The 46,922-nt window shown below is 64.0% G+C and carries 17 protein-coding genes (1 of these 17 running past the window's edge); 11 read left to right on the top strand and 6 right to left on the bottom strand.

What is annotated here, in order from left to right; all coding sequences use genetic code 11:
* Both LUB09_RS01615 and LUB09_RS01620 read right to left on the bottom strand, forming a co-directional pair.
* Positions 1-620: the 5' end (the start) of an aldehyde dehydrogenase family protein gene (locus LUB09_RS01615; protein WP_231421387.1), read on the bottom strand. It extends 802 nt beyond the left edge of the window; 620 of the gene's 1,422 nt are visible here — the first part of the coding sequence; it begins with the start codon at positions 618-620; its stop codon lies beyond the left edge, outside the window.
* An 82-nt stretch (positions 621-702) separates the two neighbouring features.
* Entirely contained in the window at positions 703-2,151 is a 1,449-nt protein-coding gene (locus tag LUB09_RS01620; RefSeq protein WP_057008849.1) for an APC family permease, read from the bottom strand.
* A gap of 308 nt (positions 2,152-2,459) precedes the next feature.
* Between LUB09_RS01620 and LUB09_RS01625 the strand changes: the two genes are divergently transcribed.
* Together LUB09_RS01625 and LUB09_RS01630 are read left to right on the top strand one after the other, a co-directional pair.
* Positions 2,460-3,935, top strand: coding sequence for an MFS transporter (locus tag LUB09_RS01625; RefSeq protein ID WP_231421388.1), 1,476 nt, complete (start codon positions 2,460-2,462; stop codon positions 3,933-3,935).
* Between the two features lie 92 nt (positions 3,936-4,027).
* On the top strand, positions 4,028-6,166 hold the full coding sequence (locus LUB09_RS01630; RefSeq protein WP_231421389.1) for a methyl-accepting chemotaxis protein: 2,139 nt from the start codon (positions 4,028-4,030) through the stop codon (positions 6,164-6,166).
* A gap of 256 nt (positions 6,167-6,422) precedes the next feature.
* On the opposite strand, the gene LUB09_RS01635 is transcribed toward LUB09_RS01630, so the two are convergent.
* Positions 6,423-7,391: a helix-turn-helix domain-containing protein gene (locus LUB09_RS01635; RefSeq protein ID WP_209990378.1), complete on the bottom strand. Its 969-nt coding sequence runs from the start codon at positions 7,389-7,391 to the stop codon at positions 6,423-6,425.
* 209 nt (positions 7,392-7,600) lie between these two features.
* Between LUB09_RS01635 and LUB09_RS01640 the strand changes: the two genes are divergently transcribed.
* From LUB09_RS01640 to LUB09_RS01660, 5 genes are all read left to right on the top strand, one after another.
* Positions 7,601-8,977: an aspartate aminotransferase family protein gene (locus LUB09_RS01640; RefSeq protein ID WP_231421390.1), complete on the top strand. Its 1,377-nt coding sequence runs from the start codon at positions 7,601-7,603 to the stop codon at positions 8,975-8,977.
* A gap of 387 nt (positions 8,978-9,364) precedes the next feature.
* Positions 9,365-10,819 carry an aldehyde dehydrogenase family protein gene (locus LUB09_RS01645; RefSeq protein WP_231421391.1) on the top strand — a complete coding sequence of 485 codons (1,455 nt, stop codon included), beginning with the start codon at positions 9,365-9,367 and terminating at the stop codon, positions 10,817-10,819.
* A 30-nt stretch (positions 10,820-10,849) separates the two neighbouring features.
* A complete protein-coding gene (locus LUB09_RS01650) occupies positions 10,850-11,404 on the top strand; it encodes a cytochrome b (protein ID WP_209982405.1) in 555 nt (184 codons plus the stop codon).
* Between the two features lie 507 nt (positions 11,405-11,911).
* On the top strand, positions 11,912-12,292 hold the full coding sequence (locus LUB09_RS01655; protein ID WP_231421392.1) for a DUF2946 family protein: 381 nt from the start codon (positions 11,912-11,914) through the stop codon (positions 12,290-12,292).
* A gap of 144 nt (positions 12,293-12,436) precedes the next feature.
* Positions 12,437-14,443: a TonB-dependent receptor gene (locus tag LUB09_RS01660; RefSeq protein ID WP_231421408.1), complete on the top strand. Its 2,007-nt coding sequence runs from the start codon at positions 12,437-12,439 to the stop codon at positions 14,441-14,443.
* Positions 14,444-14,637: 194 nt separating this feature from the next.
* Here the strand turns inward: LUB09_RS01660 and LUB09_RS01665 are convergent, their stop codons facing one another.
* Positions 14,638-15,462, bottom strand: coding sequence for a formyltransferase family protein (locus LUB09_RS01665; protein ID WP_231421393.1), 825 nt, complete (start codon positions 15,460-15,462; stop codon positions 14,638-14,640).
* A gap of 202 nt (positions 15,463-15,664) precedes the next feature.
* On the opposite strand from LUB09_RS01665, the gene LUB09_RS01670 reads away from it, so the two are divergent.
* Together LUB09_RS01670 and LUB09_RS01675 are read left to right on the top strand one after the other, a co-directional pair.
* Complete coding sequence (locus tag LUB09_RS01670; RefSeq protein WP_209982412.1) at positions 15,665-17,317, top strand: cyclic peptide export ABC transporter; 1,653 nt, start codon at positions 15,665-15,667, stop codon at positions 17,315-17,317.
* Between the two features lie 110 nt (positions 17,318-17,427).
* Complete coding sequence (locus LUB09_RS01675; RefSeq protein ID WP_209982414.1) at positions 17,428-19,860, top strand: TonB-dependent siderophore receptor; 2,433 nt, start codon at positions 17,428-17,430, stop codon at positions 19,858-19,860.
* A gap of 1,281 nt (positions 19,861-21,141) precedes the next feature.
* On the opposite strand, the gene LUB09_RS01680 is transcribed toward LUB09_RS01675, so the two are convergent.
* Positions 21,142-31,629, bottom strand: coding sequence for an amino acid adenylation domain-containing protein (locus tag LUB09_RS01680; RefSeq protein ID WP_231421394.1), 10,488 nt, complete (start codon positions 31,627-31,629; stop codon positions 21,142-21,144).
* 3 nt (positions 31,630-31,632) lie between these two features.
* Positions 31,633-45,666 carry a non-ribosomal peptide synthase/polyketide synthase gene (locus LUB09_RS01685; RefSeq protein ID WP_231421395.1) on the bottom strand — a complete coding sequence of 4,678 codons (14,034 nt, stop codon included), beginning with the start codon at positions 45,664-45,666 and terminating at the stop codon, positions 31,633-31,635.
* Between the two features lie 252 nt (positions 45,667-45,918).
* Between LUB09_RS01685 and LUB09_RS01690 the strand changes: the two genes are divergently transcribed.
* Together LUB09_RS01690 and LUB09_RS01695 are read left to right on the top strand one after the other, a co-directional pair.
* Positions 45,919-46,125 carry a type II toxin-antitoxin system HicA family toxin gene (locus LUB09_RS01690; protein ID WP_186351039.1) on the top strand — a complete coding sequence of 69 codons (207 nt, stop codon included), beginning with the start codon at positions 45,919-45,921 and terminating at the stop codon, positions 46,123-46,125.
* Positions 46,122-46,487, top strand: a complete 366-nt coding sequence (locus tag LUB09_RS01695) for a type II toxin-antitoxin system HicB family antitoxin (RefSeq protein WP_231421396.1) — start codon at positions 46,122-46,124, stop codon at positions 46,485-46,487. The genes LUB09_RS01690 and LUB09_RS01695 overlap by 4 nt, the downstream gene beginning before the upstream one ends.
* Positions 46,488-46,922 lie beyond the last annotated feature (435 nt).

Genomic DNA, 46,922 nt, shown 5'->3' on the forward strand with positions numbered 1-46,922 from the left:
ATCGCGCTGCCGAACCCCTGCTCGCCGGTCACGCAGTTGATCACGCCATGGGGAACGTGCCGCGCGATGATCTCCACCAGGCGCAGGGTGCTCAACGGCGTCAGGCTCGACGGCTTGCTGATCACGCAGTTGCCCGCGCGCAGCGCCGGCATGATGTGCCACACGGCAATCATGAACGGCCAGTTCCACGGTGTGATCGACGCCACCACGCCCAGCGGCTTGCGGTGCAGCTCGACGCGCTGGGTCGGGGTCTCTTCCACCAGTTCCACGGCGATTTCCTGCCCGGCGGCATAGCGCGTCCAGGCAGCGGCGCCCATGACCTCGGAAAACGCCAGTTCCAGCGGTTTGCCCTGTTCCATCACGATCAGCCGGGCGAGTGCGTCGGCGTCCTGTTCGATGTCATTGGCAATCGCGTTCAGATGCTCGCAACGCCGTTCATGGGCGCTGTGGCGCCAGGTCTTGAACGCGGCCTGGGCGGCGGCCACCGCCGCGTCCAGTTGGCCCAGCGAGCCGGCCGGGCATTGCGCGAAGGCGCTGCCGGTGGCCGGATTGATCACGTCGAACTGACCGTTTTCACCGGCAACCTGAACACCGTTGATGAGCATCTTGTAAGCGTGCATGTGCAATTTCCTTTAACGCAGATGAGGCCTGCCGGACACCGGCAGGCGATCAATTCACAGTGGGGATGGCGCGAGCGAGGCCTTAGAGCTTGTGGCTGCCCAAGGCCAGGAAGCGCTGCGGTGCTACCTTGCGCAGGCGCGCGGCGAGGTAAAGGCCGCCCAGCAGCGCAGCGGGAATCACCGCACACAGGCTGTAGGACAGGAGCTGGCTGGCACCGGTGAGCACATCGAAATGCGCCACCGCCAGCACCAGCACGCAGAGCAAAGCCACGCACGAAAACACCGGCAAAATGCGCCCGCGCAGCACATTGACCTTGAGCTCCGGATGCCGATGGAAATACACGCAGATGGCCACCGAGGTGATCGCCATCAGCAGGATCACGCACAGGGTCGCCAGGTTGGAGAACCAGGCGAACAGTTGCAGGATCGGATCGGCGTCCATTGCGGCAAAGATCAGCACCACCACGGCGGCGATCAGGCTCTGCAAGGCCGAGCCCATGTGCGGGCTCTGGTGCACGCGGTGGGTGGTGCCTAACAGGCTGTGCAGCAGGCCGTCACGGCCGATGGCGTAGAAATAGCGCGCCGCCGCATTATGGAACGCCAGCAGCCCGGCATAGATGCTGACGATGAACAGCACACGGATGACCTGGGTCAGGTGCGGGCCGACAAAGTGGTCGGACATGCCGTAGATCAGGGTGGTCGGGTCCTGCATGGCTTGCAGCAGCGGCACGATCTTGTCGGCGCCCACGCCCACTATCATCGACCACACCGACAGCGTGTAGAACGCGCCGATCAGCAGCACCGAACAGTAGGTGGCAATCGGGATGGTGCGCTTGGGGTCTTTGGCTTCTTCGCCGTAGATGGTGGTGGCCTCGAAGCCGATGAAGGCGGCGAAGCAGAACAGCAGGCCGATGGACGGCGTACCGCTGGTGAAGTGCTGAGGGGTGAACGAGTCGAGATTGACACCGCTGTCACCGCCGGTCTTCAGAATGGCGAAATCGAGGATGAGGATTGCCAGGTACTCGGCGACCACCACCAGCGACAGCACCTTGGCCGACAGGTCGATCTTGCGATAGCCGAGAAACGCAATGCTGGCCATCGCCATCAGCGAATAGGACCACCAGGGCAGCACCACCCCCGCGACACTCTCCATGGTGCCGCTGACCACGCCGCCGAACATGCCATACAGCGCGATCTGCAGAATGTTGTAGGCAAACATCGCCAGCACCGCCGCCGAGCCGCCGGCCAGGCCACCCAGGCCACGGGAGGTGAACGCATAGAAACCGCCGGCGTTGGTGACGTGGCGCGACATGGTGGTGTAACCCACCGAAAACGCCAACAGCACCAGCAATGCCAGAATCAGCAAGGCCGGGGTGCCGGCACCGTTGCCCAGCATGATGCCGATGGGAAAGCCACCGGCGATGACGCTGAGCGGGCTTGCCGCCGAAATCACGAAGAAAATGATAAAGCCGACACCCAGGGCGCCACGCTTGAGCTCCGTGGAACTGTTGACCGGTAGAGATACGCTCATGTTGTTGACCTTATTGTATGAGGCAGTCGCTGTGGGGTGGCCCCGATCCAGGCGCAATCGGTGCCGGGTAGCGCTTTTATTGTTGAGGTTGCACGCTGGTTTCGATGCTATGCCCGCCTGTGAACACCTCGCTATCCCAAATCGGTAACATCGCGGGCCGCGCCCCAAAACAGGTCAATGCCACGGCACTCCCCGCCGATTCGGGATAGCGGTGCGGGTTCGACGCCGCGCATGCTAGGGTCAGCCCCCCTTTGCCTGCCTGAACCTGGAGTGACTCATGTCAGCCATTCAATCATCGAGCCCGGCCCATGTCGTCTAAGCGTCGCTGGTTGATCCTGGCGATTATTTCCAGCGCGTTGCTGCTGATCGTCATCGACATGACGGTGTTATACACCGCGCTGCCCACCCTGACCCGCGAGCTCGGCGCGAGCGCCTCGCAGAAGCTGTGGATCATCAATATCTACGCACTGATCGCCGCCGGCCTGCTGCTGGGCATGGGCACGCTGGGCGATCGCTTGGGGCATAAACGCCTGTTTATCGGCGGGCTGAGCGTGTTCGGGGTGTTCTCGCTGATTGCGGCCTTCTCGCCATCGGCCAACGTGTTGATCGGCGCCCGGGGTTTTCTGGCGGTCGGCGCGGCCATGATGATGCCTGCCACCCTGGCGCTGATCCGCTTGACGTTCAACGACGAACGCGAACAGGTCATGGCGTTTGGCATCTGGGCGTCAGTGGCCTCCGGTGGCGCAGCGCTGGGGCCGGTGGTCGGCGGCCTGCTGCTGGAACACTTCTGGTGGGGCTCGGTGTTTCTGATCAACGTGCCGATTGTGCTGGTGGCCTTACTGCTCGGGGTGACGCTGATTCCCGAGCATCCGGGCAATCCCCGGCGCCACTGGGACTGGCGGGGCTCGCTGCAGGTCATGGTCGGTTTGATCAGCATCGCCTATGCCGTCAAGGAGCTGGGCAAACGCTCGCCCTCCTTCGCCGCCATGCTGGTGGCGATACTGCTGGGTACGTTGTTCCTGGCGATGTTCATCCGGCGCCAGCGCCGTGCCGCACAGCCGATGCTTGAGCTGTCGCTGTTCGCCGAGCCGCTGTTCAGAAATGCGGTGATTACAGCGCTCGCTTCAGCCCTGGCGTTTATCGGCATGGAACTGGTGTTCAGCCAGCGCCTGCAACTGGTGCTGGGTATGTCGCCGCTTGCGTCGGCGCTGTTTATCCTGCCGTTGCCGCTGGGTTCCTTCGTTGCCGGGCCGCTGGCCGGCTATTACCTCTCGCGCCTGGGCAGCCGGCGCATGCTGTTCTGGACGCTGCTGCTGTCGGCCGCCGCGATGCTGGCGTATCTGTTGCTGTGCAACGCGGCGGTACCGCTGCAGATTGCCAGTCTCGCGCTGTTGGGCATGGCCATGGGCGCAGCCCTGACGGCGGCGTCCAGCACCATCATGCTCAGCGTGCCCAGCGACCAGGCCGGCATGGCTGCGTCCATCGAGGAAGTCTCGTTTGAACTGGGCGGTGCAGCCGGGGTGACACTGGCGGGCAGCCTGCTGTCGGCGATATATGCCTGGTCGACGAGCCTGACGATTCCACCCAGGCTCGGCCTGAACCCGTCGACGTTCGAGAGCCTGGACGATGCCCTGCTGGTTGCCGCAACACTGCCGAGCGACGACGCTGCGCTGCTGACGGGGCTGGCACGCGCAGCGTTCGATGCCGGTTTTATTGCCGTGCTGGCGGTGCTGACGGCCCTGTTGCTGGTAGCAGCGCTGCTGGTCAGGTTCAGTCGGCGCTGAATCGGCCGATGGAATGACATACCCAATAAGAAGTCAGTGGCCCAGGCCAACTGATAACCCACTGGCACGCTGTTCACTTGCGAGATCATCCCATGCTCGACGCGCTCTCCATCCGCATGAAAATCATCCTGCTGTCCGGCCTGTGCCTGCTGGGCGTGATCGGCCTGATCGTCGGCATGAACCTCTACCAGAGCAGCCAGAACAACCGCTTGATCAGCACCTCCAGCGGCAGGATGCTGACCGACAGCGGTGAAAACCTGCTGCAGGCCAAGGCCGCCGAGCAGGCAAGCAACCTGCAGCGGGCCTTCGGCAACAGCCTGCTGCTGATCACCGGCCTCGCCGACCAGACGACCCATTTGCGCAGCATGGCGATGCAGCGCGGGTTGCCGGCCGCAGCCTTGCGTGAGGAGCTGAACCGCAGCCTCAACACCACCTTCGAGCACAACCCCCAGGTGCTGGGGCTGTGGCTGGTGTTCGAGCCGAATGCGCTGGGGGGCGAGGACAGCGAGTTCGTCAACGACGCCGCGCGCGCCTCCAACGAAACCGGACGCTTCGCCAGCGCCTGGAACCGTGGTGCCGGCCCGGCGGTGAACATCCTGATTCCCGAAACCGACCTGCAGAAAACCGAGCTGAGCATCAGTGGCGCCCCCTATAACAGTTGGTACACCTGCCCCCGCGACACGCGGCGCACCTGCCTGATGGCGCCCTACGCCGACACCCAGGCCGGCCAGGTGCAACTGATGACTACTCTGTCGATGCCGTTGATGGCCGACGGCAAGGTCATCGGCACCCTCGGCGTGGACCTTGCCCTCGGCGCGCTGCAAGCGGCCGCCGGCGAGGCCCAGCGCACGCTGTTCAACGGTGCGGGCAGCATGCTGATTGTCTCCGACAGCGGCGTGCTCGCCGCCTACAGCAAGGACGCCGGCCAGATCGGCAAACCAGTCAGCGCCGCCCTGGGCGATGCGGGCAAGGCGCTGCTCGCGGCATTGGCGCAAAAACAACCGCAGGTGCTGGCCCAGGATGACTTGATCCGCGCGGTGTACCCGGTCGCGCCGATCCCGGACGCCGCGCCGTGGGGCGTGGTCATCGACCTGCCCAAACAGGTGTTGCTGGCCGACTCGGTGGCGCTGCAGGCGTTGCTCGACCAGACGCAGACCCGCGACACCCTCATCGCGTCGCTGGTGGCCATCGGCGCCGGGCTACTGGGCCTGCTGCTGATCTGGCTCACCGCCTCCGGTGTGACGCGCCCGATCAACAGCGTCGCGCAGATGCTCAAGGCCATCGCCAGCGGCGACGGCGACCTGACCCAGCGCCTGGATTACCGCAAGAAAGACGAACTGGGCGAACTGGTGAGTTGGTTCAACCGCTTCCTCGACAAACTGCAACCGACCATCGCGCAGATCAAGCAAAGCATCACCGACGCGCGTGGCACCGCCGACCAGTCTTCCGACATCGCGCGGCAGACCAGCGAAGGCATGCAGGTGCAGTTTCGCGAGATCGACCAGTTGGCGACCGCGTCCAATGAGATGAGCGCCACCGCCCATGAAGTCGCCCACAGCGCGTCGAACGCGGCCCAGGCGGCACGCGGGGCTGACCAGGCGTCCAGGGACGGCATCACGCTGATCGAACGCAGCACCCGCGACATCACCGCCCTGGCCAGCGAGGTCAGCAAGGCCGTCACCGAGGTCGAAGCGCTGGCGGTCAACAGCGAGCAGATCGGCTCGGTGCTGGAGGTGATCCGCAGCATTGCCGAACAGACCAACCTGCTGGCCCTGAACGCCGCCATTGAAGCGGCACGCGCCGGGGAAAGCGGCCGTGGGTTTGCGGTGGTGGCCGATGAAGTGCGCAACCTGGCCAAGCGTACCCAGGATTCGGTGGAGGAAATTCGCCTGGTGATCGAGCGCATCCAGAGCGGGACGCGGGGCGTGGTGACCACCATGCATGCCAGCCAGACGCTGGCCCAGGACAACGCCGGGCAGATCCATCAGGCCGTGCAGGCCCTGGGCAGGATCAGCGAAGCGGTGACGGTGATCAGTGACATGAACCTGCAGATCGCCAGCGCAGCGGAGGAACAGAGCGCGGTGGCCGAGGAGGTCAATCGCAACGTCGCGACCATTCGCGGCGTCACCGAGACCCTGACGGAACAGGCCGCCGAGTCAGCGCAGATCAGCAGCCAACTCAACGCCCGGGCCAATCAGCAGATGAAACTGATGGACCAGTTCCGCGTATAGCGACCGCTGTACCCATGAGGCATGGCTGTGGCGAGCGCGCTTGCCCTAATGCCGTTCAGTTAAGCGCAGATTCCCTGTGGCGAGCGGGCTTGCCCCGCGTTGGGCTGCGCAGCAGCCCTAAAGCCAGGCGCTGAGCCGTATCAGGTACACCGCGTTTTGCTCGATTGGGGGCGCTTCGCACCCCAACGCGGGGCAAGCCCGCTCGCCACAACAAGCCCGCTCGCCACAGGAATGCTGCTGTCTGAAACGTTGGGTGTTAAATCAACACGCTATTTTGTGTTTGATGAGAGGCGGCACGTGAGGTGTGCGACGGCAGCTCGGCGAACAACGCGTGATATTCAGCGGCGAAATGGCTGAGGTGGTAGAACCCCCATTGCGCCGCCGCATCGCCAATGGAGAGCTGCGCGGCGGGCGTGGACATCAGGGTGCGGCGCACGCCGTTGAGCCTGATGGACCGCAAATAATTCAGCGGCGTGGTCTCGGCCACCGCGCGAAAGCTGTTCTGCACGGTGCGCCGGCTCACCTGCAGGCGTTCGCACAGGTCGGTGACGCTGGGCACGTCGAACTGCCCGGTGGTCGCCAGGCGATGGCATTTCTCGACGATAAAACTGCGCGTGGAGCTGGGCGAGCGCTGTTGCTTGTCGCAGGACGGATCGCTCATGAGTTGCACCAGCTCGTCGAGCAGGGCCTGCTCCAGCAGGCGCGCGTGCGAATCGCGCAGCTCGCCGGCCATGGCCTGGGCGAACAGCGCGAGCAATCGGCGCCGCGCGTCGGCGAAGCGCTGGGGGGAAACCCTGATCACCGGCTGACGCAGTAACAGATTGAGGTCACTGGCCGACGCCGTGTGCGCCAGCGCCTGCTCGAACAACTCGCGCTCGAAGGTGATGGACAGCAATTGCATGCCCATCGGCATATGGAACATGAACTCCTCGCCGCCGTGCAGGAAGAACAGGCTGCTGTCGTCGACCTCCCGCCCCTGCATCCGCACCGATCCCGGCACATTGATCGGCACCGCAAAGCACATCTTGTTGCGTGGCGCCACGCCGTGCTGCACCACGCGCTGGTTGATCTGCTCGAGGAAAACGTGGCACCCGGTGGTGGTCAACTGCATCAGCGAACTCTCGGCCGAACCGGCGGTGAGCTGGCTGTAGTCCTGGTGCCACTGCTGAATGTTGGCCGCGTGCACGTGCACATCGTGAAACTGGCTGACGCTTTGATTTCTCATCATGCGCGATATTCTCCGCAATTTTTTTATTTTAAAGCCAGCTTCGTGCCAGATAGTCTCACAAAGATCAAATATTGCAATATTTCAACATTATTTCGGGCTCACAAAAAACCGCTGCGCAGCGCGCCGATGTGCCGATTCGGGATACCCGCCCCGGGCAGGTCACGCCGATGATCGGTACACCTGAATAGACCTGCCAGAGACCCATCATGAGTGAAGCCCAGCTTGAAGCCCTCCACTTCGCCGACGCACCGCGCATCATTTCCGGCGCCCTGCCCGGCCCCAAAACCTGCGAGGCCCTGGCGTTGTCGGCGCGCACCGAGTCCATGGCGCGCGGCGGCGGACGCATGCCGATCGCCATGGACCGTGCTTTTGGCGCCACCTTCAAGGACCCGGACGGCAACACCTATATCGACCTCTCCGCCGGCGTCGGCGTGAGCAGCGTCGGCCGTTGCCACCCCAAAGTGGTGCAGGCGATCCGCGATCAATCCGAAGTGCTGATGCACGCCCTGGAAATCAACAGCACCCGGCGCACCGAACTGGCGGCCAAACTCTCCGAGATTGCGCCGGACGGTTTGCGTGGCGACTGCATCACCTTCTTCACCCAGAGCGGCAGCGATGCGCTGGAAGCAGCGATCAAGTTCGCCAAGCGCATTACCGGGCGCCACCAGATCATCGCCTTCCACGGCGGTTACCACGGCGTGTGGAACGCCTCGGGCTCGCTCACCACCGGCACCGCCTACCGCAAGGGCTTCGGCGCGCAGATGGGCGGTGTGATTCATGCGCCCTACCCCTACGCCTATCGCTTCCCGTTCGACACCACGCACAAGAGCGCCGAACAGATCGCCGGCGAGTACGTTGATTACTTGCTGAACACGCCCTACACCGCCGCCGATGACGTGGCGGCGGTGATCGTCGAGCCGGTGCAGGGCGAAGGCGGCTACGTGCCGCCGTCGCCGGAGTTCTTGCAGATTCTGCGCCAGGCGTGCGACCGCAGCGGCACGCTGTTGATCGTCGACGAGGTGCAGTCCGGCGCGGGGCGCACCGGCAAGATGTGGGCAGTGGAGCACTCGGGGGTCAAGCCCGACATGCTCACCTTTGGCAAGGGCATCGGCAGCGACCTGCCGATGGCGGGGTTGATCATGCGTTCGGATCTGGCGGCGCAGATTCCCGATGGGTCGATGCCCAATACCTTCGCGGCAAACTCGCTGTCGGCGGCGGTGGCGCTGACCAATATCGCGATTCTGCAGGACCCGGAGCTGGATCTGCTGGGGCGCGCGCATACGCTGGGGCTGGAGGCGCAGGAGTATATCCGTGGGTTTGGCAGCCGGTTTGTGGGTGAGGTGCGTGGGCGTGGGCTGATGATCGGGATTGAGTTGGTGGAGGATCCGCTGACCAGGGCGCCGCTGGCGCCGCAGAAGATTGGGGCGTTGATGGGGTTTCTGATGAGCCATGGGGTGTTGATGATTCCTTGTGGGCGGTACGGGAATGTGATGCGGGTGATGCCTTCGTTGACGATTACGCGGGGGTTGTTTTTCAGGGCCTTGGATGTGTTTCGGGAGGCTCTGGGGTCGCTTGAGGAGTGAGGCTTTGGACGTGACGCGGGTTTGAGATGTGGGAGCTTGCTTGCCTGCGATAGCGGTTTGACTGGGTACATATCCGGTGCTGGGGTGACGGCTTGGATGGGTTCCGCCCTTACGGCGGGTCACTTTTGGAAAGAGCCCAAAAGTAACCAAAAGGCTCTTGCCCCACCACTCGGCACCTCGCTCAGGCTCGGTGTGCCCGAACGCAGGCTTGAATCCGTGGGCCGCCGCAATGGGCCATCCATGGCCCAGTGCGGCTAACCCGGCGTCCTGCCGGGTTACCCACGAATTCAAGCCTGCGTGCGGCCAGCGTGGTTGACGGGGCGCTTGAGATCAAAGTCAAAAGCAGATCAAAAGCAGATCAAAAACGAATTATTTATGGAGGCTGGTATGGGTCAGCGTTTGAATCACTTTATTGATGGCGTGGTCTCTGAGGCTTCGGAGGGTGGGCGGGTTGAGCTGGTCAATCCGGTGACGGAGCAGGTGTATGGCAGTTTTGCGCGGGGTACGGTCGAGGATGTGGATCGGGCGGTGAACGCGGCGTTTGAGCAGCTTGAGCGTGGCGAGTGGAGTCGGTTTGATGGGGCGCAGCGCGCTCGGGTGTTGTTGAAGCTGGCTGATCTGGTGGAGCGCGACAGTGAGTTGCTGGCGGATATGGACGCCGATGCTATCGGGCGTTCGCCGCTGGAGCCGCGTCGGATGGATTTGCCCAATGTGCTTGCCAATCTGCGCGCGGCAGCGGGTTGGGCCAATCAGTTGGAGGGGCGGACCATTCCCAGTGGCGGGTATTTCGGCACCAGAACCCTGTCGTACACCGTGCGTGAGCCGGTGGGTGTGGTCGGGGCCATTGTGCCGTGGAATTCGCCGCTGATGATCACCGTGTGGAAGCTCGCGGCGTTGCTGGCCGCAGGCTGCACGGTGGTGATCAAGCCCTCGGAAGAGACTCCGCAGTCGGCCCTGCACCTGGCGGCGCTGGCGCAGGAAGCGGGTTTTCCGGACGGGGTGATCAATGTGGTCACCGGCTACGGCAATGAGGTGGGTCGGGCGCTGTGTGAGCATCCGCACATCGCCAAGATCAGCTTCACCGGCAGCCCCGAAGCCGGGCGTGAGATCCAGCGCACCGCCGGGGTGCTGTTCAAGCATGTCGCCCTGGAACTGGGCGGCAAGAGCCCGCAGATCGTGTTTGACGATGCTTCCTTCGAGGACGCGCTGCGCGGCTGCAGCCTTGGCCTGTTCGCCAATCAGGGCCAGATTTGTGCGGCCGGGTCGCGCATTCTGGTGCAGCGCGGCATCGCCGATCGTTTCGCTGCGGCGCTTGCCGAGGCGGCGCGCGCAGTCAAGGTGGGCGACCCGCGTCAGCCCGGTGTGCAGATGGGGCCGGTCGCGAAGAAAGCGCAATGGGAGCGGGTCAATCGCTATATCCAGCTGGGCATCGACGAAGGCGCCACCCTGCTCGCCGGCGGTGTGTCGAGCCCGGAACAGGGCTGGTTCGTACGCCCGACCATTTTTGCCGACGCACGCAATGACATGGCGATTGCCCGCGACGAAATCTTCGGCCCGGTGGGCACACTCATCCCGTTCGACAACGAAGCGGATGCCGTCGCCCTGGCCAACGACTCCGCCTACGGCCTGGCGGCCACCGTGTGGACCGCCGACCTGGTGCGCGCCCATCGCGTGGCCGCAGCGGTGAAGGCCGGTGCGGTGGGCATCAACTGCTGGAGTCCGCTGGATGCCAACCTGCCCTGGGGCGGCGTCAAGACCAGCGGCATCGGCCGTGAAGGCGGGTTTGGCGGCGCGCTGGCCTATACCGAAGAGAAGGTCATCACGGTGTTGCTACCCCATTGAGCGCAGCCCTTTATCCATGGAGAGATGTCGATGAACACCGAAACGATTGACCGATATCCAACCTCTTTGCGCATGCTGCACTGGGTGCGCGCGGTGCTGATCGCCGGGCTGCTGTGGGCGGGCTGGCATATGACCGGGCTGGCCGATGAAGTGGCAAGCAAATATGAGCTGTATTACCCGTGGCACAAATCCTTCGGGGTGCTGGCGTTCATGCTGGTGCTGGTGCAGATCGTGTTGCGTTGGCGAACGCCGGTGCTGCCGTCACCGCCAGCGACGCTGGCGGCCCATGAGCGGTTTTTGTCACGGCTGGTGCAGCGCGCGATGTATGTGCTGATCGTGGTGGTGCCGTTGATGGGTTACTCGATGTCGAGCACTTACACGATGAGCGATGGGGTGTTTTTTTTCGGGGTGAATCTGCCGGAGTTGCTGGCGAAGAATGATGAGTGGTTTGTGGTGTTTCAGTGGTTGCACAAGGTGTGTGCCTATACGTTGCTTGGGTTGATTGTGGTGCATGTTCTGGGGGCGCTTAAGCATCGGTTTTTTGATAGGGATCCGCGTAATGATGTGTTGCGTCGGATGCTCTGAGGGGTTGTTGGGGGATGCGGCCAAATGTGGGAGGGGGCTTGCTCCCGATGGCGGTCTGACTGGGTATATATTATCCGTTGCTGCGGTAACGGCTGATATGGGTTCCGCCCTTACGGCGGGTCACTTTTGGAAAAGAGCCCCAAAAGTAACCAAAAGGGCTCTTGCCCCACCACTCGGCACCTCGCTCAGGCTCGGTGTGCCCGCACGCAGGCTTGAATCCGTGGGCCGCCGCGATGGGCCATCCCTGGCCCAGCGCGGCTAACCCGGCGTCCTGCCGGGTTACCCACGGATTCAAGCCTGCGTTCGGCCAGCGTGGTTGACGGGGCGCCTGAGATCAAGATCAACAGCCAGATCAACAGCCAGATCAACAGCCAGATCAAAAGCAGATCAAAAGCAGATCAAAAACGGAGCGGTGCTTCTGGCTGCGGCGAAATGGCGCATGCCTTGCGCTTTCACTTGGGCGGTTAACTGCGGCTAAATAGCGGCCCCTTTGTGTCGACTGCCTTGATGCCCATGTTTTCACGCATCAGTCCCTGGATTGCCTGCCTGGCCTTGCTGCTGAATATGCTGGCCATGCCGCTCAGCCGTGCCATGCAGGCGCCAAATAGCGGGTTGATGCTGTGGGGTGGGTTCTGTTCGTCGCAGGCTCTGCCGCCGGGCTTTGACAAGCTGGTCGTGCCGTTGAAGTCGGCGCCTGCGTCCGGTGAGATGAAGCACGGTGACTGTTGCTGCGGGCATGCCGGTCTGGCGGCGTTGCCGTCCAGTCATTACCGCCATTTTCTGCCGCGTTATGCACCGGACAGTGTCCTTGATGATCCGCTGCTGCCTGCGCTGCATCCCAGGATTCGCTGGCCGAGCCTGAGTCCGCGCGCCTCCCCTGTGACCTGATTGCCCGAACTTCATGTTTCAGCCGCGCGATTGCGTGGCTGAACGTCCTTGACGTTTTTCAGGTTTCAGGAAGCGTGCCTTATGCCTGCTCCATTTACTCTGCCGCACGCAAAGCGTGTGGCTGTGCCCTGCTCACTCTGGCCGATGCTCTCGGTGAGCCTGCTTGCCTTTTCTTCATTGGCCTCGGCGGACGAAAGCGCTGCCCTCACCCTTGGCGCTGTCGCGATCCAGGGCACCAGCGGTGACAGTGGCCCGCTCGGCACGCGCGGCGTGCCCGGTTCGGTGGACATCCTCGGCGCCGATGTCGTGGAGAAAATGCCGGTCAACTACAGCTGGGAGCTGTTCAGCCGAGCGCCGGGGGTGATGCTTACCGAGTTCAACCAGGGCACCACCTCCGGCAAGATTTCGTTTCGCGGTTTCAACGGCGAAGGTGAAGTGAACGCGGTCAAGCTGCTGATCGACGGCATCCCCAGTAACAGCAACGACGGCAACATGCCCTTCATGGACATGATTTTCCCGCTGGAACTGGACAGCATCGAAGTGGTGCGCGGCACCAGCGATGCCCGTTACGGCCTGAACAACATCGCCGGTAACGTGAACATGCTCACCCGCACCGGCGGCGACTACACCCGTGCGCGCATCCGTTACGGCAGCGATGACACCCGTGAAACCCAGTTCGCCAAAGGCATCGAGAGCAGCAACTGGACGCAGAATTACTTTTTCGCCTACCAGAAAGCAGACGGCTATCGCGATCACGCCGAGGCGGACAAAGTCTCGCTGTCCGGCAAGTGGTTCTATACCCCGGACGACAATCGCTACCGCATCGGCCTGATCGCCCGCCATTACGAAACCGAGGCCGAGGAACCCGGTTATCTGAGTGCCGACGATGCGCACCAGCATCCCCGCATGAGCAATGTCTACAACGCCAGCGACAAAGGCACGCGGCGCATGAATCAGCTCAGCCTGCACCTTGATACCGAGCTGGCCGAGACGCTTTCGTGGTCGGCGAAAACCTACCTCAATACCTTCGATGATCGACGCTGGACCCAGTACTGGCGCACCAGCGCCCAGCAGGAACGTGACGCTTACGAAACCCAGTACGGCGCTCTCACTTCCCTGACCTGGCGCCCCGTCGTCAGCGGGCTGTACCACTTCGCCCTGGAAGGCGGCACGGATATCCAGCGTCAGCAGAACACCAGCGAGCGCTACCGCACCCTGAACCGCGCGCGCCAGGCGCAGACCCGGGATCAGCAGTTCGACTTCGACACCGTCGGTGCGTACGTGCAGGCCGAGATTCAACCGTTCGAATCGCTGAAGATCATCCCCGCGTACCGCGTCGATCGGATCCAGGGTGACTTCACCAATGCAATGACCGGCACGGACTACGCCATCAACGACTACGGGCTGATCAAGCAACCCAAGCTCAGCGTGGTGTATTCGCCCTGGAACGTGGCCAGCGTCTACGCCAATTGGGGCCGCACCTTCCAGGTGGGCACCGGGGCAGCCGCCTACAAGATCCCGCCGCGTGACACCGACCTTGCGCCCTCGATCAACGAGGGCTGGGAAACCGGTATCACGTTCACCCCTGCCGACTGGGTCGATGGGCGCATTGCCTACTGGCAACAGGAGGCCAGCGGCGAAGTCAGCCGCCGGCTCAACGACCCCAGCGGCGAGTCGGACAATGTCGGCCAGACCCGCCGCTGGGGCTACGACGCGCAGCTCAACCTGCACCCGAACGCGCGCACCGAGATCTGGCTGGCCTACGCCTGGCAGTACTCGAAAATCCTCCAGCCCAGCGCGACCCTACCGGGCAGCAAAGGCCGCGAGATCGACCACATCCCCCATCATTTGTACAACGCCGGCATTCGTTACCAGGCCACACCGGCCCTGCAACTCAGCGCGTGGATGAATGGGCAGACTCACTACTATCTGGAGCGGGAGAACACCCAGGGCACTTACGGCGGTTATGTGTTGATGAACCTTGGTGCCGTTTACCGGGTGACGGAGTCGGTCAGTGTTGATCTGCAGTTGAAGAACCTCACTAACCGTTACTACGAATATGCGTGGTATGACCCGGATGGGGCCAGGGCATCGCTGCATTCGCCGGGGGATGGGCGGACGCTGATGAGTGGGGTGACGTTGGACTTTTAGGGTTTGGTGTACCTCTGCGTTATTTCCATCAAAAGCAGACTGTGTTCTATCTGATCCATGGAGATCCAAATGTGGGAGGGGGCTTGCTCCCGATGGCGTTGTGTCAGCTACCAATAAGCTGACTGACACTCAGCCATTGGGAGCAAGCCCCCTCCCACAATTTTTTTAGCGTTCGGCAAAAAAATCGGTCGATTTTAAGCTCGTGCAAGCAACTCCAACCCCTCCTGCAACGCCGGAAACAAACTGTTATTAAAGTTGTTCCACCGCAGCTCAAGGATAGTGTCCTCAGGCAAAATCTGCGTCTTGAGCACGTCATGCAACACCTCCCCCGAGTCGATCCCGTTGTCCACGTAATGAAACGACGCCCCGGTGAGATAAAGCGGTTCACACGGCCTGGTTTCCCGGGTGGTCCAGTCCACCACCGCCTCGCCGCGCGCACCATACAGCGCATTCCAGGTCGCATAGGCCCCCCGACGCTCATACGGCGATTCAATACGGGTGATGCCCGGATGAATATTCATGATCCGCCGCGCAAACGGCGCGCCCGGACGCACCAGTTCATCGAGGATCACCAGCAGACCATCGAGCACCACGATATCGGCCTTCAATTCCACCAGCGTGTCATGCAGGCGACGCTCGAAGTCCTGCTTGCCGGCAATGTGTTCGGCGCTGCCCCGGGGTAAACGGCGGTAGGTGGACGGCACACTCAGCAGCAGGTCGTTGACCCGCTTGCCCTGCACCCGCAGGTCCGCCGGGTACAACCACTGGCGGCCCGGCTCGCAGGCAAAGCCATAATCGGCAACCAGCGCCTGATCCCGCGGGTTGTGTTCGTCATCGTCATACACCACGCCCACCAGGTCATAGGCCTGGCCCAGCGGTGTGTCGTTGAGCGCCCCCACCAGAAATTCCAGCACCGACGTCATGTAGCGCTCGTGGTCCTTGTAGGCCACCGGCTGCCCGGCCTTGTCGGCGGCGGCATTGCGCAGGGACCACACATACACCAGGTTTTTCTTTGTCATGTTTTCGCTCTCGCTGAAGGAACCGCGCACGGCGTCGCTACGCGTGCGCCTACAGAACAAGAACGAACCAGCCTGCGGGCAATTTATCCGCTGCGCCCTACCCCCCGGCACCCGGGGCTAAATAGTCGCCCCGGCGCTTCGTTTGTCATGGGTAAGGGTCTGTGTGCCCAGCCCCCTCTTTTTGACTTTCCGGGAAGTATTTATGACCGATGCCAAACGCGGCGCCTTTAACGGCTTGCTCGCACTGATCAGGCCCTTTCGCACCATCGTGACGGTGTCCGTTGCGCTGGGCATGGTCGGCGGCCTCGCCATCACCCTGCTGCTGGCCACCATCAACAATGCCCTGCATTCGCCCGACGGCATGACCCAGGGCGTGGTCATGACCTTTGCCGCGCTGTGCGTGGTGGCACTGGTCAGCTCGATCATTTCCGACATCGGCACCAACTATGTGGGCCAACGCATCATCGCGGCGCTGCGCAAGGACCTGGGCGAGAAAGTCCTGTCAGCGCCCATCGGCCAGATCGAGCGCTACCGCTCGCACCGCCTGATCCCGGTGCTGACCCACGACGTCGACACCATCAGCGATTTCTCCTTCGCGTTCACCCCGCTGGCCATCGCCGCCACGGTCACCCTCGGCTGCCTGGGCTACCTGGCGTACCTGTCGGTGCCGATGTTCCTGATGATGGTGGTGGCGATCATCATCGGCAGCACCGTGCAATTCATTGCCGGCGGCAAGGGCATCCAGGGCTTTGACCTGGCTCGCGGGCATGAGGATGAGTTGCAGCGTTACTACAACGCCATCGCCTCGGGCGCCAAGGAACTGCGCATGCACCGTCCACGGCGCTACCGCATGAACACCCACCGCATCCAGGAAACCGCCGACCTGATCAGCGATATCCAGGTGCGGTCGGTGAATATCTACATTCTCGCCAAGACCTTCGGTTCGATGCTGTTCTTCGTGGTCATCGGCCTGGCCCTGGCGATGCAGGCGTACCGGCCCAACCCGGATCCAACCGTGATCACCGGTTTCGTGCTGGTGCTGCTGTACATGAAAGGCCCGCTGGAGCATTTGCTGGGCTACCTGCCGGTGGTGGGCAAGGCGAAGATTGCGTTCGGCCGTATCAGCGAGCTGTCGGAACGCTTCTCGTCGCCGGAGCCGCACCTGCTGATGGACGACAGCGAAGCACCGAAATCGCTGGTCCACAGCCTCGAACTCAAGGGCGTGAGCTACAGCCCGCCGGCGGTCGAAGGCAGCGAGCCGTTCCACCTGGGCCCGATCGACCTGAGCATCAAGCAAGGCGACATCGTATTCATCGTCGGCGAAAACGGCAGCGGCAAGACCACCCTGATCAAACTGCTGCTGGGCCTGTACCCGCCCCAGGCCGGCGAAATCCGCCTCAATGGCGAAGCGGTGACCGCCACCGAACGCGACGATTATCGACAGTTGTTCACCACGGTGTTCTCCGACTACTACCTGTTCGACGACCTGGTGCAGGGCAGCGCCACCCAGTCGCTGGACAGCGCCAGCAAGTACCTGGAGCGCCTGGAAATCGCGCACAAGGTGAGCGTCAAGGACGGCGTATTCAGCACCACCGACCTCTCCACCGGCCAACGCAAACGCCTGGCGCTGGTGAACGCCTGGCTCGAAGAACGCCCGGTGCTGGTGTTCGACGAATGGGCCGCCGACCAGGACCCGGCCTTTCGCCGCATCTTCTACACCGAGCTGCTGCCGGACCTCAAACGCCTGGGCAAAACCATCATCGTGATCAGCCACGACGACCGCTATTTCGACATCGCCGACCAGCTGGTGCGCCTGCGCGCTGGCCAGGTGGTGCACGAGATGGAACCGGCGTGAATTTTATTTTCCGGTTTCCCCAGGTAGGAACGTCTCACTAGTGGTAATGAGAACTAACCTCAATAAACACTTAGAATTGCCCACTTAAAAACATAGAAGAGAAAGCATCCATGCCAGCACGTCTCGGTCTCAGCCCCCTGAGCAAAGCGCTATCCATGCGCCGGGCCCTGAACATCAACCTTCTTCCGAGTGCCCTTCTGCTTGCGGTATCGCTGCCGATTGCAGGCTATGTACAGGCCCAGGAGGTCGAGTTGAATATTCCTGCACAGCCGCTGGGGAGCGCGCTGCAGGAATTCGGCCGGCAGACCAATGTGCAGGTGTTGTATAGCCCGGGGGATGTGCAGGGCAAGAACAGTAACGCGGTCAAAGGCAAGCTGGACCCGCAACTGGCAATTGGCACCCTGCTGGCAGGCACCTCGACCCGCCACAGCCTCAGCGGCAATTCGCTGACCGTCACCGCCGCGGGGGCCGCGACCGGTCTGGAGCTGAGCCCCACCCAGGTCACCGGCAACATGCTCGGCAACGTCACCGAAAACACCGGCTCCTATACGCCGGGCTCCATCGCGACCTCAACACGCCTGGTCCTGACGCCAAAGGAAACACCGCAGTCGGTAACCGTCGTCACCCGTCAACACATGGATGACTTCGGCCTGAACAACGTGGATGACGTGATGCGCCACACGCCGGGCATTACCGTTTCCGCCTTCGATACCGAGCGCAGCAACTACTACGCCCGGGGTTTCTCCATCAATAACTTCCAGTACGACGGGATTCCGTCCACCTCGCGCAACGTTGCCTACTCGGCAGGTAACACCCTGAGCGACATGGCGATCTACGACCGGGTCGAAGTGCTCAAGGGCGCCACCGGCCTGCTGACCGGTGCAGGTTCGCTGGGTGCAACCATCAACCTGGTGCGTAAAAAACCCACCGCCGACTTCCAGGGCCACGCCTCCCTGGGCGCCGGTTCCTGGGACAACTACCGCAGCGAGCTGGACGTCAGCGGGCCGCTGACCGAAACCGGCAATGTGCGTGGACGCGCCGTCGCCGCCTACCAGGACAAGCACTCGTTCATGGACCGCTATGAACGCAAGAGCCCGACCTACTACGGCATCATGGAGTTCGACCTGTCGCCCGATACCATGCTGACGGTCGGCGGCGACTATCAGGACAGCCTGCCCAAAGGCTCTTCGTGGTCGGGCAGCTTTCCGCTGATCGACGCCCAGGGCAATCGCAACAACGTGAAGCGCTCGTTCAACAACGCCGCCGACTGGAGCAGTTGGGAGCAGTACACCCGCACCGCCTTCGCCATGGTCGAGCACGACCTCGGTGGTGGCTGGGTCACCAAGCTGCAACTGGACCACAAGATCAACGGTTACCACGCGCTGATGGGTTCGATTCAGGGCGATACCCCGGCCCTGGACGGCACCTCGCAGCTCACCTCGGGCAAGTACACCGGTGAAACCGTCAGTGACTCGGGCGACCTGTACGTGAGCGGTCCATTCAGCCTGGGTGGCCGCGAGCATGAGCTGGTATTCGGAGGCTCCATCAGCGCCTCGGAGTGGAAGGGCAACGGCTACTGGAACCTTGCACCCAACCTGGTCGACTTCAACAACTGGCACGGTAACGCCCGCGAACCGGACTGGGGTCAGTCACAATCAAAAATCGACGACACCATACGCCAGACCGGCATGTACATGACCACCCGCCTGAACCTCGCCGACGACCTCAAGCTGTTGCTTGGCGGCCGCGTGGTCAACTACACGGTGACCGGCAATAACCCGACCTACCGGGAGTCGGGACGTTTTGTACCTTATGTCGGTGCGGTCTACGACCTAAACGATACCTACTCGGTCTACGCCAGCTATACCGATATTTTCATGCCGCAGGAAAGCTACAACCGCGACAGGAACGACAAACTGCTTGAGCCGGACGAAGGCCAGAACTGGGAGCTGGGCATCAAGGCAGACTTCCTGGATGGCCGTGTGAATGCCAGCGCCGCCTACTTCGAGATCCATGAAGACAACCGTTCCGTGTCGGACGACGACTACAACAACTTGAAGCCTACGCCGTCGAACTATGCGTTCAAGGGCACCCAGGCCGTGACCAAGGGTTACGAGCTGGAGATGTCCGGCGAAATCGCTCCGGGCTGGCAACTCCAGGGCGGTTATACCCACAAGATTGTGCGTGACGACAAGGACGTGAAAATTTCCACGTTCGAACCGGAAGATCAGGTCAGCCTCTACACCACGTACAAACTCAAGGGCAACCTGGACAAGTTGACCGTCGGCGGTGGCGCTCGCTGGCAGAGCGTTGGCTGGCAGGACATCTACAACAGCCCACGTGGCGGTTACGAGGAGTTCTCTCAGAAGGCTTACTGGCTGGTGGACGCGATGGCGCGTTATCAATTCACCAAAAACGTGTCGGCCACGTTGAACATCAACAACGTCTTCGACAAGTCCTACTACACCAACATCGGTTTCTATAACTCCGCCGCTTATGGCGAACCCCGTAACTTCATGCTCAGCACTCGCTGGGACTTCTAAGGCGCGTCAAATCACCGGATGACGGTGTGAATTAAAACGCCTCGGACCTTAAAGGCCCGGGGCGTTTTTGTGTGTGCCGCCACGCCCAACCTGCGACCTAGCGCTGTCACGCAGCAAACTGGAGCCTCTGTGGCGAGCGGGCTTGCCCCGCGTTGGGGTGCGAAGCGCCCCCAGTCGAGCAAAATGCGCTATACCTGATACGGCTCAGAGCCTGGTTTTAGGGCTGCTGCGCAGCCCAACGCAGGACAAGCCTGCTCGCCACAGGGGATCTGCACTTAACTGAACAGAGTTAGGGCGCGCTGCAACATCAGGCCGGAGCCTCTGTGGCGAGCGGGCTTGCCCCGCGTTGGGGTGCGAAGCGCCCCCAATACAGCAAAACGCGGTGTACCTGATACGGCTCAGCGCCTGGCTTTGGGGCTGCTGCGCAGCCCAACGCAGGACAAGCCTGCTCGCCACAGGGGATCTGCGCTTAACTGAACGGAGTTAGGGCGCGCGCTGCAACATCAGGCCGGAGCCTCTGTGGCGAGCGGGCTTGCCCCGCGTTGGGGTGCGAAGCGCCCCCAGTCGAGCAAAACGCGGTGTACCTGATACGGCTCAGCGCCTGGCTTTGGGGCTGCTGCGCAGCCCAACGCAGGACAAGCCTGCTCGCCACAGGGGATCTGCACTTAACTGAACGGAGTTAGGGCGCGCTGCAACATCAGGCCGGAGCCTCTGTGGCGAGCGGGCTTGCCCCGCGTTGGGGTGCGAAGCGCCCCCAGTCGAGCAAAACGCGGTGTACCTGATACGGCTCAGCGCCTGGCTTTAGGGCTGCTGCGCAGCCCAACGCAGGACAAGCCTGCTCGCCACAGGGGATCTGCGCTTAACTGAACAGAGTTAGGGCGCGCTGCAACATCAGGCCGGAGCCTCTGTGGCGAGCGGGCTTGCCCCGCGTTGGGGTGCGAAGCGCCCCCAGTCGAGCAAAATGCGCTATACCTGATACGGCTCAGCGCCTGGCTTTGGGGCTGCTGCGCAGCCCAACGCAGGACAAGCCTGCTCGCCACAGGGGATCTGCGCTTAACTGAACGGAGTTAGGGCGCGCTGCAACATCAGGCCGGAGCCTCTGTGGCGAGCGGGCTTGCCCCGCGTTGGGGTGCGAAGCGCCCCCAGTCGAGCAAAACGCGGTGTACCTGATACAGCTCAGCGCCTGGCTTTGGGGCTGCTGCGCAGCCCAACGCAGGACAAGCCTGCTCGCCACAGGGGATCTGCGCTTAACTGAACGGAGTTAGGGCGCGCGCTGCAACATCAGGCCATCGCAGCGGCGAAGCTGCGAACGAATTCGGCGTTATCGATCAACCGATCATGGCTGGTTTCGATCAGCACCGAGCGTTCTATCGCTGATTGCCCGGTGACTTCCAGCATGCTTGCCTCAATCAACTGGCGATGCACCCCGGTACGACTCAAGGCCGCCCACCAGCAACTGATCGGTGCCTTGATTGCCTTGAAGTCGGCATCATGCAGGCGCTGGCCGAGAATGCGGTCAACTTCCCAGGAAATCTGCGCCTCGTGCCCACTGAGCAGCTCATCCTTGAGTTCACGGAAGCGCTCACCCAGGGTCTGCTCTGCCCAGCGGCTGAATTCGGCCCACTGCTCGCCCTCCTCGGCGCCTGCCTGTCGCAGTGCTGACCATTGGGCATGAATGTGCCGCGATGACTCGGGAAACATCACCTCCAGCAACTCCACGCGCCGATCATTGGCAGAAACTTCCCGCTCGTCGACCATGACCGCCGTCGCCCAAAACGGCTTGACCCACTGCGGCGGCGAGGCGTCGATCCAACCGACACATTCCACTTGCCGTCCCGCCTGCTCCAGGCCGTAGGCAACCTCCATCGCCAGGTTGCCCCCCAGAGACCAACCGGCCAAGCGAAATGGGCCCTCGGGCTGGGCCTTCAACAATTGCGCCGTGTAATCCTCAACCATCGCCGCCCAGGCAGGCACTTCGCTGCCCTTCTCGGCCAAGGCACGACACATCACTCCCATTACCGGCCGTTGCTCACGCAAGGCAAGGGCAATCGCCTTGTAGCAATGCACCGAACCGTAGCTGGGATGGAACAGGTACAACGGTGTTCCCTGAGTCTGGCTGTTGAGCTTCACGATCAACGACTGCCCGGCACTTCCCTCAAGGCATGCCGCCTGCCCTGCGACCGTCGGGTTGAGCATCAACTGACTGACCGACAGCTCCGCGCCGACCGCCTTGCGAATGCGCTCCTTGAGCATCAACACCAACAACGAATGACCACCCGACTCAAAGAAATTGTCTTCGATGCCGACCTGCTCAACCTCCAGAACCTCGCGCCACACCGCCACCAGCGTTTGCTCAAGCGGATTGCGCGCAGCCACGAAACGTCGCTCATGCACGCTGGCGTCCGGCGCGGGCAAGGCCTTGCGGTCCAGCTTGCCATTGGGGCTCAGCGGCATCCGCTCCAACAGCACCCACTGCGCAGGCACCATGTAGTCCGGCAGATGCGCCAGCAAGTGAGCGCCCAAGGCGTCACGCCACGCCTGAGTCGAGTCCTGCAGCACCAGATAACCTACGAGGTACTTTCCTTCATGCACCTGCACCGAGGCCTCGCGCACCTGTGGATGCTCGAGCAAGCGTGCCTCAATTTCACCCAGCTCAATGCGCAAACCACGCAGTTTTACCTGATGATCAAGACGCCCGATGTACTCGATCACGCCATCCATGCGCTGGCGCACCCGGTCGCCCGTTCGGTACAACCGCTCGCCAGGCTGGAACGGGCACGGCACGAAGCGTTCGGCGGTGAGGCCCGGGCGTCGATGATAACTGCGCGCCAGCCCGACGCCGCCCAGGTATAGCTCACCGGCGACACCGGCGGCGACCGGCTGCAACTGCGCGTCCAGCACGTGCGTGCGCAGATTGGCGATTGGCCGACCAATCGGCACGCTGTCGCGCTGCTCATCCACGCATGTCCAATGGGTCACATCGATGGCAGCTTCCGTCGGCCCATACAGATTGAACAGGCCAGCGTTCGGCAGTTTGGCGAACACCTGTTGCTGGGCGTCCACAGGCAACGCTTCGCCACTGCAGATGATGCGCTGCAAACCCTGACAACGGGCGGCCTGCGGATCCTGGAGGAATGCCTGCAGCATCGAAGGCACGAAATGCAGGGTGGTCACCTGTTGCCGATTGATCAGCTCCACCAGGCGTGACGGGTCGCGATGATCGCCAGGGGCGGCGACCACCAGTCGAGCGCCGGTCATCAAGGGCCAGAAAAACTCCCATACCGAAACGTCGAAGCTGAACGGTGTCTTTTGCAGCACCGTATCGTCGGCGTCGAGTGCGTAAGCCTGCTGCATCCACAGCAAGCGGTTGGTCAACGCGCAGTGGCGGTTGCCCGCGCCCTTCGGCTGGCCGGTGGAGCCAGAGGTGTAAATGACGTAGGCAAGGTTTTCAGCATCCACGGCCACGTCAGGATTGGTATCGGCATAGGCGCTCAGCCAGCGATCACCCTGTTCCACCAGCAGGCAGCGCTCGGGATCACTGATCGGCAGGGCCTGCATCACGTGCGCCTGGGTCAACAGCAGATGCACCTGGCTGTCCTCCAGCATATAGGCCAGGCGGTCGCGCGGGTAGTCAGGGTCAAGCGGCACATAGGCGCCACCGGCCTTGAGCACGGCCAGAAGCGCCACCACCATTTCGATGGAACGCTCCATCGCCACACCCACCAGCACGTCCGGCCCTACACCCTGCTGTATCAGGCGGTGCGCCAGACGGTTGGCGCGAGCATTCATCTGCGCATAGCTCAGCGACTCTGCGGCAAACACCAAAGCCTGGGCATCCGGTGTACGGCTGACCTGCGCTTCGATCAACTGCTGCACGCTGTGCTGCAACGGATAATCCCGCGCCGTGTCGTTCCACTGTTCGAGCATCACCTGTTCTTCCACAGGCTCCAGCAGCGTCAACTGACTGACCCGCTGGTGTGGATCACCCAGCATGGCCTGCAACAGGTTCTGCCAATGACGCGCCATACGCTTGGGCGTGGCGGCGTCGAACAGGTCAGTGGCGTAAGTCAGGATGGCGCCCAACCCATCGCCGGTTTCCTGGGTGTCGAGGCTCAGGTCGAATTGCGCGGTCTGTGTCCCCCAATCCAGCCCTTCAATGGTCAGGTCCGGCAGTTGCTGGCCAGTGCTGGCCAGCCGCGCCTGGCTCTGGTGATTGAACATCACCTGGAACAGCGGGTTATGGCTCAGGCTGCGTTCCGGCTGCAGCGCCTCCACCAGTTGCTCGAACGGCAGGTCCTGATGGCTCTGCGCATCCAGCGCCCGGCGCTTGGCCTGCTGCAACAATTGGGTGACCGTCAGTTGGGCATCGATGTCGCCCTTGAGCACCTGTGTATTGACGAAGAAACCCACCAGACGTTCGGTCTCAACTCGATTTCGGTTGGCGATCGGCACGCCGACACGAATGTCCTGCTGGCCGCTGTAACGGTGCAGCAAGCTCTGAAACGAGGCGAGCAAGACGATGAACAGCGTGACATTTTCGCGCTGGGCCAGGGCCTTGAGCCCCGCCACCAACGCCGGGTCAAGGCTGATCTCCAGGCTGGCGCCAAGAAAGCTCTGTACCGCAGGGCGCGGCCGATCAATCGGCAGCTCCAGAACTGGTTGTTCGACACCCAGCAACCCCTGCCAGTAAGCGAGTTGGCGATCACGCTCACCGGCGGCCATCCAGTCACGCTGCCACTGCGCATAGTCGGCGTACTGAATCGGCAACGCTGGCAGTTGCAGGTCCTCGCCCTCGCTGTAAGCGGCGTATAACTGCACCAGCTCATCCACCATCACTTGCATCGACCAGCCGTCGGACACGATGTGATGCTGCACCAGCACCAATACATGGTCGTCTTCGGCCAGGCGCAATAACGTCACGCGCAGCAACGGCCCCTGTTGCAGGTCGAAAGGTCGCGCAATCTCGGCCTCGACCAGACGTTGCAAATCAGCTTCAGTGGCCCGCGCCTGCACAATGTCCACTGCGCCCACTTCACGCACTACTTGCACGGCACGGCCTGCGTCCTGATACACCTGAGTGCGCAGACTTTCATGCCGGGCCACCAGTGTTGCGAAGCTGCGCTGCAACGCCAGCGGGTCCAGCCAGCCACGCAGACGCAATGTGCTGGGCACGTGGTAGGCGGCACTGTGCGGGTCCAATTGCCAGAGGAACCATTGACGTTCCTGGGCATACGAGAGCGCCAACGGCCGTTGACGACTGACCGGCAGGATCGGCGGCGCGCTCGCCAACGATGCGTGCGGGTCGCTCAACGCCTCGACGAATCCCTGCAGGCGCGGTTGCTCAAACAGGGTTCTGAGGAGCACCTCTGTGCCCAACAAATGACGCAGACGCGAGATCACCTGCATCGCCAGCAGCGAGTGGCCACCGGACTCGAAGAAATGATCGGCCAGGCCGACTTGCTCCACGCCCAACACCTCGGCCCAGATGGCCGCCACCTGCTGCTCCAGCTCACTCTGCGGCGCCACATACACCTGCTGCATCAGACTCACATCCGGCACGGGCAGGCCCTTGCGGTCGAGCTTGCCGTTGGGGGTCAGCGGCATGCGCTCGAGGAACATCAGGTGGGTGGGCACCATGTAGTCGGGCAAGCGGGTTTTCAGGGCGCTGCGCAAGGTTTCGCGCGCGCTCGATTGGGCGACGGCGTCCGTGAGCAGGGCCGTGTCCAGCGGCACCACGTAGGCCACCAGTTGTTTGCCGGTCGGGCCTTCCTGGGCCACCACCACGGTTTCGCCGACACTTGGCTGCTCACGCAGGCGCGCTTCGATTTCGCCCAGTTCGATACGAAAACCACGGATTTTAACCTGATGGTCAACCCGGCCCAGGTAGTCCACCACCCCGTCCGGGCGGCCTCGGGTCAGGTCGCCGCTGCGATAGACGCGGCTGCCGGGCTGGCCGAACGGGTCCGGCACAAAGCGTTCGGCGGTGAGTGCCGGGCGCTCCAGGTAACCGCGCGCCACGCCCTCGCCGCCCAGGTACAACTCACCGGCCACGCCGATGGGCTGCAGATTGAGTTGCGCGTCGAGCACGTAGCCGCTGCGATTGCCCAGCAGCGTGCCGATGGGTGCGTACACGGCGCCGCACGGATCGCCCCGGCGCGCTTTCCACAGCAAGGGGGTGACCACGGTCTCGGTGGGGCCGTAGCCATTGAACAGGTAGGTGGGCTTGAGTGCGCGCCAGGCCAGGTCATAGCTGGCCTGCGCCACGGCATCGCCGCCGAAGCAGTAGACCCGCACGGCCGGCGGGTTGCCGTCGCGTTCGGCGTGTTCGGCCAATTGTTGCAGGTACACCGGCGGGAACACCGCCATGGTCACGTGATGGCGGTGCATTTGCTGGTAGGTGTACTCAGGCAACCACAGGCTGTCGTCACGGATCAGCACGCTGGCGCCATTGATCAGCGGGTGCATCCAGCCCTCGTGGGAGCCATCGAAAGCAAACGACATGAAGTGCAGTTCGCAGTCGGCCGGGCCGGTTTCATAGCGCTCGCCGGTGGCGATGATGTGCGCCACCAGCGGGCCGTGCGCCACCGCGACGCCCTTGGGCATGCCGGTGGAGCCGGAGGTGTAGATCACGTAGGCCAGGTTGTCGCCGTGCAGTGCGACATCCGGTGCGGTGTGGTTGTCGTCGGACCAGGCGTGCAACTGGTCCACCGCCAGGGCTTGCAGTCCTTCGGGAATCGGCAAGCGCTGCTGCACCGCCGAGTGCGTCAGCAGTAACCGCGAACGGCTGTCCTGCAGCATGTACAGCAGACGATCACGCGGGTATTCGATGTCCAGCGGCACATACGCGCCGCCAGCCTTCATCACCGCGAGGAACGCCACCATGATCTCGGCGCTGCGCGGCATGGCAATCGCCACCCGCACTTCCGGGCCGACACCACGGGCGATCAGCGCCTGGGCCAGGCGGTTGGCACGGCGGTCGAGTTCACCATAGGTGAGCTGTTCGTCAGCGAACTTCACCGCCACCGCATGCGGTGTTTCCTGCGCACGGTCGGCGACCAGTTGATGCACCAGACGCCGGGACGAGAAGCCTGCGGCGCTGCGATCCCACAGTTCAAGGATCTGCTGCTGTTCGGCAGCGTCCAGCAGATTCAACTGGCCGAGGGCTTGCTGCGGGTTGGCGACCATGCCCTGCAGCACGTTCTGCCAGTGCCGGGCCATGCGGTGCACGGTGCCGGCGTCGAACAGGTCCCTGGCATAGCCGAGGGTGGCCCAGATGCCCTCGGCGGACTCCTGGATATCCAGGTCCAGATCGAAATGCGCGGTCTTGCTTTCCCACGCCAGGCCTTCCACCCACAGCGTCGGCAGTTGCTGCTGGACCTGGGCCTGGCCGACGTCGGTCTGGTGGTTGAACATCACCTGGAACAGCGGGTTATGGCTCAGGCTGCGTTCCGGTTGCAGCGCTTCCACCAGTTGCTCGAACGGCAGGTCCTGATGGACTTGCGCCTCCAACGCACGCTGGCGGGTCTGCTGCAACAGTTGCTCGACGCTCATCTGCCCGTGAAGGTCAGCCTTGAGCACCTGGGTGTTGACGAAGAAGCCGATCAGGCGCTCGGTCTCGCTGCGGTTGCGGTTGGCAATCGGCACGCCGACGCGGATTTCTTCCTGGCCACTGTAGCGATGCAGCAAGGTCTGGAAAGACGCCAACAGCAGCATGAACAGGGTCACGCCCTGCTGCCGGGCCAGGGCCTTGAGGCCCTCGGTCAGTTCGGGCGCCAGCTCGAATGCCAGCCGCGCGCCTTGATGGCTTTGCACCGCCGGGCGTGGGCGGTCGAACGGCAACTCCAGCACGCTCTGCTCGCCGCCGAGCATCTCACGCCAGTAGGCCAGCTGACGCTCCTTCTCGCCCGCCTCCATCCAGTTGCGCTGCCACAGCGCATAGTCGGCGTACTGGATCGGCAACGCCGGCAACTGCACGTCCTCGCCCTGGCTGTAAGCGGCATAGAGCTGCACCAGTTCCTCGACCATCAGTTGCATCGACCAGCCATCGGAGACGATGTGATGCTGCACCAGCACCAGCACATGCTGATCGGCGGCCTGGCGCAGCAACGCCACACGCAGCAACGGGCCTTGCTGCAGGTCGAAGGGCTCGGCGATCAACGCTTCGACGCGCGCCTGGAGTCGGGTTTCGTCGACCTCGGCCAGCGTGATCGGCAGCGCCAGGTGGGGCTCGATCACTTGAACCGTGCGGTCCGGGTCCTGGCGCAAGCGCGTGCGCAGGCTTTCGTGGCGGGCCAGCAGGGTGTCGAAACTGCGCTGCAAGGCCGCCGGGTCCAACTGCCCTTTCAGGCGCAAGGCGCTGGGGATATGGTACGCCGCGCTTGACGGCTCCAATTGCCACAGGAACCACTGGCGCTCCTGAGCGTAGGACAGCGGCAAGGGCTGTTCGCGCCCTGCCGGCAGCAACGGCGGCGCCTTAGAGAGCGTAGTGTCCGCGGTGTGCAAGGCGGCGACAAACGCGTCCAGCCGAGGGTGCTCGAACAGCGCCTTGAGCGGCACTTCCAGGCTGAGCGTGTGGCGAATCCGCGACACCACTTGCATCGCCAGCAGCGAATGCCCGCCCAGCTCGAAGAAGTGCTGGTTCAGGCCCACACGCTCGGCGCCGAGAATAGCGGCCCAGATCGCCGCCACCTGCTGCTGCAGCGGCGTGACCGGCTCCAGCCAGTCCGATTGCAACGCGCTCGCGTCAGGTTTGGGCAACGCCTGGCGGTCCAGCTTGCCGTTGGGGTTGAGCGGCATGCGGTCGAGGAAGATCAGGTGCGCCGGCACCATGTAATCGGGCAGGTGTTCGCGCAACGTTGCCATCAGCACCGCGCCGGCCTCGCCGCGCGCGGCTTCGTCCAGCGGTTGCGCGGGCACCAGATAGGCCAGCAGTTGATTGTCAGCCGCCAGCAGCAACGCTTCGCGCACACTCTGTTGGGCCAGCAGCAGGGTTTCGATCTCACCCAGTTCGATGCGAAAACCGCGCACCTTCACCTGATGGTCGACCCGCCCGACGTACTCGACAATCCCGTCGGCGCGGTAGCGCGCCAGGTCGCCGGTGCGGTAAAGGCGCGCGCCAGCGTCGCTGAACGGGTTGGCGACAAAGCGCTCGGCCGTCAGGGCTGGCCGCTTCAGATAGGCACTGGCCAGGCCCAGGGCGCCGGCAATGTAGAGTTCGCCCACGGCGCCGGGAGGCAGCAGGTTGAGGTCGCGGTCGAGCACGTACAGCCCGCGCCCGGGCAGCGCACGGCCAATCGGGCTGGCGGTCACACCGTTGATGACGCCGGGGTCGGTGCAGTCCAGCACACTCGAGACCACCGTGGCCTCGGTGGGTCCGTAGGTATTGAGCAGGCGCACATGGCCCAGCCCCGCCCGTTGCCACAGCTGCGGGCCATCGAGCGGCATGGCTTCACCGCCGATATGGATCTGGCGCAACGCACCATAAGAGCGGGCGCCCGCTTGCAGGCAATCCTGCAGAAACAGTTTCCAATAGGCCGTGGGCAAATCGGCCAGGGTGATGCCCTGCTCGATGATCTGCCGGTACAACTGCGCGCCATCCCACAACTGCGGGCCACGCAAGACCACGGTGGCACCGAGGGTCAGCGCCGGGTAAAGCTGCTCGACAAAACCGTCGAAGTTCAGCGTGGCGAACTGCAACACGCGGTCCTGCGGCACCAGCCGTGAGTAATCGGCGGCAATGCCGGCGAATTCGCTCAAGGCCCCATGGCTGATGGCAACGCCCTTGGGTTTGCCGGTGGAGCCGGAGGTGTAGATCACATAGGCCAGGCGTTGCGGCTCGAAATCGGTCGCCGGGTTGTCAGCACAACTCACTGCCAACGGCGCCTCGATCAGGTCGATTTCCACGGCAGTTACCCGCTCGGGCAACGGCAGGCGCTCACGCAGGCCGGACTGGGTGAGCACGAGGCTCACACCGCTGTCCTCCAGCATGTGCAGCAGGCGTTCACGTGGATACTCGGGGTCCAAAGGCACGTAGGCCGCGCCGGTCTTGAGCACCGCCAGCAGGCTCACCACCATCGCAAAGGAACGCTCCACCGCGATGCCCACCAGCCCCTGCGGGCCGACGCCCCGGGCCATGAGCAAATGCGCCAGGCGGTTGGCCTGCTGGTTCAATTCGCCGTAGCTGAGGGCCTGGTCATCCAGGGCCAGGGCCTGGCGTTCAGGCTGGCGCTCGGCCTGGGCTTCGAACAACCGGTGCACCGCCTGCGCGGCAACGCCACAGGCCGGCGCATTCCAGTCTTCAAGCATCACGCGTCGCTGCGCCTCGTCCAGCATCGGTAACCGGGCAAGCACGCTGCGCGGGTTATCCACCACTGCCTGCAGCAGGGCCTGCCAGTGGTGCGCCAGGCGCTCGATGGTCGTGCCGTCGAACAGATCGGTGGCGTAGGTGAACGCCGCCCATAGCCCGTCGGCCGATTCGTGGGTGTCCAGGCTCAGGTCGAAATGGGTGGTCTGGCTGTCCCAGTCAAGCTGCGCCACACGCAGGCCCGGCAGCTGCCGGGTGTCCTGCCCGCCCTGGGCATCGGTCTGGTGGTTGAACATCACCTGGAACAGCGGGTTCTGACTCAGGCTGCGCTCGGGCTGCAACGCCACCACCAGTTGCTCGAACGGCAGGTCCTGATGGGCCTGGGCCTCCAGCGCGCGCGCCTTGGTCTGCTGGAGCAGTTGCGCAAAACTCATCTGGCCGTCGAGGTCGGCCTTGAGCACCTGGGTGTTGACGAAGAAGCCGATCAAGCGCTCGGTTTCAAGGCGGTTGCGGTTGGCCACCGGCACACCGACGCGGATATCCGACTGCCCACTGTAGCGATACAACAGGGTCTGGAAGGACGCGAGCAAGAGCATGAACGGCGTCACGCCCTCCTGCTGCGCCAGCCGCTTGAGGCCGGCGACCAGCGTGGTCGGCAGATGCACCTGCAAGCTGGCCCCGCGATGGCTTTGCTGCGCCGGGCGTGGACGGTCCAGTGGCAGCTCCAGCACCGGCTGCTCGCCTGCCAGCAGGTTCTGCCAATAGGACAACTGGCGCGCCTTTTCCCCGGCTTCCATCCAGCGACGCTGCCACAGGGCGTAGTCGGCGTACTGGATCGGCAGCTCGGGCAGTTGCGGCGTGTGCCCCTGACTGTAAGCGGCATACAGGTGCACGAGTTCTTCAACCATCAGTTGCATCGACCAGCCATCGGACACGATGTGGTGCTGCACCATCACCAGCACATGTTCATCATCGGCCAGTTGCAGCAGGCTCACGCGCAACAGCGGCGCCTGGTGCAGATCGAACGGCCGGGCCACCTGCGCTTGCACCTGCGCCATCAGCTGCGACTCGTCGACATGTGCCTGGCGGATCTCGACCCGCGCCTCGGGCAGCACGTGTTGCCACAGTTGCTCACCGTCTTCGACCAGTTGTGTGCGCAAGCTGTCGTGACGGGTCAGCAGCGTGTCGAAACTGCGCTGCAACGCCGCCAGGTCCAACTGCCCGTGCAGACGCAAGGCGCCGGGAATATGGTAGGCGGCGCTGTGCGGGTCGAGCTGCCAGAGAAACCACTGGCGTTCCTGAGCGAAGGACAACGGCAGGCTGTGGCCGTCCTCGCGGATCGAGGCAATCGGCAATTGCGCGAAGCTCATGCCACGGCTGTGCAGACGTTGGTAGAACTGCTGGCGCTGTTCCAGCGGCAGGCGAAGAAAGCGCGAAACCAGGTCGATGTTAGGGTTGGAAAGCATGGGTCAAATCGCCTCTAGTTCGCTCAAAAAGTCACGAAGGTCATCAAAATCTTCCACGGTACCGGCGCGCAAGGTGGCGGCGGCCTGCACGTAGGCCTGCAGCGATTCGGTCTGGAACAGCTCCATCAACGGCACCTCCAGGCCCAGTTCGGCCTGGACCCGCGAGGTGATCTGGATCGCCAGCAGGGAATGCCCGCCCACTGCAAAGAAGTTGTCGTTCAGGCCCACCTGCGGCAGGTGCAGAATGTCGGCCCAGATGGCGGCGACCTGCTGTTCCAGTTCGCTGACCGGCGCCACGTAGCGCTGCTGCATCTGGCTGGCGTCAGGCACCGGCAGGGCCTTGCGGTCGAGCTTGCCGTTGGGGGTCAGCGGCATCTGCGCCAGAAACACCAGGTGCGCCGGCACCATGTAATCCGGCAGGCGCATCTTCAGGGCGCGGCGCAGGGTGTCGCGCCACTCGGCCTGGTCGGCCACAGCCTCTGCCGCCACCACGTAGGCCACCAGTTGCTTGCCGGTCGGGCCGTCCTGGGCGACCACCACGGTTTCACCGACGCTGTCCTGTTCGCGCAGGCGCGCTTCGATTTCGCCCAGTTCGATACGGAAACCGCGGACTTTCACCTGGTGGTCGACACGACCGAGGTAGTCCACCACGCCATCGGGGCGCCCACGGGTCAGGTCGCCGCTGCGATAGACGCGGCTGCCCGGCGTGCCGAACGGGTCCGGCACAAAGCGTTCGGCGGTGAGTGCCGGACGCTCCAGGTAACCACGGGCCACGCCCTCGCCGCCCAGGTACAACTCACCGGCCACGCCGATGGGTTGCAGGTTCAACTGCGCATCCAGCACATAGCCGCTGCGGTTGCCGAGCAAGGTGCCGATGGGGGCGTAGACGGCGCCGCACGGGTCGCCCTGGCGCGCCTTCCACAGCAAGGGGGTGACCACGGTTTCGGTGGGGCCATAGCCGTTGAACAGATAGGTGGGCTTGAGCGCGCGCCAGGCCAGGTCATAGCTGGCCTGCGCCACGGCATCACCGCCAAAGCAATAAACCCGCACCGCCGGTGGGTTGCCGTCGCGCTCGGCGTGCTCGGCCAGTTGCTGCAGGTACACCGGCGGGAACACCGCCATGGTCACGTGATGGCGGTGCATTTGCTGGTAGGTGTATTCGGGCAGCCACAGGCTGTCGTCGCGGATCAGCACGCTGGCGCCGTTGATCAGCGGGTGCATCCAACCCTCATGGGAGCCGTCGAAGGCAAACGACATGAAGTGCAGTTCGCAATCGGCCGGGCCGGTTTCGTAGCGCTCGCCAGTGGCGATGATGTGCGCCACCAACGGGCCGTGGGACACCGCGACGCCCTTGGGCATGCCGGTGGAGCCGGAGGTGTAGATCACGTAGGCGAGGTTGTCGCCGTGCAGCGCGACAGCCGGTGGCGCGTCGCTGTAACCGGCCCAGTCCTCGGTGCGGTCGATGGCCAGCGTCGTCAGCCCTTGCGGAATCGGCAGTTGCTGCAACGCGCAGGTATGCGTCAGCAGCAGCTGTGCGCGGCTGTCCTGCAGCATGTACAGCAGACGATCACGCGGGTATTCGATGTCCAGCGGCACATACACGCCGCCGGCCTTCATCACCGCGAGGAACGCCACCATGATCTCGGCGCTGCGCGGCATGGCAATCGCCACCCGCACTTCCGGGCCGACGCCCTGGGCGATCAAGGCATGGGCCAGGCGGTTGGCCTGGCGGTCGAGCTCGCCGTAGGTCAGGGTTTGCGCGTCGAACTTTACCGCCACCGCCTGCGGCGTTTCCCGCGCGCGGTCGGCGAACAATTCATGCACCAGCCGCTCAGCCGAGAAGCCGGAGTCGGTGCGATTCCATAGCTGAAGAATCTGCTGTTGCTCATCCGCATCCAGCAGGTTGAGCGCACCGATGCTCTGCTGCCGGTCGGCGACCATCGCCCGCAACAGGTTCTGCCAGTGGCCGGCCATGCGCTCGATGGTCGCCGGGGCGAACAGGTCGGTGGCGTAACTCAGGGACGCGCGCAACGTGTGCTGGCTTTCCTCCACGTCCAGCGCCAGATCAAACTGGGCAATGTCGTCGTCCCAGCTCAACACGTCGATATTCAAGTCGTCCAGGCGTTGCAAATGGCTGTCGACGGAGGTCTGGCGATGGTTGAACAACACTTGGAACAGCGGGCTCAGACTCAGGCTGCGCTCGGGCTGCAAGGCCTCCACCAGTTGCTCGAACGGCAGGTCCTGATGAGCCTGGGCCTCCAGCGCGCGCTGACGGGTTTGCTGCAACAGCTGCTCGACGCTCATCTGCCCGTGGATATCGGCCTTGAGTACCTGGGTGTTGACGAAAAAGCCGATCAGCCCTTCGGTTTCCAGGCGATTGCGGTTGGCAATCGGCACGCCGACGCGCACGTCTTCCTGGCCGCTGTAGCGGTGCAGCAAAGCCTGATAAGACGCCAGCAGCAACATCGGCAAGGTCACTTCACAGCGTTGGGCCAGGCTGCGTAAATCGGCCAACAGCGGCGCCGGCAACTCGATGCCCAGGCGTGCGCCGCGATGGCTTTGCACGGCCGGGCGCAGGTAGTCGAACGGCAATTCCAGCACCGGTTGCGGGCCGCCCAACTGCTCGCGCCAGTACGCCAATTGACGCGCCTTCTCACCGGCCTGCATCCAGTTGCGTTGCCACACAGCGTAGTCGGCGTACTGGATTGGCAGTGCCGGCAACGCCGGCGTGCGGCCGTGGCTGAACGCGGCGTACATCTGCACCAGTTCCTCGACCATCAATTGCATCGACCAGCCATCGGAGACGATGTGGTGCTGCACCAGCACCAGCACATGCTCGTGGGCCGCCAGACGCAGCAGCCGGACCCGCAGCACGGGCCCGCGCAGCAGATCGAACGGCTGCCCGATGATCTGCGCAACGTCGGCTTTCAAGCGGGCTTCATCGCTGTCGCTCACCTCGACTTCGATCAGCCCCGATTCCTCGATGACCTGCACCGTCGCGCCACCTTCCTGGCGCACGTGCGTGCGCAGGCTTTCATGGCGCGCCAGCAAGGTGTCGACACTGCGTTGCAGCGCGGCCAGGTCCAGCGGGCCGCGCAAACGCAGGGCGCTGGGGATGTGGTACGCGGCGCTTTCGGGGTCCAGTTGCCAGAGGAACCACTGGCGTTCCTGGGCGTAGGACAATGGCAACGGCTGGCTGCGATCAACCGGAATCAGCGGCGGTGCGACCACCGCCTCCTCGCCCAGTGCCCGCACGAAATCACCCAGCAACGGTTGTTCGAACAGGCGCTTGAGCGGCACTTCCAGCGCCAGCGCCTGGCGCACGCGGGACACCACGCGTGTGGCCAGTAACGAATGCCCGCCCAATTCGAAGAAGTGATCGTCGAGGCCGACCTGCGGCACGCCCAGGACGTCGGCCCAGATCGCCGCAACCTGTTGCTCGCGCGCGCTGACCGGCGGCACATGGCCTTTGCTCGGCAGCGCGGCGTCAACCCTGGGCAATGCCTTGCGATCGAGTTTGCCGTTGGGGGTCAGTGGCAGGCTGTCGAGAAATATCACCTGCGCGGGCACCATGTAGTCCGGCAAATGTTCACGCAGGGCGGCTTTATAGGACGCCTGGGGTTGCGGTTCGGCGGTCACCAGATACGCGATCAGGCGATCATTATCGGCCAGCACCACGGCCTCGCGCACGCCGGAAAGCTCGCGCAGGCAGGCTTCGATTTCGCCCAGCTCGATACGGAACCCGCGCACTTTCACCTGATGGTCGATCCGACCGATATACGCCACCACGCCATCGGCGCGGTAGCGCGCCAGGTCACCGGTGCGGTACAGGCGCTCGCCCGGCGCACCGTAGGGGTTGGGCACAAAACGCTCGGCCGTGAGTGCCGGCCGCGCGTGGTAACCGCGCGCCAGGCCGATGCCGCCGATCAGCAGTTCGCCTGCCGCACCGACCGGGCTTGGCGTCAGCCCGGCGTTGAGGATGAACAGCGTGGTATTGGCCACCGGCCTGCCGACAAAAGGCTGCGCGGTGGTCAGGCGATGGGCCGCCGACCAGATGGTGGTTTCGGTGGGGCCATAGAGGTTCCACACCGGGCCTTGCAGATCGAGCATGCGCTGGGCCAGGTCGGCCGGCAGCGCTTCACCGCCGCACAGGCGCTTGATGCCGCTCAACAATCGGGCGCGCGGGCTTTCCAGCAGCATGCGCCAGCTGGACGGTGTGGCTTGCAGCACGGTGGCGGCCTGATCGCGGGCCAGGTCGATAATCGCTTCAGGGTCGAGCGCCATTTCCTGGCCACTGATCAGCACCGTCGCACCGACCGTCAACGGCACGTACAACTCGAGGGCAAAAATGTCGAACGAGAAGGTGGTCAGCGACAGCATCCGTGCCTCGCGTCCGATCTCCAGGGTAGCGGCCATGCCGCTGGCAAAGCTGCACAGCGCCTGATGCGGCACCATCACGCCCTTGGGCCTGCCGGTGGAACCGGAGGTGTAGATCACGTAGGCCAGGTGCTGTGGCGCCACCTCGACCTGCGGGTTGTGCTCGGCAGTCTCGGCAGCGTCAATCGTCAGCACCTGCACGCCGTCGGGCAGCGGCAGGCGCCCGACCAGCTGCGACTGGGTCAACAGCACCCGGGCACGGCTGTCGTCGAGCATGAACGCCAGGCGATCGGCGGGGAATTGCGGGTCCAGCGGCACATAGGCGCCACCGGCCTTGAGAACCGCCAGCAGGCCGACCACCATCGCAAGCGAGCGCTCGACATGCACGGCCACCAGCACGTCAGGGCCCACGCCCGCCGCGATCAGGCGATGGGCCAGGCCGTTGGCGCGGCGATTGAGTGCGCCGTAGCTCAAGGCGTCGCCGTTGAATTGCACGGCGGTCGCCTCCGGCTGCGCCAGCGCGTGCGCCTCGAACAGCTGGTGCACGCAGCGCTCGCGCGGGTAGTCGACCTGCGTGCGGTTCCAGTCTTCGAGCATTTGCCGGCACTGCGGCGCGCTGAGCAGGGTCAGCTCATCCAGCGCCTGCGACGCATCGCGCACCACCGCATGCAGCAGGGTGTGCCAGTGCTCGGCCATGCGCGCCACGGTCGCGGGCAGGAACAGGTCGGTGGCGTAGGTCAGCGAAGCCCACAGGCCATCGGCGGACTCTTCGGTTTCCAGGTTGAGGTCAAACTGGGTGGTGTGCGCCGCCCAGTCCACCGGCTGCAGGTCCAGCCCAGCCACTTGCAGCGGGGCCGTGCGCAGGGTGTCCTGATGATTGAACATCACCTGGAACAGCGGGTTATGGCTGAGGCTGCGCGCCGGTTGCAGCGCTTCCACCAACTGCTCGAACGGCAAGTCCTGATGGGCCTGGGCTTGCAGGGCGTGCTGCTTGACCTGAGCGAGCAACTGGTCGAAGGGCATCTGCCCGTGCAGGTTGGCCTGGAGCACCTGGGTGTTGACGAAAAAGCCGATCAGGCGCTCGGTTTCCAGGCGATTGCGGTTGGCAATCGGCACCCCGACGCGCACCTCGGACTGCCCGCTGTAGCGATGCAGCAAGGTCTGGAACGACGCCAGCAGCAGCATGAACAGGGTCACGTCCTGGCGCTGGGCGAGTGCCTTGAGTTCGGTCACCAGCGAGGCGTCCAGATGAATCTGCCGCCGCGCACCGCGATGGCTTTGCACCGCCGGGCGCGGGTGGTCCAGCGGCAGTTCCAGCAGCGCATGCTCGCTGCCCAGCCTTGCGCGCCAGTAATCGAGCTGGCGCTGCTGCTCGCCGGCGGCCATCCAGTCGCGTTGCCACTGCGCATAGTCGGCGTACTGGATTGGCAACGCCGGCAGTGGCGCGTGGCCCTGATACAGCGCCACCAGTTCGTCCACCATCACTTGCATCGACCAGCCGTCGGAGATGATGTGATGCTGGGTGATCACCAGCACCTGGTGCCCAGCGTCGATTTCCAGCAGTTTCACCCGCATCAACGGACCGTTGCGCAGGTCGAAGGGACGCTGGATTTCCTGCGCTACGGCCTGCTCGATGGCCAGGGCGTCGATGGCTTGGCGTTCGATCGGCAGGGCGAGGGACGCGTGAATCTTTTGCCAGGTACGCTCGCCCTCCTCCACAAAGGTCGTGCGCAGCGGCTCGTGACGTTGAACCAGGCACTGCAGCGCGCGCTCGAGGGCCGCCGTATCCAGTTGACCGCGCAGGTGCAGCGCGGTGGGCACATGATAGGCGGCGCTGGTGGGGTCCAGTTGCCAGAGGAACCACTGGCGCTCCTGGGCGAAAGACAGGGCCAGTGGTTGGTCTCGGCCAATGGCCGTCAGCGCCGGCGCCGTATCGGCCTGCAAGCCGGCGCAGGCCAGGGCGAAGGCTTGCAGGGTCGGCTGTTCGAACAGCGCGCGCAGCGGCACTTCCAGCGCCAGTTCATGGCGCACTCGCGAGACCACCTGGGTGGCGAGCAATGAATGGCCGCCGCGCTCGAAAAAGTGGTCATCAAGGCCCACCTGCTCAACCTGCAACACCCTCTGCCAGATCACCGCCAACTGTTGTTGCAGCGGGCTTTGCGGGGCACGGTAAGCCTGCCGCGTCAGGTTCAGGTCCGGTGCCGGCAGTGCGCGGCGATCCAGCTTGCCGTTGATGTTGAGCGGCAAGGCGTCAAGGACCACCCACTGCGCGGGCACCATGTAGTCCGGCAATGACCGGCGCAGTGTCGCCGCCAGCGCCTGGGTGTCCAGGCTGTGGGCCTGGGCCGCGACGACGTAGGCCACCAGTTGTGCACCGGTCGCGCCCGGCAGGGCCAGCACGGCCGCCTCACGCACCTGCGGCAAGGCTTGCAGGCCGGCCTCGATTTCGCCCATCTCGATACGGAAACCGCGAATCTTCACTTGGTGGTCGATGCGCCCCACGTATTCCAGCGCACCGGCCTCGGTGTAACGGGCCAGGTCGCCGCTGCGGTAGAGCCGCGCGCCGGGGACGCTGGAAAACGGGTCCGGCAGGAAGCGTTCGGCGGTCAGCGCCGGACGCTCGAAATAGCCCTGGGCCAGGCCGGCGTGTGCACCGATGCACAATTCGCCGACGCCGTCGGTGGCCAGCAGCTCGAAACCGCTGTCGAGCACATACAGCGCACGGCCCGCAATCGCGCGGCCAATGGGCACGCCAAACGCGTCGCCGGCATCGGCCAACTGGCAGTCATGCACGCTGGACACCACCGTGGCCTCGGTCGGCCCGTAAGTATTGAGCAAGCGCACCGCGCCCAGCCCTGCCGCATGCCAGGCGCGCACGCCTTCCACGGCCATGGCTTCACCGCCCACGTGCACCTGACGCAGGTTGCCCAGGGAGCGCCGACTCTCAGCGCACTCCCTGGCGAGCAAATACCAGTAGGCGGCCGGCAAGTCAGCCAGGGTCACGCCCTGCTCGACGATTTCCCGGGCCAGTTGCCCGGCATCCCACAGTTCATCGCCGCGCATAATCAGCGCCGCGCCCGCACACAGCGGCGGGTAGCATTGCTCGACAAAGCCGTCGAAGCTGAACGTGGCAAATTGCAGCACACGGTCTTGTGTGGTCAGTTGGCTGTAGCTGTGGGCGCTGTCGCAGAACTGACCGAGGGCGGCGTGATCGATGGCCACGCCCTTGGGCTGGCCGGTGGAGCCGGAGGTGTAGATCACGTAGGCGAGGTCTGCGACCTGCGCGTGGTTGGGCGGATTGCTTGACGGATAATCGGCCAGTTCTTCACCGCCGGCGCTGAATGCCAGGCGCGTCAGTCCTGGGGGCAGCGGCAACTCGACCAGCAGCCCGGTTTCGCTGAGCAACAGGTCCAGGCGGCTGTCCGCCAGCATGTAGGCCAGACGGTCGGCCGGATAGCTCGGGTCCAGCGGTACATAGGCGGCGCCGCTTTTGAGCACGGCCAGCAGGCTGACAATCAGTTGCGGGCCGCGCCGCGACGCCAATCCCACTCGTTGCCCCGGACCTACGCCCAGCTCCAGCAAGCGGTGCGCCAGGCGGTTGGCCCGCGCATTGAGCGCGGCATAGTCCAGGCGCTCGCTGCCCGCCTGCACCGCCAGGGCGGACGGCGTCGCCAGGGCCTGGGCGGCGATGCGCTGATGTACCCGCAGAGGGCGCGGGGCTGCATCGGGCTGTTGGCTGAGGGCGAGCACCTCGCGCTGCGCGCTGGCGTCCAGCAGTTGCAGGTTGCCCAGGCAGCTGTCGGCATCCGCCATCATTTGCGCCAGCAGATGCTGCAGGTTGGCGCTCAATCGCGCCACCTGCGCGGCACTGAAGCGCGCGCGGTCATAGCTGAATTCCAGACGCAGGCGCTCGCCCAGTTCGATGCCAAGGGTCAGCGGGTAGCTGGTGCGCTCGTGGTTGTGCAGTGCCCCGAAGGTCAGCCCGGCAGGCGCGCCCTGCTTGAGTGCTTCGGCGACCGGGAAGTTTTCGAACACCAGCAGCGTGTCGAACAGCGCTGTGCCCTGCTGGCCGGCCCAGCCCTGGATGGTGTAGAGCGGCACGTGTTCGTGGTCACGCAGGCTGAGGTTGAGCGCCTGCAACTCGCCCAGCCACGCGCCTGTCGACTGGGCCGGCGAGGCGGCGCTGATGATCGGCAGGGTGTTGATGAACAGGCCCAGTTGCTGCTCGATGCCCGGCAGCGGCGCGGACCGCCCGGCGACCGTGGCGCCAAACACCACGCAGTCCTGGCCGCTGTAGCGTTGCAGCAACAGGCTCCAGGCGCCTTGCAGCACGGTGTTGAGGGTCACTTTGTGCTGGCGCGCGAACGTGCCGAGGGCGGCGCTGAACTCACTGCCAAACGCCACCTGATGCTCGGCCATGCCCACGCCGTCCACCGGCGCACGCAGCGCATCGGCCAGCAGGGTCGGCGCCTGCACGGGGGCCAGGGCGGTTTTCCAGAACGCTTCGCCGGATGCCTGCTGTTGCAGCCAGCCGAGGTAATCGCGGAACTGCCCCACCGGCGCAGGCACCGCTTGGCCCGCGTAATGGGCGATGACTTCGCCGAGCAACTGGGCGTTGCTCCAGCCGTCCATCAGGATGTGGTGACTGGTGAAAACAAGGTGCCAGGCAACCCCGGCGCCGCGCACCAGCAGCAGACGGAACAGCGGCGCGCGGTCGAGCTGGAAGCCCTGCTCGCGCTCGGCATCGGCCAGCGCATCGACGTCGGCGTCTGGGTCTTCAATCACCTGCAATTGCAGGTCGACCTGGCGCTGGATCAGTTGATGGGCGCTGTCCAGGCCCAGCCAGTGGAAGCTGCTGCGCAGGATATCGTGACGGTCCAGCGCGGCCTGCCAGGCACGCCCGAACTTCAGCAGGTCCAGGCCTTCGATATCCAGGCGCAACTGGTTGATGTAGGCCTGCGCCTCGGGTTCGTAGAGGGTGTGGAACAGCATGCCCTGTTGCATCGGCGACAACGGGTACAGGTCGGCGATGGCCGGCCCCGGCACCGGCAGCGCATCCAGCTGCTGCTGGGTGAGGCGCGCCAGCGGGAAGTCCGACGGCGTGACTTGCCCGGCAGGCGTGGCACAGCAATGGGCGATCAGGGCCTTGAGTTCGACGGCGTATTCATCCGCCAGGCGCTGGATGGTTGCGGCGTCGAACATCTCGCGACTGAAGCCCCATTGCAACGCCAGTTCACCGCCGTACACCTGCCCTTCCACCGTCAACCAGTTGGCCAGCGGCGCCTCGGGGTCTTGGGCCAGGCCGCTGCCCTGGGTGGCCGGAACGAACAGCGCCGACTCATCGAACTGGCGATCGAACTGGCCCAGGTAGTTGAAGGTGATGCGCGGCGCGGCCAGATTCGACAAGGCAGCGCCAGCGTCGGGCGTGCCGAGGTAGCGCAACAAGCCGTAGCTGATGCCTTTATCGGGCACGGCGCGCAATTGCTCCTTGACCGCCTTGATCGCACCGGACAACTCACCGCCCGCCTCCAGCCGCAACGGAAACAGGCTGGTGAACCAGCCGACCGTGCGGCTCAGGTCGAGGCTGTCGAACAGGTCTTCGCGGCCATGGCCTTCCAGTTGAATCAACGCGGCCGGTTGCGCGCTCCAGCGGCTGATGACGCGCGCCAGTGCGGTCAGCAACAGGTCGTTGACCTGGGTGCGGTAGGCCGCCGGGGCGTGCTGCAGCAGTTGGCGCGTGTGCTCGGCGTCAAGGCGCACTTCGATCCTGCTGCCCAGACGGTTCTGCAGACCGCCCTCGGGGTGGTCGCAAGGCAGTTCGGTGTCGACGGTTTGCGCCTGCCAGTACGGCAGTTGCCCGTTGAGGGTTTGCGCGTGGTCGTGCAGATGCCGCGCCCAGTGCTGATAGGCGCTGGTCTTCGCCGGCAGCGCGGCATCATGGTAGGCCTGTTGCAGGTCTTCCAACAGGATGCGCCAGGACACGCCGTCCACCACCAGGTGGTGGATCACCAGTAGCAAACGCTGGGTGCCATCGGCCATGTTCACCAGCGCTGCGCGCAGCAGCGGGCCTTGCGCCAGGTCGAGACTGCGCTGGGCGTCATCGCACAACGCGGCCAGTTCAGCATCGCTGTCGGCACGGGACTGCCACAGCGCCGCTTCGGCCACCGGTGCGGCGTGGCTTTGTGTCCAGCCTTCGGCCTGCGACACAAAGCGCAGGCGCAAGGCGTCGTGATGGTTGATCAACTGCGTCAGCGCTGCTTCAAGGCGAGCAGGCGCGAGGGTTTCGCGCGGGGTCAGCAGCAGGGACTGGTTCCAGTGATGACGCGCCGGGATCGCCTGGGCGAAAAAGTGCTGCTGCACCGGGGTCAGGCGCACCTCGCCTTGCACCGGTTCCTGGTCGATCAGGCTGACCTGCTCGACACTTGCCACCAGCGCCAGGCTGCGCACGTTCTGGTACTGGAACAGGTCGCGCGGACTGAGACGAATCCCCGCCTGACGTGCGCGACTGACGACCTGGATGGAGATGATCGAGTCGCCGCCCAGTTCGAAGAAGTTGTCTTCCAGGCCGACCTGCTCTACACCGAGGACATCGGCCCAGATCGTTGCCAGGGTCTTTTGCAGGGCATTTTCCGCCGGGACAAAGGCTTGCTGCGGCGCGGCGTCCGGCGCAGGCAATGCCTTGCGGTCGAGCTTGCCATTGGCGGTCACCGGCAGTTTGCTCAGGTGCACGAAGTGGGTGGGCACCATGTACTCGGGCAGGCTGCCGAGCAGCCAGGTGTTGAGATCGGTTGGCGCTTCGCCTTCCGGCACCAGCCACGCCACCAGTTGTTTGCCGCCATGCACCAGCACCACGGCTTCACGCACCTGCGGGTGCTGCATGAGGCGGGTTTCGATTTCGCCCAGCTCGATGCGCAGGCCGCGCAGCTTGACCTGATGGTCGAGGCGCCCAAGGTAGTCGATCACGCCATCGACACGCTGGCGCACGCGGTCACCGGTGCGGTACAGACGCTCGCCTGCGGTGAACGGGCTGGGCACGAAACGCTCGGCCGTCAACGCCGGGCGCCGATGGTAGCTGCGCGCCAGGCCGATACCGCCCAGGTACAGCTCACCGGACACGCCGGCAGGCACCGGGTTGAGCTGCGCGTCGAGCACGTAGGTGGCGAGGTTGGCAATCGGACGGCCGATGGGCACGCTGTCGGCGCCCTCGTCGACGCAGGTCCAGTGGGTCACGTCGATGGCGGCTTCGGTGGGGCCGTAGAGGTTGTACAAGGCCGTCGCCGGCAGTCTGGCGAACACCTGCTGCTGCGCATCCAGCGCCAGGGCTTCGCCGCTGCACACGATGCGCTTGAGGCTGGCGCAGGCCTGCACGCCGGGCTCATGGATAAATGCCTGCAGCATCGACGGTACGAAATGCAGGGTGGTAATGGCGTGCCGGCCGACGGTCTCGATCAGCCGCGCCGGCTCGCGGTGTTCGCCGGGGGCGGCGACCACCAGGCGTGCGCCGGTCATCAACGGCCAGAAGAATTCCCACACCGAGACGTCGAAGCTGAATGGGGTTTTCTGCAGGACTGCGTCACTGGCGTCCAGCCGATAGGCCTGTTGCATCCAGCACAAGCGGTTGACCAGCGCGCGATGGCTGTTGCCGGCGCCCTTGGGCTTGCCGGTGGAACCGGAGGTGTAGATCACGTAGGCGAGGTTCAGCGCATCGACGTCGACCTGGGGCGCGTGCGGACTGAAGGCGTCGAACCCGCTCAGCGCAGGGTCGAGCACCATGACCTGCAGGCCGTCCGTTGGCAGCAACGTGAGCAAGGCGTCCTGAGTGAGCAACAGCGCGACGCCGCTGTCTTCGATCATGTAGGCCAGGCGCTCGCGCGGGTACTCAGGGTCCAGCGGCACGTAGGCGCCACCAGCCTTGAGGATCGCCAGCAGGCCCACCACCATTTCGACGGAGCGCTCGACGCAGATGCCCACCAGCACGTCAGGGCCGACACCGCGCTCGCACAGGGCGTTGGCCAGTTGGTTGGCGCGGGTGTCGAGTTCGCTATAGGTCAAGGTGCTGGCGCCGAACACCAGCGCGGGTGCGTGCGGGGTGCGTTGCACCTGTTCGGCGATCAACCGATGCAGGGCGCGCTCGCTGGGGTAATGTTCGGCGGTCTGGTTCCAGGCCTGCACCAGCAGCGTTTGCTCGCTTTCGTCGAGCATCGGCAATTCGCCAACACGCTGTTCGCCGTCGCTGACCATGGCCTGCAACAGGCTGATCCAGTGCTGCGCCATGCGCTCGATGGTCGGCGCGTCGAACAGGTCGTTGGCGTAGGTCAGCGCAGCATGCAGGGTGCCGGACTTTTCCCAGGTGTCCAGGCTCAGGTCGAACTGGGTGGTGCGGCCCTGCCACTCCACCTCGGACAGCGCGAGACCCGAGGCGGTGCTCACCGAGGCAATATCGGCCACCACCGGCTGGTGGTTGTACATCACCTGGAACAACGGCGTGTGGCTGAGGCTGCGTTCCACCTTGAGCGCTTCTACCAGGCGCTCGAACGGCAGGTCCTGATGCGCCTGGGCGCCGAGCGCATGCTCTTTGATGCCCTGCAGCAGCTCGCCGATGCGCGTCTGCCCGGTCAGCTCGGTGCGCAGCACCTGGGTGTTGACGAAAAAGCCGATCAGCCCTTCGACCTCGCTGCGATTGCGGTTGGCAATCGGCACGCCGATGCGAATATCGCCCTGGCCCGTGTAGCGATGCAGCAGCACATTGAACGCACCGAGCAGCAGCATGAACAGGGTTACGTTGTGTGTTTGCGCGCAGCGACGCAGTTGGGCGGCCAGCGCGGGGTCGATCGCGAAGTTATGGCGGGTGCCCCGGTAACTCGGCAGCGCCGGGCGCGGGCGATCGGTGGGCAACTCCAGCACCGGGTGTTCATCGCCCAGGCGCGCCTGCCAGTAATCGAGCTGGCGGGCCTGCTCCCCGGCTTCCAGCCAGCGGCGCTGCCACAGGGCGTAGTCGCTGTACTGGATCGGCAGCGCCGGCAGTTGCGGCGCCTCGTTGCGCTCATGAGCGTCGTAGAAACGGATGAACTCGTCGATCAACACGTTCATCGACCAGCCATCGGACACGATGTGGTGCAAGGTCAACAGCAGGACGTGCTCCCGAGCGTCGAGCTTGAGCAGTTGCACGCGCAGCAGCGGGCCGGTTTCCAGGTTGAATGGCTGCAGCGATTGCGCAGTGGCCGCCGCAGCGACTGCCTGTTCGCGCGCAGCGGCAGGCAGGTTGCTGATATCCGACTGTTCAATAATCAATGATGGCTCAACGGCGACCTGCTGCAGGCGCTCATCGGCCTGACGCTGGAACACCGTGCGCAGGGTTTCGTGGCGCGCGATCAGGCTGGCGAATGCCTGCTCCATCGCGGGCACACTCAGCGCGCCCTTGAGCCGCACCGCACCGGGCAGGTTGTAGGCGCCGCTGGCGGGGTCCAACTGCCAGAGAAACCACATGCGTTGCTGCGCGTAGGACAGCGCCTGGCGGTCCTGCGCCTCCACGCCTGCCGGGATCGGAAACCGGGAAAAATCCACCCCTTCGTTCTGCAACGCCTGCAGGAACAGCTGGCGTTTTTCCAGGGGCAACCTGATAAACCGGCGAGCAAGTTTCAAGGAGTCTTCAGCATTCATTTCAAAGGGTCCGGAGCAATAGGCAGGAAGCACAAAGGCACGTCGTCCCTATAAAACGAACCGCGAAGGGAAAAATTAGCGAGGGGAAAAGGCGCGAAGCGAGCTGTCACGAGGGGTTACATCAAATCCGGGAACGCACCAGTAACCCGAGCCAGCATTGACGTACACCCCTTTTTGCAACTAACTTTAGTTACAGACAAGGAGCGCCGTGTCCAAAATGAAAAGCTGCTGGCCAAACTGCTCAACGAGCACATGGCCTTTACCTGGCCCGAGCTCGTCACGCTGTTGCGTCGTCTCGGTTACACACAACTGGAAGGGGCAGGAAGCCGCGTCAAGTTCGACATCGGCGACCCGACGGCAATGATCACCTTGCATAAGCCTCACCCCGGCAACGAACTGAAGCATTACATTCGGCGCCAGATCATCGAACAATTGAAATCAGGAGACCTGATTCAGTGAACAACCAGCTGAAACACAAAGGCTACATCGGCTCCATCGAAGCCAGCCTCGAAGACAACTGCCTGTTCGGCAAAGTGCTGTTCATCAAGGCGTTGGTGAGCTACGAAGGCAAGACAGTCGCCGAGCTGGACACGGCGTTCCAGGAGGCGGTGGGCGATTACCTCGCCACCTGCCAGGCGCTCGGGCAAACACCGGAAAAACCCTGCAAGGGCTCGTTCAATGTGCGGGTCGGGCACGACCTGCACCTGGCGGCTGCGCTTGAGGCCAACCGCAAGAAAGTCACCCTGAACGACCTCACCCGCCAGGCGTTGAATGAGTTTTTACAACATCAAAGTGCCGGTACCTGCACAGTGACCAGTTGACTCCATCGGTGCTGTTGGGTAACTCCATCCCTGTGGCGAGCGGGTTTGCCCTAATGCCAGTCAGTTAAGCGCAGATTCCCTGTGGCGAGCAGGCTTGTCCTGCGTTGGGCTGCGCAGCAGCCCCAAAACCAGACGCTGAGCCGTATCAGGTACACCGCGTTTTACTTGATTGGGGGCGCTTCGCACCCCAACGCGGGGCAAGCCCGCTCGCCACAATAAGCCCACACATTTTCCTTAACTGAACGGCATTAGGGCTTGCCCCAATGCCGTTCAGTTAAGCGCCGCTCCCCTGTGGGAGCGGCGGTGCTACGATTCGACTTGCCCGCGAAAGCGGTGGGTCTTCAACATCAATGTTTGCTGGGCCGACGCCATCGGGAGCAAGCCCCCTCCCACATTTTGTACAGCGTTCGGCAGACCATTTCGGTCGGCTCTCAG

Source organism: Pseudomonas sp. Leaf59 (assembly GCF_920984685.1).
In the GTDB taxonomy this organism is placed as follows: Bacteria; Pseudomonadota; Gammaproteobacteria; order Pseudomonadales; family Pseudomonadaceae; genus Aquipseudomonas.

What these genes read in the sequence shown, in the direction of transcription:
- LUB09_RS01640 (WP_231421390.1), top strand. Translation starts at nt 7,601, where the DNA reads ATGAGTGAAGCCCAGCTTGAAGCCCTCCACTTCGCCGACGCACCGCGC.
- LUB09_RS01630 (WP_231421389.1), top strand. Translation starts at nt 4,028, where the DNA reads ATGCTCGACGCGCTCTCCATCCGCATGAAAATCATCCTGCTGTCCGGC.
- LUB09_RS01620 (WP_057008849.1), bottom strand. Translation starts at nt 2,151, where the DNA reads ATGAGCGTATCTCTACCGGTCAACAGTTCCACGGAGCTCAAGCGTGGC.
- LUB09_RS01670 (WP_209982412.1), top strand. Translation starts at nt 15,665, where the DNA reads ATGACCGATGCCAAACGCGGCGCCTTTAACGGCTTGCTCGCACTGATC.
- LUB09_RS01680 (WP_231421394.1), bottom strand. Translation starts at nt 31,629, where the DNA reads ATGCTTTCCAACCCTAACATCGACCTGGTTTCGCGCTTTCTTCGCCTG.
- LUB09_RS01645 (WP_231421391.1), top strand. Translation starts at nt 9,365, where the DNA reads ATGGGTCAGCGTTTGAATCACTTTATTGATGGCGTGGTCTCTGAGGCT.
- LUB09_RS01625 (WP_231421388.1), top strand. Translation starts at nt 2,460, where the DNA reads ATGTCGTCTAAGCGTCGCTGGTTGATCCTGGCGATTATTTCCAGCGCG.
- LUB09_RS01690 (WP_186351039.1), top strand. Translation starts at nt 45,919, where the DNA reads ATGGCCTTTACCTGGCCCGAGCTCGTCACGCTGTTGCGTCGTCTCGGT.
- LUB09_RS01685 (WP_231421395.1), bottom strand. Translation starts at nt 45,666, where the DNA reads ATGAATGCTGAAGACTCCTTGAAACTTGCTCGCCGGTTTATCAGGTTG.
- LUB09_RS01650 (WP_209982405.1), top strand. Translation starts at nt 10,850, where the DNA reads ATGAACACCGAAACGATTGACCGATATCCAACCTCTTTGCGCATGCTG.
- LUB09_RS01660 (WP_231421408.1), top strand. Translation starts at nt 12,437, where the DNA reads ATGCTCTCGGTGAGCCTGCTTGCCTTTTCTTCATTGGCCTCGGCGGAC.
- LUB09_RS01635 (WP_209990378.1), bottom strand. Translation starts at nt 7,391, where the DNA reads ATGAGAAATCAAAGCGTCAGCCAGTTTCACGATGTGCACGTGCACGCG.
- LUB09_RS01655 (WP_231421392.1), top strand. Translation starts at nt 11,912, where the DNA reads ATGCCCATGTTTTCACGCATCAGTCCCTGGATTGCCTGCCTGGCCTTG.
- LUB09_RS01665 (WP_231421393.1), bottom strand. Translation starts at nt 15,462, where the DNA reads ATGACAAAGAAAAACCTGGTGTATGTGTGGTCCCTGCGCAATGCCGCC.
- LUB09_RS01675 (WP_209982414.1), top strand. Translation starts at nt 17,428, where the DNA reads ATGCCAGCACGTCTCGGTCTCAGCCCCCTGAGCAAAGCGCTATCCATG.